This window comes from Streptomyces sp. S465 (assembly GCF_026898115.1).
Lineage (GTDB): Bacteria > Actinomycetota > Actinomycetes > Streptomycetales > Streptomycetaceae > Streptomyces > Streptomyces luomodiensis.
Map to the genome: position 1 here is coordinate 6,019,080 of NZ_CP114036.1, position 56,830 is coordinate 6,075,909.

The window sequence follows — 56,830 nt, forward strand, 5'->3', positions numbered from 1 at the left end:
AGCCCGATCCGGACCTGGTCATCCGCACCAGCGGCGAGCAGCGGCTCTCCGGCTTCATGCTGTGGCAGAGCGCCCATTCGGAGTACTACTTCTGTGAAGTTTTCTGGCCCGCCTTCCGCAAGGTGGACTTCCTCCGCGCACTGCGCGACTACGCCGCCCGGCACCGCCGGTACGGCAGCTAGTTCCCGTCTCCCACACCGCAGTTCACCGGCCCGGGGCCGGACGCCGCCCGGCGTCCGGCCCCGGGCCTTGTCGTGCGCCGGACTCACAGCGTTCATGTACGTGCCGTCATATGCCGTTGCATGTCTGCGCACGTTCGAGGGAATATCCCTTCCAGGTCGACGCCCTGTCCCACCTGTCCAGTGGGTGTCGAACTGCCAGCGGACGGCATCGGGCCGTTCGTCCGGGAGGCCCTTTGCACACGGACGACTGTGCGGATCGTGCGTATGACGCGGAGGGCCGGCGCTCGGCCCTCCCGGTAGGGCCTGGCCCGGTCCGTTCCCCGTCTACGGCGGGGATACCTCACTCCCGCGACGCCGTCGCACCCCGACCTCTCCCGAGGGGGTTCGTCCACCCGTGGTGACCAGCAAGAAACGCCGCGAGCACGACCGGCGCACCTATGTCCTCGACACCAGCGTCCTGCTGGCCGATCCCCATGCCATGGCCCGCTTCGACGAGCACGAAGTCGTGCTGCCGGTCGTGGTGGTCACGGAGCTGGAGGCCAAGCGGCACCATCCGGAGCTCGGGTACTTCGCACGGCAGGCGCTCCGCCTGCTGGACGAGTACCGCATCCGTTACGGCCGTCTGGACGCTCCGATACCGATCGGCGATCTGGGCGGCACCCTGCGTGTCGAGCTCAACCACTCCGACCCGGGCATCCTGCCCGCCGCCTTCCTGAACCACGGCGGCCGGGTGGGGGACAACGACTCGCGCATCCTCGCGGTCGCCAGAAACCTCCAGGCCGAGGGGTACGACGTCACCGTCGTCTCGAAGGACCTGCCGCTGCGCATCAAGGCGTCCTCGGTGGGGCTGCTCGCCGAGGAGTACCGCGCGGAGCTGGCGATCACCGACTCGGGCTGGACCGGGATGGCCGAGCTCACCGTCTCGGCCGAACAGGTGGACGATCTGTTCGCCGCCGAGACCGGGTACATCCCCGAGGCGGCCGAACTGCCCGTGCACACCGGTCTGGTGCTCCAGTCCGAGCGCGGCAAGGCGCTGGGCCGGGTCACCCCGGACGGGCAGGTGCGGCTGGTGCGCGGCGACCGGGAGGCGTTCGGGATCCACGGCCGCAGCGCCGAGCAGCGCATCGCGCTGGACCTGCTGCTCGACCCCGAGGTCGGCATCATCTCGATGGGCGGCCGGGCCGGTACCGGCAAGTCGGCGCTGGCGCTGTGCGCCGGGCTGGAGGCCGTGCTGGAGCGGCGTCAGCACCGCAAGGTGATGATCTTCCGTCCGCTGTACGCGGTGGGCGGCCAGGAGTTGGGCTATCTGCCCGGCACCGAGGCCGAGAAGATGAGCCCCTGGGCCCAGGCGGTCTTCGACACCCTGTCCGCGGTGACCAGCTCCGAGGTGATCGAGGAGGTCGTGGGGCGCGGCATGCTGGAGGTGCTGCCGCTGACGCACATCCGCGGCCGCTCGCTCCATGACGCCTTCGTCATCGTCGACGAGGCCCAGTCACTCGAACGGAATGTGCTGCTGACCGTTCTGTCCCGGATCGGTGCCAACTCCCGGGTGGTGCTGACCCACGATGTGGCCCAGCGGGACAATCTCCGCGTCGGGCGGTACGACGGTGTGGTGGCGGTCGTGGAGAAGCTGAAGGGGCATCCGCTGTTCGCGCATGTCACCCTGACCCGCTCCGAGCGTTCGCCGATCGCGGCGCTGGTGACCGAAATGCTGGAGGACAGCCACATCTGAGCCGGTTGAACCGGTTGTGACCCCCCAGGGCGCCGCGTGGAAAGGCCAAAGAGCTTAGCCGCGCGGCGTCTTGGTGCGCGTGGATTTCCAGAAATTCTGGGGCGTAAACGGGATGTGAGCTTTCACACCTGGCGGGGAATTGCCTCCGGGGCTCCGCTTCCGGCAGGGTGTGGGTCCTGTCAGGCCCCGCATATGGCACACCGGTACCCCCAGCGGTACCGAACCACAGCAGTACCAGAATTGAACAGAGTTCGCCGTATGCCGCCCGAGCACCTCGAGGATCTCCCGCGGGAGATCCCACCGGGCCCGTGCCTCCCGTGACCAGCCGACCCCGCCGAGCACCGTCGGGGGCGGAACAAGGGGAGGCCAGCGCCAGGGGCACGATTGCGCCCGCGAGGTCACCTAAGCGGGCGATGCTGGAAGGAAACCGAGTGAGCCGGATTTCGGTCCGGGGATTCGCAGTGGCCTCGGCCACCGCGGTCACCACTGTGGGCGCCGTTGTCGGCGTCGCCGCGGGCGGACAGCAGCAGGGCTCGTCCGACCCGATCGAGGCGACCGCCGCCGACTCGACGCTCCTCGCGGACATACCCGCCGGGCAGCAAGCCGTGGCACAGACCGCATCCCTGACGCAGCAGGCGGACGTCCAGTCCACCGCGGCCGACGCGGAGGCGCGGAAGTCCGCAGAGGAAGCAGCCCGCAAGCAGGCGGCCAAGGACGCGAAGGCCAAGAAGGCCGCCGCGGACAAGGCAGCCGCCGAGAAGCTGGCGAAGGAGCGGGAGAAGAAGGAGATCGCGAGCCGTTCGGCCACGCGTGACGCCGGCGACTTCCCCCTCCAGGCCTCGTACACCATCGCCGAGGTCCAGTCGATGGCGCGGCAGATCGTGCCGAGCGGCCAGTTCCAGTGCTTCAGCAACATCGTGCAGCACGAGAGCACCTGGAACTACCAGGCCACCAACCCCTCGTCGGGTGCCTACGGTCTGGTGCAGGCGCTGCCGGCCTCCAAGATGGCCTCGGCCGGCGCCGACTGGCAGACCAATCCGGCGACCCAGATCAAGTGGGGCGTCAACTACATGAACGAGCGCTACGGCAGCCCGTGTGACGCCTGGGCGTTCTGGCAGGCCAACGGCCACTACTGAGCGCATCGCGCCCGGCCCTTCCGGCGGCGGCACCCGATCGCGAACTTCGTGAAACCCCCGGCCCATCAGGTCGGGGGTTTCGCGCATCCTCAGCAGGTAACGTCTCCTTGACGGCCGAGGGGGAAACCGGGGGTAGGAACAGGAAATGTCCACATTGCCGCAGTGGATCGGCAGGCTGGGAACCGGACTGACCCGGCTCGCCCACCGGCTCGAATCACACCAGGCCGAGATGCGGGGGCCCGACGAGGGCGATGACGTCCCGCGGACCCCACAGGAGCCCGGACCGTCCGAGGAACGCCCGTCGGCGGCGCAGCCACCCGGAGCCGATGCGCACCAAGGCGCGGACGACGGCGCCGGTACCGCAAGGGGCGGTGCCGGGGGCGCCGGGGGCCAGGGGAGCGACAGGGACACCGGGGGCCCGGCCGAGGCGGCTCCGGCCGCCCGGCCGGAGCCGCCCAGCGTGCCCGCCCCGCCCGCCTACGCCCCCGCCGTCTCCGCCCGGCCCGATCCGGTGGCCGCCGTGCCCTGGGGCGTCCGGGTGGCCGCCGAGGCGGGCTGGCGGCTGCTGGTGCTCGCCGGCACGGTCTGGGTGCTGATGAAGGTCATCAGCTCCGTCCAGCTGGTGGTGCTGTCCTTCACCGTCGCCCTCCTCATCACCGCGCTGCTGGAGCCCACCGTGACCCGGCTGCGCCGGCGCGGGGTGCCGCGCGGCCTGGCCACCGCGATCACCTTCATCTCCGGCTTCGTCATCATGGGCCTGGTCGTGTGGTTCGTGGTCTGGCAGGTCATGGAGAACGTCGACGAGGTCTCGGGCGAGGTCCAGGCCGGTATCGACGATCTGCGGCGCTGGCTGCTGCACAGCCCGTTCCATGTGACCGAGAAGCAGATCAACCATGTCGCCAAGAGCCTGCGCGAGGCGATCGGCGCCAACACCGAGCAGATCACCTCGGCGGGGCTGGAGGGCGTCACGGTCGTCGTCGAAGTGATGACCGGCCTGCTGCTGACGATGTTCTGCACGCTCTTCCTGCTCTACGACGGCCCGAAGATCTGGAGCTGGGCCCTCAGGCTCGTCCCCGCCCCGGCCCGCGAGGGCGTGGCGGGCGCGGGTCCGCGGGCCTGGGCGACGCTGACCGCCTATGTGCGCGGCACGGTGCTCGTGGCCCTGATCGACGCGATCTTCATCGGCGTGGGGCTGTTCTTCCTCGACGTCCCGATGGCCGTGCCGCTGGCCGTGTTCATCTTCCTGTTCGCCTTCATCCCGCTGGTGGGCGCGGTGGTCTCCGGTGCGCTCGCGGTGGTCGTGGCGCTGGTCACTCAGGGCGTGTTCACCGGGGCGATGGTGCTGGTCGTGGTGCTGGCCGTACAGCAGATCGAGGGCCATGTGCTCCAGCCCTTCATCCTCGGCCGGGCGGTGCGGGTCCATCCGCTGGCCGTGGTGCTCTCGGTCGCGGCCGGTTCGCTGATCGGCGGCATCGGCGGTGCGGTGGTGGCCGTCCCCCTGGTGGCGGTCGCCAATACGGTCGTCGGCTATCTGCGCGCCTACAGCCAGGAGAACGCGCTGCGCGCCGTCCCCGGCCCGCACGGCGCCACCGCCTCCGCCACGGCGCCCGCCCTGCCGCCGAGCGCACCGCCGCCGGGTGGGCCGTCCGGGGAGGGTGACGGGCCCCGGTAGCCCGGCGCGGTCCGGTCCGGTCGGCCCTGCGCCCTGGGTCCCTGCGCCCCTGAGCCCCTGGACCGGAGTACGCCGAAGGGCGCCCCACCGACCGGTGGGGCGCCCTTTCAGGTCTTCGCGACCGAGCGTGTCAGGCGTTCGCGGCCAGGACGCCCTCGGCGTCCAGGGTGGCGCCGACCGCCTGGAGCACCGCGGCGATCTTGAAGGCTTCCTGGATCGTCTCGCGGTCCACGCCCGCCTTGCGGAGCACCTGCTCATGTGAGTCGAGGCACATTCCGCAGCCATTGATCGCGGACACGGCCAGCGACCACAGCTCGAAGTCGGTCTTGTCCACGCCCGGGTTGCCGATGACGTTCATCCGCAGCCCCGCGCGCAGGTTGCCGTACTCCGGGTCGGACAGCAGGTGCCGGGTCCGGTAGTAGACGTTGTTCATCGCCATGATGGCGGCCGCCGACTTGGCGGCGGTGTACGCCTCCGGCGAGAGGTTGGCCTTGGCCTCCGGCTCCAGCTCCGTCAGCACCCGGGCCGAGCGCGAGGCGATCGCGCAGGCCAGCACGGTGCCCCACAGCTGCTGCTGGGGAAGCTCGGAGTTGCCGATCACCGAACCGAGGTTCAGCTTGAGGTCCTTGGCGTAGTCCGGAAGCGCGGACTTCAGCTCATCGAGTGCCATGGTGAATCAGCTCACTCACCGGCGAGGAGGGCCACCGGGTCCAGGGTGTCCTCGCCCTTGTTCCAGTTGCAGGGGCACAGCTCGTCGGTCTGGAGGGCGTCCAGCACCCGCAGGACCTCCTTGGGGTTACGGCCCACGGAACCGGCCGTCACCATGGTGAACTGGATCTCGTTGTTCTGGTCCACGATGAACACGGCACGCTGCGCGAAGCCGTCCTCGCCCTCGATGCCGAGCGCGCGCATCAGCTCGTGCTTGGAGTCGGCCATCATCGGGAAGGGCAGGTCGCGCAGGTCGGGGTGGTCCTTGCGCCAGGCGTGGTGGACGAACTCGGAGTCGCCGGAGAAGCCCAGGATCTGGGCGTCACGGTCGGCGAACTCGTCGTTCAGCTTGCCGAAGGCCGCGATCTCGGTCGGGCACACGAAGGTGAAGTCCTTGGGCCACGCGAAGACGATCTTCCACTTGCCCTCGTAGGTCTTGTGGTTGATCTGCTCGAACTCCTTGCCGCTCTCCAGCGACACGCAGGCGGTCAGATCGTACTCGGGGAACTTGTCACCGACAGTGAGCACGCGCACTCCTTGCAGCTTTCGCGTAGGAAAAACCCCATCATCCGGGTTTTCCTGGGGTTGGACGGTTCCTACCTTGGCACAGAGTGCATTGATCAGTGAAATAGCTAGACTCGGTGAGGTTGATTGGAGGTGGCTATCAGTGGCCGCATCAGCCACACCGGCCGGCAAACCACGGCAGCCCAGCATTCCCCAGCTCAGGGCCTTCGTCGCGGTCGCGGAGCAGCTGCACTTCCGCGATGCCGCGGCCGCCATCGGGATGAGCCAGCCCGCGCTCTCGGGCGCCGTCGCCGCGCTCGAGGAGACACTCGGTGTCCAGCTGCTCGAGCGTACGACGCGCAAGGTGCTGCTCAGTCCGGCGGGGGAGCGGCTCGCGGCACGGGCACGCACCGTGCTGGAGGCGGTCGGGGAGCTGCTGGAGGAGGCCGAGGCGGCGCGGGCGCCCTTCACCGGCGTCCTGCGGCTGGGGGTGATCCCGACCGTGGCGCCGTATCTGCTGCCGACCGTGCTGCGGCTGGTGCACGAGCGCTATCCCCGGCTCGATCTCCAGGTCCACGAGGAGCAGACCGCCTCACTGCTGGACGGGCTGTCCCACGGCCGCCTGGACCTGCTGCTGCTCGCGGTGCCACTGGGCGCGCCCGGAGTGGTCGAACTGCCACTGTTCGACGAGGACTTCGTCCTGGTCACGCCGCAGGACCACTGGCTGGGCGGACGCGACGACATCCCCCGCGAGGCGCTCAAGGAACTGGATCTGCTGCTGCTCGACGAGGGCCACTGCCTGCGCGACCAGGCCCTGGACATCTGCCGTGAGGCGGGCCGCCCCGAAGGCGCCCCGGTGACCACCAGCGCCGCCGGGCTCTCCACCCTGGTGCAGCTCGTCGCGGGCGGCCTCGGAGTGACGCTGCTGCCGCGCACCGCGCTGCGAGTGGAGACCGGCCGTAACGACCGCTTGGCCACCGGCGACTTCGCCGACCCGGCGCCCGCCCGCCGGATAGCCCTGGCCATGCGCGCGGGCGCGGCCCGCGCGGAGGAGTTCGAGACGCTCGCGGAGGCGCTACGGGATGCGCTGCGGCCACTGCCGGTACGGGTCGCCCGGGGGTGAGCGTCAGGGGCTGAGCGTCAGAGGCGCCCGGTGGTGAGGATCGCCGCCACGTCCAGGGTGACTTCGGCGCCGATCGACTCCGGGAGCGCGATGTGCTCACCTGGGGCGTAGACGCGGTGGTGGTCGTATTCGTTGGCGATGGGATCCGTCAGGACGTGGATGCGCTGCTTCATGCGGTTGACGATCACATAGACGGGGACCTTGGCGATCGCGTAGGCGGCGACCTTGGTCTTGAGATCGTTGCCGATGTTGTTGGAGGTGACCTCCAGGACCAGCCGGAAGACCGCCGGGTCGTAGCAGTTTGCCCTGATGTGGTGATCCCGGTAATCGGCGTCGACGATGGTGAGATCCGGGATCGCGTAGTCGAACGGCCCGTCCGGCAGCCAGATTCCGAGCGCCTGGATCACCCGGGACGTCTGCCCGTGCAGCCCGGCGGCGTAAAACGGCAGCATGAGATCGGACAACGCATCACCATGGGGGCCGTCGGGCGGTGGTGTCACGGTGATTTCTCCCCCGATGATCTCGACGCGGTAGCCGGGGAGCATGCCGGAGAGCCGCTCGGCTTCGTCGAGCAGATTCCGCCCCGGAACGTCACGGGGGTACTCGACCGCTGCGGCAGACATGGCGCCTCCTGGTGGCTGGTGTCGAGGCCATCATCGTAGGCCGCAACCACCGGAAGGATCCCCTCTGCCGGGCTTCACCCGGACGGGTGGCATAACCGCCGAGAACAGCGGCAAGGGGGCCGTTCCCGCAGGTGGGAACGGCCCCCGGTGTGGGCGCGGCGGAACGGGGACTACTCCGTCCGCAGGCCCTCCGGCCGCATCATCCGCCACAGCGGCGGCAGGCTGACCAGGGTCACCAGCAGGATGACGCCGGCGCCGATGCCCGTCATGGCGCCGAGTCCGGCCCAGTCCACGGTCAGCGGCTGGCCGGCCATCTTCAGCAGCAGCATGCCCAGCGCCAGCCCGCCCGCGACCGACAGCGCCAGTCCCAGCACCACCGGGACCGCCGTCTGCCACAGCACGGACCAGCTGAGCGTGGTGCGCCGGGTGCCGAAGGCGACCAGGACGGACAGCAGCCGCTTGCGCTCGCGGAGCTGCTCCAGGGTGGTCACGATCATGCTGGCCCCGATGAGCAGCAGGGTCGCGGTCGCGCCGATGAACAGTCCGCGGCGGATGGCGGTGAACTCGTCCGACTGCTCGGTGCTGGAGAGCCGCATCACATACAGCGACGGGGAGAACTCCACGCTGGTGTTGCGCACGTATTCGGTCGCGTCCGGCACCTTCGGGTCCACCTGGATCATGGCGGTCGCCTTCGGATCCGCCAGATCGGCGATGTCGAGGGCACCGGGGGTGGCGAAGATGCCGGTGCGCTCCTGTCCCGTCGGGTCCTTCCGGGACTTCACCACCTGGGCGGAGCGGGGGATCGTCCACAGTTTCTGGTGGTCCAGGTCCGGTATGCCCTCGTCGTCGTAGGCGAGGTTGACCTGGGCGCCCGGGTGGGCGAAGGTGTCGCCGGACCCTTCGAAAACGGGCGATTCGACGAAGAAGACATCGCCGTTCTCGCAGCTGGTGAGGCGGATCACCTCGCGCAGCGAGGGGCAGTCGGCGACGGTGAGGGCCTCCTCCGAGACGGCCGACGGGTCCGCCTTGTCGCCGTGGGTGGCGGAGACGTAGTCCTCGGTGACGCCGAGCACACCGCTCACGCCCTTGGTCGCGCGGTACCGCTCGAAGGCGTCGCGGGCCTGGGTGCCGTCGGCCACCGGGACGTTCGTCATCAGCTGGGCGCGGTTCGGGTCCTGGCCGGTCGACCTGGTGTCCTCGGCCTCCACGCCGGCGAAGAGCATCTGGAGCGCGAGGGCCCCGGCGACGGCGATCGTGATGCCGCTGACCGCGCGCGCCGCGGTGCCGCTGCTGAGCTGGAGCCGGCGGGTGGCGAGCTGCCAGGGCACCGAGCCCTTGCCGCCGAACCGTTCCACCACGGCCTCGACGACCCAGGGCAGCAGTGCGGTGGTGCCGATGAGGAGCAGGACGGCGCCGGCCGCGGCCTGGTACGCCTGCCTGTCGCCGCCCCCGAAGCCGCTCGCGAGCGGCAGCAGCAGCCCCACGCCCAGCAGCGGCAGCAGCAGCCGCCACCACAGGCGCCGCCGCTTGGGGGTGGCGTTCCGCACGACGCCCAGCGGCTCGATGGCGATACCGCGCAGGGCGACCAGGGTGACGACGACGGCGAGGGCGGGCACGGCCACCGCGATCACCAGGGCGAGCGGGAGGGACGGCCGGACGTCGGAGGTGAAGAAGCTGATGTCCCACAGCGTGAGGCCGCCGATCACCTCCCGTGCCAGCAGGAACAGTCCGGTGCCGACGGTGAGCCCCAGCAGGGCACCGAAGAGCGACTCACCGGCGGCGATCCGGCGGGTCATATGGACGTCGGCGCCCACCAGCCGCAGCGCGGCCAGCCTCCGGTCGCGCCGCTCGCCGCCGAAGCGGGCGGCGGTGGCGATGAAGATGAGCACCGGCAGCAGCAGCACCACACAGCCCACGATGATCAGCAGCAGCAGCGCGGGGTTCAGGGGCTCGTCCCCGTGGTCCCCGTTGCCCCAGTGGTCGATGTGGTACGAGGCGCCGACCCGCTCGAGCGTCTTCTGGCTGACTCCCGCGTAATAGAGGAACTCGGCCGGGCCGGCCAGCCCGCTGTCGCCGATCACCCCGGCGGTGCGGTACGGGAAGCGCTCCCGGAGCAGTGTGCCCTCGTCGGAGTCGAGCAGCTGCTTCAGCGCGGGCGAGACCCACATCTCACCGGGGGCCGGGAACCGGTCGACACCCGGCGGCGCGGGCAGTGCGTCGCGGTCGCCGTCGCCGTCGGGGGCCAGGATGAAGCCGCCGATGTCCCGGTCGCGGTAGGTGGTGGCCGCGTCGCCGACGCCGATCGTGCCGGGGCCGGGCTTCGGCACGCTGAAGCTGTACACGGACCGGGCGTCGGTCCGCTCGCCGCGCAGTGCGTGCGCGGTGGGGATGGAGGCGGCGAGCAGCAGCAGCGCCACGCCGAGGCCGACGCCCACCGCCGTCATGACCGTCCTGGCCCAGCTCTCCCGCCCGCCGTTGACCGCGAAGCGCGCGCCCATGGTGAGGTCGGCGGCCCAGCGGGCGGTGGAGGCGCGGCCGCCGGGCTCCGCCGGCGGGGCGTCCTGGCCGGTCATCGGACCCCCGCCATGTTCCGGGCCTTGCCGTCGCGGACGACGATCTCGCGGTCGGAGTAGGCGGCGACCCGGGCCTCGTGGGTGACCAGGACCACGGCGGTACGGGTGTCCCGGGCGGCCTCGGTCAGCAGCTCCATCACCCGCTCCCCGTTGAGCGAGTCCAGGGCGCCGGTCGGCTCGTCGGCGAACAGCACCCGCGGCCCGGTGACCAGCGACCGGGCGACGGCGACCCGCTGCCCCTGGCCGCCGGAGACCTCGCCGGGCCGCTTGTGCGCCACGCCGGCGACCTCCAGCCGCTCCAGCCAGGCCGCCGCCCGGGTCTCGGCCTCCTTGCGCTTGGTGCCGTTCAGCCGCAGCGGCAGCGCGACGTTCTCCACGCAGGTCAGCTCGGGGACCAGCTGGCCGAACTGGAAGACGAAGCCGAACTCGCCGCGGCGCAGCCCGCTGCGCTCGCTGTCCGACATGGCGGTCAGCTCGCGCCCGTTGTAGTGGACGGTGCCGGAGTCCGGCTTCACGATTCCCGCCAGGCAGTGCAGCAGCGTCGACTTGCCGGAGCCGGAGGGGCCCATGACGGCGACGACCTCGCCGGGGTTGATGGCGAAGTCCGCGCCGTCCAGGGCGGGGGTGTGGCCGTACGTCTTGTGCAGGGACGTGGCGATCAGCAGGGAGCCTGCCGTGGTCATGAACGCACCGCCTTGGCGAGTTGGCCGAGGCGGGCAGCGGTGAGTTCCAGCCAGCGCAGATCGGCCTCGAGGTGGAAGAGAGCGTGGTCGCAGATGAGTTGGTCGCTGAGGTCGCCGCCGTGCTTGCGCTGCGTCAGCTCGCGCATCAGCCGCAGGTGTTCGGCGCGCTGGACGTCGAGCAGATCGGCGGCGTCGCGCCCGGTGAGCAGGGCGATGACGACCTTGGTGTAGAGGACCGACTGGAGGTACGGCTCGGGCTTCTCGGGCTCGGCGAGCCAGTGCTCCACGTCGGTGATGCCCGCGTCGGTGATGGCGTAGCGCTTGCGCTCCGGGCCGCCTCCGTGCTCGATGCCGTCGACCTCCACCAGGCCGTTCTTCAGCAGCCTGGACATGGTCGAGTAGACCTGCCCGTAGTGGAGCGGGCGGTCGTGTCCGAATCGTTCGTCGAAGGCCCGCTTCAGGTCATAGCCGTGGCGCGGGCCGCCTTCCAGGAGTCCGAGCAGGGTGTGGCCAATTGACATGCGTGGCACTCTACACCATGCGTATACCTCGGGTGTATAGCTGCGGTGTACGGTGCGTTTCCGCAGGTCAGGTTGGGTCGGACGAAGTGAGGGCTAATCCGGTGCGCGCTCGGTGCCCGCGGTGCCGTCGGTGTCCTCCACGCCGCCCGCGCCCTCCGCGCCGTCCGCCCCCTCCGCGCCCTCCGCGGGCCGCCGGGGCGGGCGGCCCCGGCGGGGGATCGGGCGCGCCGCGCGGGGCAGCCGGCCCGCCTCCGCGAGCGCCTTGCGCAGCAGGAACTCGATCTGCGCGTTGGCGCTGCGCAGTTCGTCGTCGGCCCACCGCGCGAGGGCGTCGTGGACGGCCGGGTCGAGCCGCAGCAGCATCTGCTTGCGCTGCCGCGGCTGCCGTGGCTTCCGCCCGCTCTCCTTCTCGTCCGTCACTGGTACAGCGTGCCGGTATTCAGAACGGGCTGCGGGGAGCGGTCCCCGCAGAGCACCACCATCAGATTGCTGACCATCGCCGCCTTGCGCTCCTCGTCCAGCACCACGATCTCCTCCTCGGTGATCCGGGCCAGCGCCGCCTCGACCATGCCGACCGCGCCTTCCACGATCTCCCGGCGCGCGGCCACCACCGCGCCCGCCTGCTGGCGCTGGAGCATCGCGGAGGCGATCTCCGGGGCGTAGGCGAGGTGGGTGAAGCGCGATTCGATGATGCGGACCCCGGCCGCCTCGACCCGGGCGTGCAGTTCGACGGCGAGCTTCTCGGTGATCTCCTCGGCGTTGCCGCTCAGCGAGAGGGCGCCCTCCTCATGGGCGTCGTACGGGTACTCGATGGCGATGTGCCGCACCGCGGCCTCGGTCTGGGTGGCGACGAACTCCAGGAAGTCGTCCACCTCGAACATCGCCTGGGCGGTGTCCTCGACCTTCCAGACGACGACCGCGGCCAGCTCGATCGGGTTGCCGTAGGCGTCGTTGACCTTGAGCACCGCGGTCTCGTGGTTGCGCACCCGGGTGGAGATCTTCTCGCGGCTGGTGAGCGGGTTCACCCAGCGCAGCCCGTCGGTGCGGATCGTGCCCCGGTAGCGGCCGAAGAGCTGGACCACCCGGGCCTCGCCGGGCGCGATCGTGTTGAGGCCGCCCATGGTGAGCAGCGCGGCGATGATCACCACGATGCCGGACACGATCAGCGACGTGGACCAGGCGCCCTTGTGGTCGGCGGCGACGGCGGCCCCGGCGAAGATCAGGCCCACGCCGCCCGCCAGCCCGGCCAGGCCGCCGAGCAGGGCCAGCCCGCCGCTGACGTTGCGCGCGGGCCGCTCCCGCACCCGCGGCTCCGGGAGGGGCGGTATGTCGGCCTTGTTGGTGATGTCGCCGTCGGTGGAGGTGGTGTCGGACATGGCGGGCTCCCCGTTTCCGTTCGGTGGCGCGTTCGGTGGCGCGCTCGGTGGTGTATCAAAGTGATAGCACATTAACCCTTCCCGGCAACCCTTTGCGCCCGTAAGCCGTCAGTTCCCGTGCAGTGGGTGCTTTTTGTCACCTCGGGAAAAAGCTTGATCGATGGGCATTTGCGGGTTGTTGCGGTGTTAGCTTCATGAGCTGGCCCGAGGGCTTACGGACTGGAGCGGCGGGAGCGATGGGTAGAGCGGAAGAGCGACGCGCGCGGAAGAAGGGCGCTCGCCGAGCCAAGCGGGCGGCGAAGGCGGGGGGCATACGCCGCTTCTTCACCTGGAAGTGGCTGCTCGGCTACGTCCTGGGGCTCTGCCTGTTGTTCATCGGGGGATTCTTCGTCCTCTACCTGATGGTGAGCGTTCCCCCGGCCAACGCCGCGGCCAAGGCGGAGGCCAACATCTACAAGTACAGCGACGGCACGATCATGGCGAAGACCGGCCAGGTCAACCGTGAGTCCGTACCGCTGTCCAAGATCCCCAAACCGGTGCAGCACACCTTCGTCGCCGCCGAGAACAAGGACTTCTACAGCGACTCCGGCGTCTCGTTCACCGGCACCGTCCGCGGTCTGATCAACACCGCGCTGGGCCGGGGCAAGCAGGGTGGTTCGACCATCACCCAGCAGTACGTCAAGAACTACTACCTCAGCCAGGAACAGACCGTCAGCCGCAAGCTGAAGGAGCTGGTCATCTCGCTCAAGGTCGACCAGCAGAAGTCCAAGGACTACATCCTGGCGGGCTACATCAACACCAGCTACTACGGCCGCGGCGCCTACGGCATCCAGGCCGCCGCCCGCGCGTACTACAACAAGGACGTCGAGGACCTCAGCGTCGCGCAGGGCGCCTATCTCGCGTCGGTGCTCCAGGCGCCCAGCCAGTACGACTGGTCGGCGGCGGGTCCCAACGGCAAGCGGCTGGTGAAGGCCCGCTGGAACTACGTCCTGGACAACATGGTCGAGAAGGGCTGGCTGAGCGCGTCCGAGCGCAAGGGCATGAAGTTCGACGTCCCGGTCGACCCGCGCCCCATCCCCGGGGCCGAGGGCCAGGCCGGGTACGCCATCGAGGCCGCCAAGAAGGAGCTGGTCAAGGCCGGGGTCTCGGAGGACGAACTGCTGGCCGGCGGCTGGACGATCACCCTCAACATCGACCGGAAGAAGCAGCAGGCGCTGGAGAAGGCGGTCAGCACCCAGCTGACCGGCAAGCTCGACCCGAAGGAACGCAAGGTCGACGGATACGCCCAGGTCGGCGCGGTCTCGGTGGACCCGGAGACCGGCGGTGTGGTGGCGATGTACGGCGGTGCCGGCTCCACCGAGCACTGGGTCGACAACGCCACCCGCGCGGACTACCAGCCCGCCTCCACCTTCAAGCCGCTGATCCTCGCCTCCGCGCTGGAGAACGGCTCCACCACGCAGGACGGCACCCCGATCACGGCGAGCACCGTCTACGACGGCACCAGCAGACGGCCGGTCAAGGGCTCCGAGGTCGGCTTCGCCCCGCCGAACGAGGACAACAAGTCCTACGGCCCCATCTCCGTCCAGAAGGCCATGAACAACTCCGTGAACTCCGTGTTCGCGCAGATGGCGGTGGACGTGGGCCTGGAGAAGGTGAAGAGCACCGCCATCGACCTCGGCATGGACGAGGACGCGGGCGGCTTCGACGTACGCCCCGCGATGTCGCTGGGTGTGATGGGGGCCAGCCCGTACCAGATGGCCGGGGTCTACGCGACCCTCGACAACCACGGCAAGAAGGTCACCCCGGCGTTCGTGAAGTCCGCCGAGAAGGGCGACGAGCGGGCCGAGTTGCCCGACCCCACCAACGGCCAGGCGATCAGCCGGGGCGCCGCCGACTCCGTCACCTCCGTCCTCACCGGTGTGGTCGACGACGGCACCGGTCAGGCGGTGCGGCAGCAGGGCCAGGCGGTCGCGGGCAAGACCGGCACCTCGGACGACAACAAGTCGGCCTGGTTCTCCGGCTACACCCCCGACCTGGTGACCTCCGTCGGCATGTTCGGCGAGGGCGAGAAGGGCAAGCAGGTCTCGCTCAAGGGCACCGCGGGCGGCGGCCGGGTCAACGGCGGTGACTTCCCGGCCAGGATCTGGGCCGCGTACACCGAGGCCGCGCTGAACGGCGCAGGGGCCTCGAAGTTCGACCTGGACACCGACATGGGGGCGGCGGTCAAGCCGTCCACACCGCCGAGCTCCGAGGACACCTCGGAATCGCCGTCGGCCAGCCCGTCGGCGAGCGAGTCCGCCAGCGAGTCGCCCTCCGCGTCGCCGTCGGCCAGTGCGTCCGACAGCGAGTCGCCGCCCGCCTCGTCGTCGGCGTCGCCGTCGGACGACACCTCCCCGAGCCCGCCCGACCCGTCGGGCTCGGCCTCGGACGATCCCCCCGGCCTGCTGCGCAGACAGCAGCAACAGCAGCCATAGCGGTGACGCGACGGGGCGGGCGTGCCCGGACGGCACGCCCGCCCCAGTGCGTTACGGCCACCGGGCCCGAGGGTCAGAAGTTCGCCTCCAGCTGGCTCCTCAGCATCGCGAGGGCGAAGAAACCGTAGAAGCCGATGGCCAGCAGCATCATGATCAGTCGCGGTCCGCGCAGCCGGATGGCGGCCGGCAGGTCACGGCGGTTGAGCCGGATCAGCAGCACCGTGTAGACGAGGGTGATGACGGAGGCGGCGCAGGTGGAGATGGTCAGCAGCACGATGGGCTGGCTGACACCGGACAGCAGGATCGCCGAGCCGATGCCGACCTCGGCCCAGACCACCGCGAAGTACAGCCGGCCCTCGGTCCAGAAGGCCGAGTCCGCCAGGTAGTTGCGCTTGGCGAAGTCGCTGACCACGCGTCCGATGACGTCGAGCAGACCGATCGAGGCGGCCCACAGCGAGACCGTGGCCACCGCGAGGAAGAGGATCTTCAGCCAGTCGCCCACCTGCTGCCCCAGCAGATCGCCCTGGAGGCGCAGGAACGTCGGGCTGTTCTCGACGTCGTCGCGTCCGAAGAGGGTCTCGTAGGCGAGCATGCTCATCAGCCCGATCGTGACCAGGCAGACGCCGAAGAAGGACACGATGTGCTCGGTGTTGGCCCGGCGCCACCACACCCGCCAGCGGGCCAGGTTCGCCTCGTCCTGCGGGAAGGTGTAGCGGTCGGCGCCCGACGCCTCGGACTGGCCGGTGATGGGGGAGATCAGCTTGGGGACATGGGCGCCCATGCCGTAGCCCTTGTCCCGGATCCAGTTGCTGAGCACCAGGTTGTGCACCCCGCCCGCGCCGGCGGCGCCCAGCGCGCTGAGGATCATGGTGAAGGTGATGCCGTGCGGGATCCGGCCGACGCCGGTGACGGTCTTCTCACCCGCCGTGCTCCAGGTGTGCCAGCCGATGACGGCGACCACCACGACGGCGAGGAAGAAGAGCGTCAGCCCGACCTTGACCAGCTCGACCTTCTCGATCGTGCGGTAGATCACCGGTGAGGCGGTCAGCACCACCCCGAAGGCCACGAGCGAGCCCACAGTGATCCAGACCACATCGCCGCCGCCGGTCAGATACGTCAGCGTCGTCGACCCGGAGGTGGCCCAGCCGGGCCAGACGTACTGGAACGCGCCGGCCAGGCAGATCAGGATGCCCCACGCCTTGTTCCAGCGGGAGAATCCGGCCACCACGGTCTGCCCGGTGGCCAGGGTGTAGCGCTCGATCTCCATGTTGATCGCTGTCTGGACGACCAGGGTCACCACCGCCAGCCACAGCAGCCCGAGCCCGCCGATCGAGGTCAGATAGGGCCAGAGGATGATCTCTCCGGCCGCCATGCCGATCCCGACGGCGACGATTCCGGGGCCGACCATCGTGCGCAGCGGTGGTGGTTCGGGCAGTTCGAGGACGTGGGGCGGGTCGGCCGGGTGGGGTGGGTGCTGGGTGGACGGTGTCGACGACGTTGACGACATGGCGGCTCCTCGGGGGACGGCGAGGCCGTATCCGGTACGGGGGGACGGGGGTGTGTTCAGCGGGCGCGGGTGTGCTGGGCGGCCAGGCGTACGGGCGCGTTGGCCGCGCCGTAGCCCTGGTAGCCGTCGATCCGCTGGACGATCTCGAAGAAGACCCGGCCGACGGTGGTCGTGTACAGGTGCAGGAACGCGCCGCTGTCGTCCCGGTCGTAGAGCAGGCCGAGTTCCCGCAGGGTGCGATGGAGCTGGGGGTCGAGTTCATGGCGCGCTTCGAGGTCGTCGTAGTAGTTGTCGGGGATGGGCAGCAGGGGCGCGCCGAGCTCCCGCAGCCGGCGCGCGGTGCTGACGATGTCCCGGCTGTGCAGCGCGATGTGCTGCCACAGCGAGCCGGACGGGCCCGACCCCGGACGGACCTGGGCCACGTTGAGCGCGAGGCGCACCGAGCCGTCGGCGTTGGACATGGCCCGGCTGCGCAGCAGTCCATAGGGGTCGGCGAGTTCCAGGGACTCGTGCGGCCGCAGGCCCAGCACGGCGCGGTAGAACAGCGACGCCTCGTCGAAGTGGTGTCCGGGCTGGGTGAGCGCCACATGGTCGATGTGGGTGATGCCGGCGGGGGAGGCCGCGGCGGCGCGCGGGGTGAAGTCGCCGGTCCAGCTGGGGTGGTCGGGGCGTTCGGTGCGGCAGAAGAAGAGCTCGGTGGAGTCGGGTGCGGCGACCGCGTCCAGCGGGGCGTCCGCCACGGCCCGGTGGCGCGGCAGGACGGGGGAGAGCAGGGCCCGCGCGCGGACCGTGGACGCGGCCGGGTCGGGGGTCTCCAGGCCGATGGCGGCGAGTGCGGGTTCGGGGTGCCCGGTGCCGGCGTCGAGGCCGTGGTTGAGGACGATCCGGGCCTCGCCCTGTTCCCACAGCTCCACGGGTTTGGAGTGGTGGCGGCCGGTGCGGGCGAAGCCGAGCCCGGTGAGCAGCGCGGGCAGCTCGGGGCCGGCCGCCGCCAGCTCGGCGAAGGCGAAGCCGGTGGGGACGACCGGGGCGGGCAGATCGGTGCGGCCGGCCGCCTCCTCCAGGGCGATCAGCGAGCGCAGCGCGTCCACGGCGGTGCGGGCCGTGTCGCCCTGCCGGAAGACGTCGTTGAAGACCTCCAGGGACAGCGGCCCGTCGTAGCCGGCCCGCAGCACGTGCTCCAGCAGCCCCGCCACGTCGAAGCCGCCCTGGCCGGGGAAGCAGCGGTAGTGGCGGCTCCACTGGAGGACGTCCATGGCCATCAGCGGGGCGTCGGCGAGCTGGAGGAAGAAGATCTTCTCGCCGGGGATCTCCTCGATGCCCTTGGGGTCCGAGCCGCGCGAGAGGATGTGGAAGCTGTCCAGACAGGTGCCGAGCGCCGGGTGGCCGGCCTGGCGCACGATCCGCCAGGCGTGGTCGTAGGTGTTCACCTGCCGGCCCCAGGCCAGTGCCTCGTAGGCGATCCGGATGCCGTGGTCGGCGGCCCGTTCGGCCAGCAGCCGCAGCTGCTCGGCGGCGAGGGCGTCGTCGTCGAGGGTGGCGGGGGAGACGTTGGAGCACACCAGCATCAGATCCGCCCCGAGCCGCTCCATGACCGCGAACTTCTTCTCGGCGCGGCGCAGATTGCGGGCCAGGAGGTCCTCGGGGACGGCCTCGAAGTCGCGGAAGGGCTGGAAGAGGTCGATGGTCAGGCCGAGCTCGGCGGCGCGGTCCCGGACCCGTTCCGGGGACAGCGGGCTGGCCAGCAGATCGTTCTCGAAGATCTCCACCCCGTCGAAACCGGCCGCGGCGACGGCGGTGAGCTTCTCGTCGAGGGTGCCGCTGAGACACACGGTGGCGATGGACTTGCGCATGATCAGCCTCCGGCGGGGAGCTTGAGCAGGTCGGAGAGGTCGGCCAGCATCCGTTCGGCGTCGGGTTCCCGGCCGGTGAAGAGCCGGAAGGCGTCGGCGGCCTGGAAGACGGCCATGCCGCCGCCGTCCAGGGTCCGGCAGCCGGCCGCGCGGGCGGCGGTGAGCAGCGCGGTCCGCAGCGGCCGGTAGACCACCTCGGCGACCCACAGGTCGCGGCGCAGCAGCTCGGCGGGGAGCGGCAGCCCGGGGTGGGCGGCCATCCCGGTGGGGGTGGCGTGCACCAGCCCGTCCGCGCCCCCGACGGCCGCCGGGAGCCCGTCGGGGGCCACGGTACGGACCCGGGTGGCGCCGAACCGTCCGGCCAGCGCCTCGGCCAGCGCCTCGGCCCGCTCCTGGTCGGTGTCGGCCAGGGTGAGCCGGTCGGCGCCGACGGTGAGCAGCGCGTGGGCGACGGCAGCGCCCGCCCCGCCCGCGCCGAGCAGCACCACCTCGCCGGTGGGCGCGTCGGGCAGGCCGCGGGCGAAGGAGCGGGCGAACCCGGACCAGTCGGTGTTGTGGCCGATCGCCCGGCCGTCCTCGCCGAAGACGACCGTGTTGACCGCGCCGAGCTGCGCGGCGTCCTCCGACAGCCCGTCGAGGTGCTCGATCACCGCCTGTTTGCAGGGGTGGGTGATGTTCAGCCCGTCGAAGCCCAGCGCCGCGGCGGCCCGCACCAGCCGGCCCACCCCGTCCGGGCCGAGGCCCAGCGGGTCGATGTCGATCGTGCGGTAGAGGTACCGCAGCCCGTGGCGGTCGGCCTCGCGCTGGTGCAGGGCGGGGGAGAGCGAGGGGCCCACTCCGGAGCCGATCAGCCCCACCAGATAGGACTCCCGTCCGTCCTGTGACTCCCGCGACCCCTGTGACTCCCGAGCACTGCCCCGCATACGGGCGACCTCCTGCGTTCCCGGCTAATGTACGAACTGGTTCGTTAGTAGCCCGGACAGTAAAAGGCACGGAACGCCGTCTTGTGAACCCCCTGCACGTAGAGTGGCCCCAGCATGAGCGATCAGCCGCCGAAGAACAGCCGCCTCCGCGACGCCGCCCGCACCCAGGCCGAGATCCTGGACGTCGCCACCCGGGAATTCGCCGAACGCGGCTACGCCGGGGCCCGCGTCGACGAGATAGCCGCCCTCACCCGCACCACCAAGCGGATGATCTACTACTACTTCGGCGGCAAGGAGCAGCTCTACATCAAGGTCCTGGAGCGCGCCTACACCGGCATCCGCGAGGCCGAACAGGCCGTGGACGTCACCGGGCTGGACCCCACCGAGGCCATCCGGCACCTGGCCGAGCTGACCTACGACCACCACACCCAGCACGCCGACTTCATCCGGCTGGTGTCCATCGAGAACATCCACCGGGCCGAGCACCTGGCCAAGTCCGAGACGCTGGGCAAGGCCGGCACCCCGGTGATCGACCTGATCTCCGGCATCCTCGCCCGCGGCCGTGAGCAGGGCGTCTTCCGGGACGGCGTCGACGCCGTCGACGTCCACATGATGATCAGCTCATTCGCCGTCTTCCCGGTGGCCAACCAGCACACCTTCGGCACCCTCTTCGGCCGCGACCCCCTCGCCCCGGAGCGCCGCGCCCACTACCGCCGGATGCTCGGCGACATGGTCGTGTCCTACCTGCGCGACGGGTCCTGAACCTCGCGGCGCAGGACCCGTGGTCATCTTCCTCGCGGCGCCGCTCAGGGCATCGCCAGTTCGAACCAGACGACCTTCCCCGTGGACAGCCGGGTCGCGCCCCAGCGCCGGGCCAGCCGGTTCACCAGGTACAGCCCGCGCCCGCCCTCGTCGGACGGCCGGGCCTGGCGCAGCCGCGGCAGCTGGGGGACGTCGTCCCCGACCTCGCAGCGCAGTACGTCCGTGCGCAGCAGCCGCAGCGTGATCGGCCGTTCCGCATAGCGCACCGCGTTGGTCACCACCTCGCTGACCAGCAGCTCCACCGCGTCCGTCAGATCGTCCAGATCCCAGCGGGCCAGCGCCCGGCGGGTCAGCCGGCGTGCCTGCCCGGCCGTCTGCGCCTTCGGGTCCAGGAACCAGTACGCGACATCGCTGGGCGCGATGCCCTCGAAGCGGGCCGCGAGCAGCGCCACGTCGTCGTCCCGGTCGCCGGGGCCGAGCATGTCCAGCACCTCGTCGCACAGCGGCTCCAGCGGCGGCGGGTTGGGGCCGGTGAGCCGGGCGGTGGCGGTCAGCCGTTCGCGCAGCTGCTCGATACCGGTCCACACATCGCGCATCCGCGATTCGACCAGCCCGTCGGTGTAGAGCATCAGGGTGGCCCCGGCCGGCGCGTCCAGCTCGACCGCCTCGAAGTCGACCCCGCCGACCCCGATCGGCGCCCCCGGCGGCACCCGCAGCACCTCGGCGCGGCCGCCCCGGTGCAGCAGAAGGGGTGGCGGATGGCCCGCGTTGGCGACCACGATGCGGTGCGCGACGGGGTCGTAGACCGCGTAGAGGCAGGTGGCCATGCGGTCGGTGCCCAGCCGCTGGGCCTGCTCGTCGAGGTGGTGCAGCACCTCCTGCGGCGGCAGGTCGAGCCCGGCGAGGGTCTGCGCGGTGGTGCGCAGCTGGCCCATGATCGCGGCGGAGGTCATCGAATGGCCCATCACATCGCCGACCACCAGCGCCACCCGGTTGCCCGGCAGCGGGATCGCGTCGTACCAGTCGCCGCCCACCCGGGCCGTCTCGGCGGCCGGCAGGTAGCGGCTGGCCAGCCGGACGCCGGTGGGCTGCGGCAGCGAGTCGGGCAGCATGGTGCGCTGCAACTCGTCCGCGATGTAGACCTCGCGTCCGTACAGCACCGCCTTGTCGACGCCGAGCGCGGTGTGGGTGGCCAGCTGGGCCGCCACCAGCAGATCGTCCGGTTCGAACGGCGGCCGGTCCGGGCGGCGTACGAACACCGCCGCGCCGATCACCCGGCGGCGGCCGCGCATCGGGGCCAGCACGGTGCGCTGGCCGGTCGCCACGCACGGGCCCTCGCCGAGGAGCTGGGGCAGCGCGGCGCGGGCGGCCTGGGAGTCGCCGAACACCGGCCGCACCCCGCGCAGCACCTCGGCCAGCGGACCGCCCGCCTCCACCTCGCACAGCTCGGCCGCCGGGCCCCCGCCCACGGCGGGCGAGAGATCGGACTGCGAGGACATCAGCGGCAGCCGGCCGCTGTCGGTGTCCGGGTCCAGCGGAATCCGGTCGGTGCGGCGCAGCCGCAGCATCATCGGGCCGACCGGGCGCTCGTCGCCGACCGGCAGCGGATCACGCAGATACACCAGGATCGCGTCGGCGAAGGTGGGCACGGTGGCCCGGCACAGGCCCAGCACGATCTCGTCCAGGTCGATACCCCGGGCGATCCGCCGGGTCGCGGCCCCCACGAACCGCAGCCGGTCGCCGCTCCGGTCCCGCGCGGCGGTGTCGGCGGCGGCCCCGCCCGCCGGCGGCACCGGGGGCGCGCCGCCCGCCGGGGTGCCGTACGCGACCTGGCCCGCCGCGGTGGCCGCCGTATGGGTGTCGCCGGGCTGCGCCGGGTGCTCACCCGCACCGGCGCCCCGCCGCGCCGCGCCCCGGCCGCCGCCCTGGGCGGCCGGGGGCTGTTCGCCGGGGCCGGTCCCGCCGTTCCGTCGCGCCGCGCCTCTGGCGGCATTGCGATCCGCGTCCCACACAGGCTCGCCCTCCGGTGTGCCGTGCTCCGGCTGCGCCGGGTGCTCGCTCTCCGCCGTGTCCCGGCGCTCCCTGCCTCCGCCGCCGCGTGCCGGGGCGGCGCCTCCCCGCCCGTCCGTGCCGTCCGCACCGTCCGCGCCCGTCCCGCCGTGGTGCCCGCATCCGCTCCGATGGGGGTCGCCGCCGCACTCCGGGGCCGCGCCGCGGTCTCTGGCGCGGGGCGCGGGCTCCTGGCCGGGCCCCGGGGGGCCGTCGTGGGCCGCCGGTGCCGAGGGGCCGTCCGCGGGGAAGGCGGGACGCGGCCGGCCGCCGTCCGGCTCCTGACCGGGGGCAGCCGTCTGCCGCACGGCGGTCCGCGGGTCCGGGACCGCGCCGTGCGCGTCGTCGGGCGCGGGCGCGCCCGGGGCGGCGGCAGGGGTGGCCGCCTGCCGCCTGCTGTGGGAGGTGGGGTGCTCCGTCACGCGTGGGTTTCCATCCGTCCGGGGCCGTGCGCCCGCAGGTCGTGGGCGCACCGAGGGTCAGGCACGTCGTCGGCAGTTCAGGAAGATCTGGATCTCGGGTGGTACGCCCGTGCTCGCCGGGGCGTACGAGTACGCGTCCTCCCCGGCGATCTCGAAGCCCGCATCGCGTACGACCTGGCGCAGCTCGTCCCGCAGATAACCGGATACCCGCACCGAGTGGCCGAGGAACGGGATGGGGAAGTCGTCGATGTCCGACTCCACCATGCCCAGCGCCAGCAGCCCTTCGGGTCTGAGCACCGCGTGCAGCGCCCGCAGGGCGTACGGGATCTCCGGGCGGGGCAGCAGCAGCAGCGAGAAGTTGGCGGCGATGCCGTCGAACGAGCCGAGCTCCCGGGGGCCGCCCGGACCGTACCGGCCGCCCACCCGCAGATCGACGATGTCCACATGGTGGAACGTGGCCTGAGGCACATTGTCCCGGGCGAGCTTGAGCATGCCCTCGGAGATGTCGATGCCGACCACCTCGTGGCCCGCGTCGACCAGCTGACGGGCCGTGGGCAGACCGGTGCCGCTGCCGACGTCGAGCACCCGGGAGCCGGGCGGAAGCGTTTCGGCCAGCCACCGGCCGGCCGCGATCTGGCCCTCCTTGTGCGGAAAGGCGTCGTCGAGGCGGTCCCCGATGGCGTCGAACGCCTCCGCCTGACCGCTGCGGTCCAGTGCGAGGCGGTCGAAGTCCGCATAGCCCGCGTAGCCGTCCCCGTACTCGTCCTCACCGCTCACGACCCCGCCCCCTCCAGTGGCATCACGTCATGTTGTGCGCTTCGCCCGAGACTTGCGTCGGTGCCAGGTGTCCCGCATGGGCAGTGTTCCGGACGACGATCCTACGTTTGAAACACGGGGACACGACAAGAGGTTCACCTCGAGTGCGCCGAGGTGCGCTTCTCGTCCTGCTTCCTGCCCTGCTTCCTGTCCTGTTCCTTGCCCTGTTCGCTGTCCGTACGGCCCCAGTCCGCGGGAAGGGCGGGCACGGACCACGCCGGGTCGGGCCGCCAGTCCTCCCACCTGTCCCGGAACGGCGCTCCCCAGGACTCGATGGTCGCGACGGCCGCCCGGCCCGCGGCCCGGACCCGCTCCGCCTGCTCGGCGCCCATCAGCCCGGCCCGCTGCGCCTGCGCGAACTCGTCCTCGTCCTTCCATTCCCAGCTGCGGTCGGGGTAGACCGCGATGTCCAGGAAGTGGTCCTCGGAGTCCACCCCGCGGTCCCCGCGGACCAGCGGCTCCTCCAGGTTCACGTACCAGTTCTTGAACTGCCAGCCGTGGTCCCAGAACAGCCACACCGACCACGGCTCGCCGGGCCGCGCGAGCTTCAGCACCCCGGTGCCGAACCACTGGGACAGCGCGGTGGTGCGCGGTTTGGTGTAACGGGTGGACAGCGGTTCGCGGTGCACCGAGGTGCCGTCGGTGAGCTGCGGTTTGACGCAGGCGGTGCCGGGGGCGAGCCAGACGGCGAGCAGCTCCGGGGTGTCCTCGACGACGGTCACGGGACGGCAGATGTGGATGTGCTCGGAGGCGTTGGCACGGTAGCGCCACAGGATATGGTCGCCCGGTGCCCACCGGGCGATGTCCGCCGTCCCCGTCGTCTCCACGATGTCCGCTGTCATGAGCAGATCTTAGGTGGGAGCGGGCCGCGGTGCCGTGACCTATGCCGCAACCGGGGGCCAACGCCCGGCTAAGGGTGTGTCATGCGCAGCACGTCGAGCGCCTCGTCCAGCTGCTCCAGGGTCAGCAGCCCGCGCTCCACGTAGCCGGACTCCAGGACCACCTCCCGGATCGTCTTGCGCTCCGCCAGCGACCGCTTGGCCACCTTCGCCGCCTCCTCGTAGCCGAGGTAGCGGTTGAGCGGGGTGACGACGGACGGTGAGGACTCCGCGTACTCCCGGGCCCGCTCGGCGTTGGCGGTGATCCCGTCGATCGTGCGGTCCGCGAGCAGCCGGGAGACATTGGCCAGCAGCCGGATCGACTCCAGCAGATTCTTGGCGATCACCGGGAGCATCACATTGAGCTCGAAGTTCCCGGCGGCCCCGGCCGCGGCGACGGTGGCGTCATTGCCGGTGACCTGCGCCGCGACCATCAGCGTGGCCTCGGGGATCACCGGGTTGACCTTCCCCGGCATGATCGAGGAGCCGGGCTGGAGATCGGGCAGGGCGATCTCGGCGAGCCCGGTGCGCGGGCCCGACGCCATCCAGCGCAGATCGTTGGCGATCTTGGTGAGGCCGACCGCGATGGTCCGCAGCTGCCCGGACGTCTCGACCAGCCCGTCCCGCGCGCCCTGCGCCTCGAAGTGGTCCCGGGCCTCGGTCAGCGGCAGCCCGGTGGTACGGGCCAGCTCGGCGATGACGGCGGCGGCGAACCCGGGCGGGGTGTTGATCCCGGTGCCCACCGCCGTACCGCCCAGCGGCAGCTCGGCCAGCCGGGGCAGCGCGGCGCGCAGCCGCTCGATCCCGTACCGCACCTGCGCCGCGTAGCCGCCGAACTCCTGGCCGAGGGTCACCGGAGTGGCGTCCATCAGATGGGTCCGCCCCGCCTTGACCACCTCCGCGAACTCCGCCGCCTTGCGCTCCAGCGCCTCCGCCAGATGGGCCAGGGCCGGGATCAGATCGCCGGTGACCGCCGCAGTGGCGGCGATGTGGATGGAGGAGGGGAAGACGTCGTTGGACGACTGGCTGGCGTTGACGTGGTCGTTGGGATGCACGGCACGGCCCAGGCGCTCACTCGCCAGGGTGGCCAGCACCTCGTTGGTGTTCATGTTGGACGAGGTGCCGGAGCCGGTCTGGAAGACGTCCACCGGGAAGTGCTCGTCCCAGCGGCCCGCGGCGACCTCGGCCGCCGCATCCGAGATCGCCCCCGCGATGTCCTTGTCCACCACGCCCAGCTCGGCGTTGACCAGCGCGGCCGCGCCCTTGATCCGGGCCAGCGCCTCGATGTGCGCCCGCTCCAGGCGCTGCCCGCTGACGGGGAAGTTCTCCACCGCCCGCTGGGTCTGGGCGCGCCACTTGGCGTGCGCGGGCACCCTGACCTCGCCCATGGAGTCGTGCTCGATGCGGTAGCCCTCCCGGGGGCTGTCGTCGCGGTGGCTCTCGTCGGTCATGGGGACACCTCCGTCCAGCACAGCGTCATCACGCCACACCGTGTTCCCACGCCCGCCCGACCGACCGGGTGAGCCCGGTCACCGTACGGCCTCCGGCGCCCGCGGCGTCTCCACCTCGCCCGTGCGCTTGAGCTTCTGCCACGGCAGCAGGGCGCCGGTCGCCGCGGTGACACAGGAGTGCAGCAGCACCAGATACATCAGCTGCCGGTAGGCGATCTGCTGCAACGGCAGCGCGGCCAGCGCCCGGTAGGACTCCCGGTCCAGCCGGAACGCGTACGCCGCCCCCAGCAGCTGCACCAGCAGCAGGGCGCCCCAGGCCAGCAGCGAGCGCACCGGATCCAGGAAGATCACCCCGTAGAGGGTGAAGAGGTCGATCAGCGGTGCGCACAGCGGGGTGAGGATCTGGAACAGCACCACCAGCGGCATCCCCACCCGGCCGAACCGCCCCGAGGGACCCCGGTCGATCAGCGAGCGGCGGTGCTTCCACAGCGCCTGCATGGTGCCGTAGGACCAGCGGTAGCGCTGCTTCCACAACTGGCCGAGGGAGCCGGGCGCCTCGGTCCAGGCGCGGGCGTGCTCCTGGTAGACCACCCGCCAGCCGGCCCGGTGCAGGGCGATGGTGATGTCGGTGTCCTCGGCCAGGGTGTCCGCGCTCATGCCCCCGGCGTCCAGCAGCGCCCGGCGGCGGAAGGCGCCGATCGCGCCGGGGATGGTGGGCATGCAGCGCAGCAGGTCGTACATCCGCCGGTCGAGGTTGAAGCCCATCACGTACTCGATGTGCTGCCAGGCGCCGATCAGCTTGCCCCGGTTGCCGACCTTGGCGTTGCCCGCGACCGCGCCCACCCGTGAGTCGGCGAACGGACGGACCAGCTCACGGACGGTGGTGGGCTCGAAGACGGTGTCGCCGTCCATCATCACGATCAGCTCGTGGGTGGCATGGGCGATGCCCCGGTTGAGCGCGGCCGGTTTGCCCGCGTTGGCCTGGCGCAGCACCCGCACGTTGGGCAGCCCCATCGCCTCCGCGATATCGGCGGTGCCGTCGGTCGAGCCGTCGTCCACGACCAGGATCTCGATCGGATGGGTGGACGCGGCCAGCGACGTGAGGGTGTTGGCGATGCACTCCTTCTCGTTGTACGCGGGCACGATCACGGTCACCGGATCGCCCACCTCCTGCACCCGCCGCCAGCGCCGCCGCTCCCGGGAGCGCCGGTGCCACCAGGCCAGGACCACCATCAGCAACAGCCGCCCGATCACCGAGAGGCCCACCAGGCCCAGCAGCCCCATCAGCACCGGCAGGGCGCCGTGGGTGAACGCGGCGGCCCAGATCAGCACCCGGCCCTCCCAGATCCGCACCGTGCGGGCCGGGTGGTTGGCGCTGTGGGCGCCGAGCGCGCCGGTGACGGTGGTGAAGGAGTAGCCCTTCTTCCGCATCCGTTCGATGTACTGCCCCAGGGCCTTCACGGTCCGCGCGCGGTTGCCGCCCGCGTCGTGGAAGAGCACGGACGCGCCCTTGGTGCCCGGGGGAGTGGCGTTCTGGACGATCTCCTTCACCGGGGGCCGCTGCCAGTCCTCGCTGTCGGCGTCCACGAAGGCGCTGATGTAGCCCTTGGAGCCGATGTGCTGCTGCACCGGCCAGGTACGGTCGTCCAGCGCGCGGACCTTGGAGGCGTACGGCGCCCGGAACAGCGAGCTGGTGATGCCCGCCGCACCGGCCAGGGCCAGCTGGGACTGGGCCAGTTCGCGGTCCATGCGCCCCTTGTCCTGGTACGACAGGTCGACATGGGAGAAGGTGTGCACCCCGACCTCATGACCCGCGGCCCGCATCCGGCGGACCAGCTCCGGATGGCGGACCACCATCTGGCCCAGCACGAAGAAGGTGCCCCGCACCTTGTGGCGGCGCAGCACGCCGAGGATCTCCGGGGTCCAGCGGGGGTCCGGGCCGTCGTCGAAGGTCAGCGCGATGGTCTTGGCCGGGATCGCGTGCTCGGTGGCCTTCCCGGTCCGGTCGAAGGTGATCACCGGACCGCCCTTGCGCAACCGGTCGGGGACAGTACGGGAGGCGTGTGAGCGGTGCACCCGGGCGTCGTTGCCGATCTCGGCGTCCAGATAGCCGTCCAGCAGCAGCGCGCACACCAGCGCGAGGAGGGTCGCGAGGGCGAGCACCATCCGGGTACGGGTGCGGAGCTTGCGCAGCCTGACGGTACGGAGGGCGGGCGGGCGGAGCTTGGGGGCGGGGAGCTTGGTGGGCAGCTTGGGGGTCGGGAACGTGATGGGCAGCTTGGGGGTGGGCAGCTTCCCGGCGCGGACGGTGACCTTGCGCAGCCCGAGGGCGCGGGGCTTGCCCAGGAGCTTGAGCTTGCCCGTGAGTTTGGGTCGGTCCGGGAGCCTGGCCTTGCCCAGGAGTTTGACCTTGCCCAGGAGTTTGACCTTGCCCAGGAGTTTGACCTTACCCGGGAACCTGACCTTGCCCCGGAGCTTGAGTCTGCCCGGGAGCGTGAGTCTGCTCCTGAGCCGCGCGGCGCGGCCGGCGGGGCCGGTCAGCCGGAACACCGTGCGGGGCGCGGCGGCCTGACGGGGCGCGGGGAGCCGGCGGCGTGGCCGCGGCAGCCTCGGCGGTCTGCCGCCGCTCACGACTCCTCGCCCTCGGAGGCGGGGGCGTCCGGCCGGTCGGCCTCGGCGCCGCCCGCGGCGGGCCCCTTGGAACGGCCCGGGATCTCGGGGGTTTGGGCCTGCGCGGGCTGGTGGGACTGCGGTCTGCGGGTCTGCGGCCGCTGGGTCCGCGGCCGCTGGGACTGCGGTCTGTGGGACTGCGGCCCCTGCGACTGCGGCTTCCGCGCCTGCGCCCCCTGGGACCGCGGCTGCTGAGGGGACTTGGCGTGGCCGGGCCCCGCGGTGCGCCCGGGACCCTGCGGGTGACCGGATTCCTCGGCCGACGGCCTGGCGGCGGCGGTGGGCTTCCTCGACGGGGTGTGCGAGACGTTCGCCGGTGACCCGGCGGGCTTGCGGGCGGCCGGACGCGGATGCGCGGGACTGAGCTCGCGGTGCTTGCCGGACCGGTGTCCCGCGGTGGACTTCCGGCCACCGGCGTGGGCGCGCGCGGGGGAATGCCGCGGCGCCGCACGGTGGAGCTCGGGCTCGGCGGGCTGCGCGGGCGCGGGCCGCGGCCGGGTGGTGACGGGGTGCAGGGCGTCGGGCTCCCGGGCGCCCGAGGACTCCGGACGCCCGGAGCCGTATCGGTGGCGCCGGTGCTGACGGTGGGTCGGGGCGTACTCGTGCGCGCTGGGCCGCTCATCCGACGCCGAGGGCCCCGAACGCCCCTCCGGGGCGTGCTTCGGCTCCCGGCCGAACGCCTCGGTGGCGACGGGCCGCCCCGGGATCAGCGTAGGCGGGGCGAGGGACGTACCACCCGCGTAGCCCAACCCCAGGACCGCCGAATAGCCGAGGCAGGCGGCCCCCGCGACTACGCCCACATGCCGTACCAGTCGGCCACGGCGCCCGGAGAGGTCCACGAACACGGGCCCCTTACGGGCCACGTCAGCGCGGAGGGGACGCGAAGGCGCGCGCTCGGCCACATCTGACTGAGGATCCATACGGAAGAGGCTAATGCAGAAAATACGACATGCGACATATAAGTCAAACATGCGGTGTGTCATCGTTCAGTAGGTTCATGGGATATGCGAGGTTTGGCGGGGAGAACGGCGCGGGAGGCGCAGGCCCCCGGCGCCTCGTACCGGACCACAAGGAGGAGCCAGAGCCATGAGGGCCAGCCCCCGCATGAGCGGAATCGCCGTGGCCGGCGCGGTGGTCTGCGCCACCATCGCCGTATGGGCGGGACACCACAAACCGTCGGCCGAGCCGCACGCCGCGCCCTCCCGGCCACCGGCGACACAGCCCCCCGCGCCGCGGCAGCCCGCCGACTTCGTGCCGTACGTCAACGCCTGGGCGGACGCGGGGGACGCGGGGGACGAGGGGGACGCGGGGGCGGGGAATGCGGGGTACGACATGGCCGCCGCGGCGGCGCGCGGGGTCAAGGAGTTCACGCTGGGCTTTGTCGTCGCCGGTGACGGCTGCGCCCCGGTGTGGGACGGCGGCACCCCGCTCGACGACCAGGCGCTGGAGCGACGGATCGAGGAGGTCCGCCGGACCGGCGGCGAGGTGCGGATCTCCTTCGGCGGCGCCGAGGGCACGGAGCTCGCCACCGTCTGCACCGACGTCCCGGAACTCGCCTCCGCCTACGCCGAGGTGATCGAGCGTTACCAGGCGACCAAGGTCGACTTCGACCTGGAGGGCGACGCGCTGGTCAACACCGAGGCCACCGCCCGCCGCGCCCAGGCGCTGGCGCTGATCCAGCGCACCCACGAGGGCCTGAACATCTCCTACACCCTGCCCGCCATGCCCGACGGGCTGACCCCGCAGAGCGTCGCCCAGCTGGAGGCCGTCAAACAGGAGGGGGTCATCCTCTCGTCCGTCAACATCATGGCGATGAACTACAGCGGTGACCACACCGGTGACATGGGCGACTACGCCATCCAGGCGGCCACCGCCACCCAGGCCCGGCTCCGCGAGGTGTTCGGCATGTCCGACGCCGCCGCCTGGAAGATGCTCGCCGTGACACCGATGATCGGGGTCAACGACGTCACCGGCGAGATCTTCACCCTGGAGGACGCGTCCGGCCTGGCGCGGTTCGCCGCGGACAACGGGATCGGACGGCTGTCGATGTGGTCCGCCGAACGCGACCAGCCGTGCACCCCGGAGACGTCCCCGTCCGCGGCCCCTACCGACCCCACGGCCGGCACCCCGGGCGCCGAGAACGCCGTCCCGAACACCCGCTGTAGCGGTGTCGCCCAGCGCCCCGGCGCCTTCGAGGCGGCGCTGAGGGGCTGACGGAACGCGCCGGGGCCGGGACGGCGACGCCGCCCCGGCCCCAAAGCACACCCGCTCAGGCCCCCGGCCGCACCGGGATGCTGGTCACGAACGGCTGGGCCGGACCCGGGGCACCTGCTTCGATGGCCGTCCTCGCATTGCTCGGCCCCGGGGGGCCTCTCAAGCTTCGGGCGGCTGCGCCGGACTCCGTCCGTCGAAGGGGGGCGCCGCACTTTTCGTGGGCTGAGTCCCGGTCTCAGGCCCCCGGCCGCACCGGGATGCTGGTCACGAACGGCTGGGCCGGACCCGGGTCCGTGAAGAAGTCGTTCCCCTTGTCGTCCACCACGATGAACGCCGGGAAGTCCTCGACCTCGATCTTCCAGACCGCCTCCATGCCCAGCTCCTCGTACTCGAGGACCTCGACCTTCTTGATGCAGTCCTGGGCCAGCCGTGCGGCCGGGCCGCCGATCGAGCCCAGGTAGAAGCCGCCGTGGGCGTTGCACGCCGCCGTCACCTGCTGGGAGCGGTTGCCCTTGGCCAGCATGACCATCGAGCCGCCCGCCGCCTGGAACTGCTCGACGTACGCGTCCATCCGGCCCGCCGTCGTCGGCCCGAAGGAGCCGGAGGCGTAACCCTCGGGGGTCTTGGCCGGGCCCGCGTAGTAGACCGCGTGGTCGCGCAGGTACTGCGGCATCTCCTCGCCCGCGTCCAGCCGCTCCTTGATCTTCGCGTGCGCGATGTCGCGCGCCACGACCAGCGGACCGGTGAGCGAGAGCCGGGTCTTGACGGGGTGCTTGGTCAGCTCGGCGCGGATCTCGTCCATGGGCCGGTTGAGGTCGATCCGTACCACGTCGGTCTCGTCCAGCTGCTCGTCCGTCGTCTCCGGCAGGAAGCGCGCCGGGTCGGTCTCCAGCTGCTCCAGGAAGACGCCCTCCGGCGTGATCTTGGCGAGCGCCTGGCGGTCGGCGGAGCAGGAGACCGCGATCGCGACCGGGCAGGAGGCGCCGTGACGCGGCAGCCGGACGACCCGGACGTCATGGCAGAAGTACTTGCCGCCGAACTGCGCGCCGATCCCGATCTTCTGCGTGAGCTCGAAGACCTTCTCCTCCAGCTCCTTGTCGCGGAAGCCGTGGCCGGTCGGGGAGCCTTCGGTGGGCAGCTCGTCCAGGTAGTGCGCGGAGGCGTACTTCGCGGTCTTCAGCGCGTACTCGGCGCTGGTGCCGCCGACCACGATCGCCAGGTGGTACGGCGGGCAGGCGGCCGTGCCCAGCGAGCGGATCTTCTCCTCCAGGAACTTCATCATCGATGCCTCGTTCAGCACCGCCTTCGTCTCCTGGTAGAGGAAGGACTTGTTGGCCGAGCCGCCGCCCTTGGCCATGAAGAGGAACTTGTACGCACCGCCGTCGGTCGCGTACAGCTCGATCTGCGCGGGCAGGTTGGAGCCGGTGTTCTTCTCCTCCCACATGGTCAGCGGGGCCATCTGGGAGTACCGCAGATTCAGCTTGGTGTACGCGTCGTAGACGCCGCGCGAGAGGGCCTCCTCGTCGCCGCCCTCGGTGAGCACGTTCTGCCCGCGCTTGCCCATGACGATCGCGGTGCCGGTGTCCTGGCACATCGGGAGCACCCCGGCCGCCGCGATGTTGGCGTTCTTCAGCAGGTCCAGCGCGACGAAGCGGTCGTTGGCGCTGGCCTCCGGGTCGTCGAGGATGCGGCGCAGCTGGGCCAGGTGGGCGGGGCGCAGGTAGTGCGAGATGTCGTGCATCGCCTCGGCCGCGAGCCTGCGCAGCGCCTCCGGCTCGACCTTCAGGAAGGTGCGCCCATCGGCCTCGAAGGTGCTCACGCCCTCGGAGGTCACCAGGCGGTAGGGCGTGGTGTCCTCTCCTAGCGGCAGCAGATCCGAATAGGCAAACTCAGGCATTGCGGCCATTCCTCACTCGACGGGGGCTTCGGCTGACTTCGTCGACAGCGCGTCCATAAGCCTAGAACGGGGCAGACGAACGGGACCTGTGAGGTAGGGCTCAGTAGAGCCGGAGGCAGGGGCAAGGGCAGGGGCGGGTAGGGGAAGGATCAGGGACACTCCAGGGTTCGTCCCCTAGTCGCGATCTATCGCGTCTCAGTACGCTGAGCCCGTGGATGAGCAGCAGCGCGTGCCCCTGGCCAAGTCCGCCCCCGTTCCCGCACCCGCGCCCGCGGTGACCCCGGAGGCGGAGCTCCGCGCGTCCGACGCGGACCGCGACCGGATCGCGGACATCCTGCGGGAGGCCCTCGCCGAAGGGCGGCTCCAGCCCGAGGAGCACGCCGAGCGGATCGACGCGGTTTACCGCGCCAAGACCCTGGGCGAGCTGGAGCCCTTGGTGCGCGATCTGCCCGCCGCACCCCCCGTCCGTGGCGCCGCCTCGGCGCCGGCCGAGCGGCCGCGCACCCTGCCCCAGTCGGAGAACCTGATGGCGATCTTCGGCGGGTCGGTGCGCAAGGGCCGCTGGCGGGTCCGGCCCCGCACGAACGCCCTGGCGGTCTTCGGCGGTGTGGAAATCGACCTGACCGAGGCGGTGTTCGAGCAGCAGGAGATCGTCATCCATGTGGTGGCCGTCTTCGGCGGGGTGGAGATCAAGGTCCCGGAGAACGTCTCGCTGCGCAGTTCGGGCTCGGGCGTCTTCGGCGGCTTCGACGTCAAGACGTACGAGGCGCAGGACCCCGACGCACCGGTGATCCATGTCACCGGTTTCGCGGTCTTCGGCGGCGTGGAGGCCAAGCCCAAGCGGGGGAAGCGGCTGAAGAACCTGCGCGCGTGAGTCGCGGACGAGTCACGCATGAGCCGTGCACACATCGCGCCATAAGCGCTGAAGAACGGCCGTGCGGGGCCAAGTTCCGAGCGGGACAACGGTGTGCATAAGCCCGCGCACAGCGGGTAAGGCTTGGTGCATCGTCTCTCGTACGGCTGATGGGGGTGCGAACGGGGCCGTACACCTCGAGGCGGGCAAGGGTGACCACCGGAGCCGTCGTCAGGAGTAGACCGTGCTGCAACCGCATCAGCCCCTGCTGGAAGCCGCCGTGCCCCCGCAGCGCGTCCCCGCGCGGGATCAGGCCGGACCCTGGCACTCGGAGGCGGTGTGCCGACGGGACGAGGCCGGACTGTTCTTCGCTCCCTCCAAGGAGCCCACGGCTGCCAGGCTGTCGCGGGAGGAGGCAGCCAAGCGCGTCTGTGCACGCTGCCCGGTCATGGTCGAGTGCCGGGAGCACGCGCTGCTCCAGCCCGAGCCGTACGGCGTATGGGGCGGGCTGACCGCGGCCGAGCGCCGGGTCGTGCTGGCCCGCCGCCGGCGCCGGGAGGCGGAGCTGCAGCGCGCGGTGCGGGTCGCCGCCGCGGGCTGAACTCTTCGGGACTGGGGCCGGGTGCCGCCGGGAGGCGGGACCCGGCCCTTGTCGTCATCGGTCGCGCTCGGCGTTCCGTGCGCTCGGCGTTCCGTGCGTTCAGTGTTCTGTGCGCTCGGCGTCCTGTGCGCTCAGCTCGGCCGTTCGAAGTCGACCGAGGCGTAGGCGCGCAGCTTGGCCAGCCGGTGGGTGGAGTCGATCTGCCGGATGGTGCCCGACTTGGACCGCATGACCAGTGACTGGGTGGTGGCGGTCTCCGCGCGGTACCGCACCCCGCGCAGCAGATCCCCGTCGGTGATGCCGGTGGCGACGAAGAACACATTGTCGCCGCTGACCAGATCGTCGGTCTCGAGCACCTTGTCGAGGTCATGGCCCGCGTCGAGGGCGCGCTGCCGCTCCTCGTCGTCCTTGGGCCACAGCTTGGCCTGGATGGTGCCGCCGAGGCACTTGATCGCGCAGGCCGCGATGATGCCCTCCGGCGTACCGCCGATGCCCAGCAGCAGGTCCACGCCGGTGCTCTCGCGCGCGGCCATGATCGCGCCGGCCACATCGCCGTCGGAGATGAACTTGATCCGGGCGCCCGCCTCCCGGATCTCCTTGACGATGCCCTCGTGGCGAGGGCGGTCGAGGACCACCACGGTGACGTCCTCGGGGCTGGACTTCTTGGCCTTGGCGATCCGGCGGATGTTCACACCGGGGGGCGCGGTGATGTCGACGAACTCGGCGGCTTCGGGGCCGGTGACGAGCTTGTCCATGTAGAAGACGGCCGACGGGTCGAACATGGTGCCCCGCTCGGCGACCGCGAGCACGGAGACGGCGTTGGCCATGCCCTTCGCGGTGAGCGTGGTGCCGTCCACCGGGTCCACGGCCACATCGCACTCCGGGCCGGTGCCGTCGCCCACGCGCTCACCGTTGAAGAGCATCGGGGCCTCGTCCTTCTCCCCCTCCCCGATGACGACGACGCCGTTCATCGAGACGGTGTGCACGAGGGAGCGCATGGCCTTGACCGCGGCGCCGTCCGCGCCGTTCTTGTCGCCACGGCCCACCCAGCGGCCGGAGGCCATGGCGCCCGCCTCGGTGACCCGGACGAGCTCCAGGGCGAGGTTGCGATCGGGAGCCTCGGGGCTGACCTCGAGCTGGGACGGCAGATGATGCTCGGTCATCGGAACGCACCTTTCTGTACGGCGACGGCCGGTGAAGAGATGAGGGTGCTCATGACTTTATCCGCTGATGAGGAGAGTGAGCAGATAGCCCCACGCATGAGCGCGGCCCTGTTGCGAGGTGCGGCGACCGGATGAGGGACGATAGGGGGCGTGGCAGGTATGCGTGGCAAAGAGACGGTCCGGGACATGGTGCTGTCGCTGGCGGCGATCGGCGTCGTCGCGGCGGCCATCTACCTCTTCGGAATTCCGCATGACGAGGGCGCCAAGGACGCCGGGGTGAAGACGGTGGACTACCGCGTGGAGCTGGACACGGCCCGCCGCGCCGCCCCCTATCCGGTGGCCGCCCCCGACCCCGGGAGCCTGCCCGAGGGCTGGCGCGCGACCTCGGTGACCTACCGCCCCGCCGCCGCGGAGGACGGCGCGGTGTGGCACCTCGGCTTCCTCGACCCGGAGAAGGAGTACGTCGCGGTCGAGCAGAGCGACGGCAAGCCCGTGCCGTTCGTGGAGGACGTCACCCAGCAGGCGCGGGAGACGACGCGGACGCAGCGGATCGACGGCAAGGAGTGGGTCCGCTACGAGGGCGACAAGTACGACGCGCTGGTGCGCAAGGAGCCGGGCGTGACCACGGTGGTCACCGGGACGGCGTCGTACGGACAGCTGACGAAGATGGCCGCCGCGCTCACCGAGAAGAAGGGCTGAGCGCGACGGCCACGGGGCCCCCTTCGGGGCCGGGGTCCGCTGGGGATCCGCTCGGGGGACCGCTGACCGTCAGACCGTGGTGATGACCTGGTCGTAGTCCAGGCGGGGGCCGCGCGGGAACCAGGCGTCCTCGCCCGGCTTGCCGATGTTGATGACCATCAGCGGGGTGTGGTCGTCGTCCAGGAACTCCTTCTGGACCCCGGCCGGGTCGAAACCGGTCATCGGGCCGGCGGCGAGACCGGCGGCACGGACACCCAGGATGAAGTAACCGGCCTGGAGCGCGGCGTTGAGCCCCGCGGCCTCCTCACGGGCGGGGCGCTCGGCGAAGAAGACGTCCTTGGCCTGCGGGAAGTGCGGGAAGAGGGCGGGCAGCTCCTCGTGGAACTCGTTGTCCGCGGCGAGGATCGCGACCAGCGGGGCGCTGGCGGTCTTGGGCCGGTTGCCCTCGGCCATGTGCGGGACCAGGCGCTCACGGGCCTCGGCGGAGCGGACCAGCACGATGCGCAGCGGCGACTGGTTGAACGCGGTCGGCCCGTACTTGATCAGGTCGTAGATCGCCTGCACCTGCTCATCGGTCACCGGCTCGTCGGTGAAGGTGTTGGCGGTGCGGGCCTCCCGGAAGAGCAGGTCCTGGGCGGCGGGGTCGAGAGCGAGAGTCATGGAAGAAACCTCTGCACAAGCGGGGATATCGCTGACGGGCACCACTCTACGGCGTTTAGATTAATGTTCAACTAAAATCCTGTCGCAGCACCACCAAGGTGCTCCGAATCACACCGCCCCCAAGCGTGCGCCCACCCCGCACACGGCGTCTGATCGCCCCCGTGCCCGGTCGCTCCGCACTCTGCCTGCCCGGCCGCCCGGTCTGCGATCGTCCTTGGAGCCGGCTCCCTGCCGGTCCCCGTGTGTCTGGCCGCCCCCCGGCCGCCCCCGAGCGCCCCGCACCCGGTGCCCGAGCCCGCCTGGCTGTCCTGCGCCTGGTCGCCCTGCGTTTGGTCGCCCCGGTTGTTGCGTGCCCGGTGTCCGGACGCCCCGCGCCTGACCGCCCGGTCTCCGGTGGCCCCGGAGCCGGTCGCTTTCGGTCGCCCCGCGTCAGGTGCCCGAGCCCTGCCCGGTCGCCCCGGTTCCCGAGCGTTCCGTGACAGGCTCCCGTACCTGGTCACCCTGCGTTCGGTCGTGTCCGGCGCCCTGTGTCCGAGCGCAGGCTTCCGCCCCCCCCGCTCGGTCGCCCCGCGCCCGCGGACCGGGCTCCGGCACCGGCGGTCAGCCCTCGGCGGTGGTTCCGGGGCCGTCCGGGGTCTCGGCCGCCCCTTCGGCCAATGCCGCGTCCAGCCGCGCCCGTGCGCCCTCCAGCCAGTGGCGGCAGACCTTTGCCAGCTCCTCGCCCCGCTCCCACAGGGCGAGCGAATCCTCCAGGCTGGTGCCGCCCGCCTCCAGCCGGCGCACCACCTCCACCAGCTCGTCGCGCGCCTGCTCATAGCCGAGCGTCGTCTCCGCCCGGTCGGCCCGGTCCGCCCGGTCGGCCCCCTCGACCTGCTCGGCCTGCTCGTCCGTCTGCCCCTGCGTCTTCGACATATCGCTCACCCTATTCAGCGGGTCCGACAGCTTCGGCCGGTCCGACAGCCGCCCGCACCCGGAACTCGCCCTCGGCGACGCGCGCCCGCAGCTCCTCGCCCTCCGTGACCTCGTCGGCCGCCCGCACCACCGAGCCGTCGGGGTGCTGGAGCACCGCATAGCCCCGCCGCAGCGTCGCGGCGGGGGAGAGGGCCACCACCCGGGCCTGGGTGTGGGCCAGCTCGGAGTCGGCCCGGTCCAGCAGGTGTCCCAGGCAGCGGCGGGCGCGCTCCAGCGCGGACGTGATCTGCTCCTCGCGCTCGTCCACCATGCGGTGCGGCTGCCGCATACACGGCCGGCCCAGCGCGGCGGCCAGCCCCCGCTCCTCCCGGTCCAGCAGCCCGTGCACCGTGCGCAGCGCGCGCTCCCGTAGCTGCTGGATGCGCAGCAGTTCCTCGCCCACATCCGGCACGATCTTCTTCGCCGCGTCGGTGGGCGTGGAGGCGCGCAGATCGGCGACCAGGTCGAGCAGCGGCGAGTCCGGTTCGTGGCCGATCGCGGAGACCACCGGCGTACGGCACGCCGCCACCGCCCGCACCAGCTGCTCATCGGAGAACGGCAGCAGGTCCTCCACACTGCCGCCGCCGCGCGCCACCACGATCACATCCACGTCCGGCAGCGCGTCGAGCTCCTTGACCGCCTCGATCACCTGCGGCACCGCGTGCACCCCCTGCACCGCCACATTGCGCACCTCGAAGCGGACGGCGGGCCAGCGCAGCCGCGCGTTCTCCAGCACATCGCGCTCGGCGGCCGAGGCGCGCCCGCAGACCAGCCCTATCAGCTGCGGCAGAAAGGGCAGCGGCTTCTTGCGGTCGGCCGCGAAGAGCCCCTCCGCCGCCAGCGCCTTCTTCAGCCGCTCGAGCCGCGCGAGCAGCTCGCCCACCCCCACCGGGCGGATCTCGGCGGCCCGCAGGGACAGCTGGCCGCGCGGTGCGTACCACTCCGGCTTGGCGTGCACCACGACCCGCGCGCCCTCGGCGACCGTGTCCGCGATTCGGTCGAAGACGGCGCGGAAGCAGGTGACGGTCAGCGAGATGTCGTAACTCGGGTCGCGCAGGGTCAGGAACACCACACCGGCGCCGGGGCGCCGGGACAGCTGGGTGATCTGCCCCTCGACCCACACCGCGCCGAGCCGGTCGATCCAGCCCCCGATCAGCCGGGAGACCTCGCCGACCGGGATCGGCGCTTCCGCGGACGTGTTGACAGCCATGACCGCGAGGGTATCGGCCGTTACCGACAGACCCCCGGGTCATCGCCCCTACCATGGGGGACATGACTGCAACCTCCGCCCGCCGGGTCCTGCTCGCGGCCCCCCGTGGCTACTGTGCCGGTGTCGACCGTGCCGTGATCGCTGTCGAGAAGGCCCTGGAGCAGTACGGCGCGCCGATCTACGTGCGCAAGGAGATCGTCCACAACAAGTACGTCGTCCAGACGCTGGAGAAGAAGGGCGCCATCTTCGTCGACGAGACGGAGGAGGTGCCCGAGGGCTCGATCGTGATCTTCTCGGCGCACGGTGTCGCGCCGGTCGTCCATGAGGAGGCCGCCCAGCGGAAGCTGGCCACGATCGACGCCACCTGCCCGCTGGTCACCAAGGTCCACAAGGAAGCAGTCCGGTTCGCCAAGGAGGACTACGACATCCTCCTGATCGGTCATGAGGGCCATGAGGAGGTCATCGGCACCAGCGGTGAGGCGCCGGACCACATCACCCTGGTCGACGGCCCCGACGATGTGAAGAACGTCGAGGTGCGCGACGAGTCCAAGGTCGTCTGGCTCTCCCAGACCACCCTCTCGGTCGACGAGACCATGGAGACCGTGGACGCGCTCAAGGAGCGCTTCCCGAAGCTCATCAGCCCGCCCAGCGACGACATCTGCTACGCGACCCAGAACCGCCAGACCGCGATCAAGCAGGTGGCGGCCGAGTCCGACCTGGTCATCGTCGTCGGCTCCAAGAACTCCTCCAACTCGGTGCGGCTGGTGGAGGTCGCCCTCGGCGCGGGCGCCAAGGCCGGCCATCTGGTCGACTACGCGAGCGAGATCGACGAGGCATGGCTGGAGGGCGTCAGCACGGTCGGCGTGACCTCCGGGGCCTCGGTGCCGGACGTGCTCGTCGAGGGCGTCCTGGAGTGGCTGGCCGAGCGCGGCTTCGGCGATGTCGAGGTCGTCCAGCCCATGCAGGAGTCCCTGACCTTCTCGCTGCCCAAGGAGCTGCGCCGGGACCTGCGGGCCGAGGCCGCCGCGGCGGTCGCGACGGGCGCGGCGGACGCGGCGGGCGCGGGCCGGCCGGAGGGGCCGCGGCGGTGACGGACGGACAGGGGGGCACCGGGGCGTTCGCGGCGAAGGTGTTCGGCATCGACATCGGCGGTTCGGGCATCAAGGGCGCCCCGGTGGACCTGGGCCGGGGCGAGCTCGCGGAGGAGCGCCATAAGGTGCTCACCCCGCATCCGGCCACGCCCGACGCGGTCCTGGACGGAGTGGTGGAGGTCGTCCGGCATTTCGACTGGTCCGGGCTGCCGGTCGGGGTGACCTTCCCGGGTGTGGTGCGAGGCGGTGTCACCCTTACCGCCGCCAATGTCGACAAGGGCTGGGTCGGCACCGACCTGGCGTCGCGGCTCGGCGAGCGACTGGGCTGTCCCGTCACGGTGCTGAACGACGCGGACGCGGCCGGGGTCGCGGAGGTGGCTTTCGGCGCGGCCCGCGGGGTCAAGGGCACCGTGATCGTGCTCACCCTGGGCACCGGCATCGGCAGCGCGGTCTTCACCGACGGGCAGCTGGTCCCCAACACCGAGCTGGGCCATCTGGAGCTGGACGGCCACGAGGCGGAGAAGCGGGCCTCGACCAAGGTCAAGGAGGACGAGGACCTCAGCTGGTCGCACTGGGCGCGCCGGGTGCGCAAGTATCTCCAGCACCTGGAGATGCTCTTCTCGCCGGAGCTCTTCGTGCTGGGCGGCGGGGTGAGCCGTAAGGCGCACAAGTTCCTGCCGCTGATCGAGGGAGTCAGGGCCGAGATCGTCCCGGCGCGGCTACAGAACAACGCGGGGATCGTGGGTGCCGCGATGGCCGCGGCCGCTGCTGCCGGCGACGCCGGGTGATCAGCACCACCCGCCGTACGAGCACGATCACGGCGGTCAGCAGCGTCCCCGTGTAGAGCCAGCCGGCCTGCAAGGACAGCGCGGTGAACACCCCCACCGCCTGTCCGCCGAATCCCGCCGAACCCTCGTTGATCGGCAGCAGTCCGACCGTGTAGGCCAGCGGCACCGTCACCGGCCCCGCCAGCAGATCGGCGGGGCGCACCCACAGCCCGCAGGCCACGCACACCGGCAGGAAGAGCACGCTGTAGACGGTGGGGGAGCCGGAGCACAGCAGCGCGTCGAGGCAGCCGAGGACGAACATCGCGAGCGTGGTCAGCAGCCCCGCGCCCAGCCCGGTCAGCCGGGGGCTCGGCAGGGACAGCCCTCGGGCCCGGCGCAGCGCGGCGGCCGGCACGGCGGCGCGGCGGCCGGGCGGCCCCGGCCGCCGTGCCGCCGCCTGCCGCGGGGCCCTCGGCGCGCCGCCGGGGCGCCCACGGCCCCGCTCCGTCCTCCTGCCCCGGCCCGTATACGTATCGTCCGCGGCCGGGCGGGGCGACGGGGCCGCTGCCCGGCGGGGCGTACGCGTCCTGTAATGCTCCACCTGACCAACGTAGGTGGCCGGAGCACAGGAATCCGGTCTTGGACACGCCCTTCGCAGGACCTTGGCAGTGTGTTCGACGGATTGTCGGCCCGGCCGGGTGATCGGGGACGGCCCCGTAGACTGGTGGACCGGCCCCACCGGGGCTCGTCATCCGTCCTCACATTCTCGCTACGGGAAGTCGCCAACGTGTCGCTCACGATCGGAATCGTCGGTCTGCCGAATGTCGGCAAGTCGACCCTGTTCAACGCCCTGACCAAGAACGACGTGCTGGCGGCCAACTACCCGTTCGCCACCATCGAGCCCAACGTCGGCGTGGTCGGCGTCCCGGACCCCCGCCTGGACAAGCTCGCCGAGCTCTTCGGCTCGGCCCGCAAGCTGCCCGCCACCGTCGACTTCGTCGACATCGCGGGCATCGTCAAGGGCGCCTCGGAGGGCGAGGGCCTGGGCAACAAGTTCCTGGCGAACATCCGCGAGTCCGATGCGATCTGCCAGGTCATCCGCGCCTTCAAGGACGAGAACGTCGTCCACGTCGACGGCAGGATCTCGCCGAAGAGCGACATCGAGACGATCAACACCGAGCTGATCCTCGCCGACCTCCAGACCATCGAGAAGGTGCTGCCGCGCCTGGTCAAGGAGTCCCGGATCAAGAAGGACAAGCAGCCCCAGGTCAAGGCCGTCGAGGAGGCCAAGGCCATCCTCGAGGAGGGCCGCACCCTCTTCTCCGCCGGCATCGTCCAGGGCAGCGAGCGCGCCGCACTCCTGCACGAGCTGCACCTGCTCACCACCAAGCCCTTCCTCTACGTCTTCAACGTCGACGAGGAGGAGCTGACCGACGAGTCCTTCAAGGCCGAGCAGCGCGCCCTCGTCGCCCCCGCCGAGGCGATCTTCCTCAACGCCAAGCTCGAGGCCGACCTCGCCGAGCTGGACGACGAGGAGGCCCTCGAACTCCTCCAGTCCGTCGGCCAGGACGAACCCGGCCTCGCCACCCTCGCCCACGTCGGCTTCGACACCCTGGGCCTCCAGACCTACCTCACGGCCGGCCCCAAGGAATCCCGCGCCTGGACCATCAAGAAGGGCGCCACGGCCCCGGAGGCGGCCGGTGTGATCCACACCGACTTCCAGAAGGGCTTCATCAAGGCCGAGGTCATCTCCTTCGAGGACCTGGTGGAGACCGGCTCGGTCGCCGAGGCCCGCGCGGCGGGCAAGGCCCGTATGGAGGGCAAGGACTACGTGATGCGGGACGGCGACGTGGTGGAGTTCCGCTTCAATGTCTGATTGAGCCCGTGAACCGCTCTCCATTCCAGGAGCCGAAAGCCTGAAAAAGGGCTCACCCGCGAGGGTGAGCCCTTGGGCGCTGGGGTTTTTCGAAACGGCGTGCCCACGACGCCGTACCAGCCTCGTCCTTCAGCAGCTGCGTCAAACGACGTAGCGCGGCATGATCTCGCGTGGTAGCGGTCGGCGTTCAGCGCCGGCATCCCGCCGCGGTCCCCTGGCCGCACGCCCAGACCGCGTAGCGCGCGGGCCGGCCGGGCGATGCGATCGAATGACTCGGACACGGGGCGTACCCGATCGCCGAAGACGGTGAGCGGCAGCCCTTCAATCAACTGGCCGGTTGCTCGCACCTGCTCGTCGGGTGCTGAGCTCAGAGGCGACAACGAGCCGTTTCGCCGAGACGGACCAGCGCTGTCGGACTCCGCTTCCGTGCTCCGGGCGGCCGGCTGTACCCGGACGGGCTCACTGGGAGTCGTCGTGCTGTTCGGCTGCGGCGCGGCGGAACTCCGCGTTGATGCGCTGAGCTTCTTCGAGCTGGTCCTCGAGGATGACGATGCGGCAGGCGGCCTCGATCGGCATGCCCTGGTCGACGAGTTCGCGGGCGCGGGCGGCGATCCGCAGCTGGTAGCGGGAGTACCGGCGGTGCCCGCCCTCCGAGCGGAGCGGGGTGATGAGACGGGCCTCACCGATGGCGCGGAGAAAGCCGGGCGTGGTGCCGAGCATCTCTGCTGCACGTCCCATGGTGTAGGCGGGGTAGTCGTCGTCGTCCAGACGACCACTGAGCGGATTGTCTGCCGTCATTCTCACCTCGTTGAGCAACGCGTCGAGGGGCCCTGGTGCCGTATGCACCAGGGCCCCGAAGGAAATTCAACACCATCTGTCGGCCCTACTGCTGTGCCGACCTTCTGTTTTCCGCTACGCCGCCCGGGAAGGGCGGGACCGCGGGGATCGTGGATGCGTGACCGGGGACCACCTTCCGTTCCAAGGTCTTGCGGTACCCGGACCGGTTCTCCGTGCCCGGGGATCCTGATGGCGTCCGCTTCCTCCGTTCTTCGCTGAGTCATCCACTGCTGGGTGCGTGCCCGGTGCGACTGCCGTCCCGTCGCCTTCCTTGGAACGACCTGGCTTCGCGACTGCGCAGCCGCACCGACCTGCGAACTTCATGTTGTTCTACCCGCCAGTTCGTGTCTGCCGGGTCTCGCCTGACTCTGTCTACGGAAGAAATCATAGCCAGGTAACTGACGAAAGTCTACTCTGGCGAGCATAGATTTTGACCTGTGGGGACCCTGGGCAACCCCTGCGGCACCTCGGCCAGAGACGGTGGCACGTTCACCGCTGCGTTCAGTGGGGTCCAGTCGGCCGGGCAGGCGAATAAAATCGGCTCTTATGTCGAACGCTGACGAACTGCTCGTTGACGTGGCCGCCATGGTGGAATCCGAGCAGAGCAATCAGATGTCCCTGACCGTGGTCACCGGCGGAGCTGTCATCACCGGACGGTTGGCTCCCGAAGCCGTGTGGAGGCAGCGTGTGTCCGAGATCCTGAGGGACTCGGACCGCCTCGGCCCCTTCTCCGGCGTCTTCACCCACGATGAGCCGCAGGATCAGGACCGGCCTGCCCGCGGCGAGCCGCCCACGCATCTGCACTTCCACGTCGCCCGGATCCTGCAAGGCAGCATGGGCATCCCCGAGACGGGCGGGATGTACCGTGTTGCGATCAAGGACGTCAGCGGCTGGACCGTTGGCGACTTCAGCTACTCCGACGCATGAGTCACGAACCCCCGGTCGGCCCGGGAGGCGCTGCGGTGCCGACCGGACGCTGAACCCGTTGAGGGCTCGACCGGAGCGTGCCGGTCGAGCCCTCAATGCCGTCCTGGTCCCGGCTTCCGCCGTCCCGCCGGTTACCTGGGTGCGGGGGTGCCGAGCTGAGCCGACGCTTCCTCCAGCGGAGTGAGGCCGCGCGTGGGGGAGGTGTCGGGGAGGGGGCGGCACACGAAGCCGAGGCGGGTCATGGCCCTGGTGACTTCGCCGGCGGTGAAGTCACGACGGTCCTGCCCGGTGATGACCTCGCCCACCTGCTTCACGGGGTACTGGCGGCGGCCGATGATCACGGACTCACCCGTGACGAGTTCGGGTGTGACGCCCTTCATCGACGCCAGCACTCCACTTTTGGTCAGGTCGAACGGGAAACGGGCGATGATGCAGCGCATGGGTGCCTCATAGGTAGGAGGGAGAGGGTCTGACCGGGGATGCGGGTCAGCGTGAGAGGGCTCGAACCCCACGGCCCGGCCCTGCTCGTCGAGGCCGGGCAGGGCTTCGAGCCGCCGGTACCGGGAATGGGCAGGAGCCCGATCGCGAACGTTCTAGGCTGCCGCGTCGGGGGCGGACTGCCGCTGAGCCGTGCGGCGCGCCGCACGGCCGGTCGGACGGTCCTCAGCGGTACGGCTGCGCCGACCGCGAGACGCGGGGGCGCCGCGCTCGGAGCGCTTGACCACCGGTGCCGTGAGGACGACCGGGATGCCCGACGGAGTCCGCGCACCGGTGATGCGGTTCAGTTCCGCTTCGCCCGAGCGGACCTGGGTGGTCCGAGGGCGGATTCCGGCGTCCGACATGAGACGGGTCGTGCCGCGGCGCTGGCCGGGCGTCACCAGGGTGACGACGAGACCGGACTCGCCGGCGCGGGCCGTGCGGCCTCCCCGGTGAAGGTAGTCCTTGTGGTCACTGGGCGGGTCCACGTTGACCACCAGGTCGAGGTTGTCGACATGGATACCGCGTGCCGCGACATTGGTCGCCACCAGGACCGTCACATGCCCCGTCTTGAACTGGGCCAGGGTCCGGGTACGCTGCGGCTGCGACTTTCCACCGTGCAGTGCGGCGGCCCGTACCCCGCTCTCCAGCAGGTGCCTGGTGAGCTGGTCGACGGCACGCTTGGTGTCCAGGAACATGATCACTCGGCCCTCGCGCGCCGCGATCTCCGTGGTCACCTGATGCTTGTCCGCGCCGTGCACATGCAGTACGTGGTGCTCCATCGTGGTGACCGCGGCCGCGGACGGGTCAATGGAGTGGACCACCGGGTCGATCAGGTACCGGCGGACCAGAAGGTCGACGTTGCGGTCCAAGGTGGCTGAGAACAGCATCCGCTGCCCCTCCGGGCGTACCTGCTCCAGCAGTGCTGTGACCTGCGGCATGAAGCCCATGTCGGTCATCTGGTCAGCTTCGTCCAGGACGGTGATGCCGACCTGGTCCAGGCGGCAGTCGCCCCGCTTGACGAGGTCCTTCAGCCGGCCCGGCGTCGCGACGACGACCTCCGCCCCGCCACGCAGCGCACCGGCCTGCTTGCCGATCGACATCCCACCGACCACCGTGGCCAGCCGCAGCCGCACGGAGCGGGCGTACGGAGTGAGCGCATCGGCGACCTGCTGTGCCAGCTCCCGGGTGGGCACCAGCACCAGCGCCAGCGGCTGCCGGGGCTCGGCTCGCCGGCCGGCCGTACGGGCCAGCAGCGCCAGGCCGAAGGCGAGGGTCTTGCCGGAACCGGTGCGCCCGCGGCCGAGTACGTCACGACCCGCGAGGGAGTTCGGCAGGGTCGCCGCCTGGATCGGAAACGGTGCGGTCACGCCTTCGGCGATGAGCGCGGTCAGCAACTGCGGGGGCATCTCGAGATCGGCGAACGCCTCGACGGCCGGGAGTGCGGGGCTGATCGTCACTGGCGCGGCGAACTCCCCCTGCGGTGCGGCGGGGCGGTTCCCGTGACCGCGTGAACGGCTCGGAGTGCCGGAGCGTTGGGAAACTGTGGTCTCCAAGCGGCTGCCGCCCTTTCGGGAACCCGAACTGCCGGTACGGGCATGGCCACGGGTGAATCGGTCGTTCGTACGTGTGCGGTTCATGCGGAACCTTCCTCGACGCGGCACGCATCAAGGAATTCCAGCGGCGCTGAGCAGCGCAGAGAATCGCAAGAACGGGCCACAAAATGCGACAGCGGATTCGGCCGGAGCGGAATACTCACGGGTTGAGGCGCTGAAAAGGTGACGCGATCCGGGTAGGGGAGGCCGACGCGTCGAGTGTGGCGTGATGGGGGGACCGCGCCATGCGCTGCAACGGGTCGGGGCCCGCACCCAAAGTGCGGGCCCCAGCCTACGCGCGTCAGGATCAGGCGGGAACGATGTTCTCGGCCGTCGGACCCTTCTTGCCCTGGGCGATGTCGAAGCTCACCTTCTGGCCTTCCAGGAGCTCGCGGAAACCTTGGGTGGCGATGTTCGAGTAGTGGGCGAACACGTCAGCGCCGCCACCATCCTGCTCGATGAAGCCGAAACCCTTTTCCGCGTTGAACCACTTCACGGTGCCAGTAGCCATACGTCATATCTCCTTCGGGGCAGTGTCCGGAGTCCCGCACTGTGCGGACTCCGCGTCGCCGCGATGATTGCCCCGTCCGGGAAATGACCGGAAATGCAAAAGAACTCCCATTGGCATAAAAGCCAGTGAGGGCGCTTGAAGATTTGGGAACCACAACTGCAACTGGGATCAACAGTAGCACGGCACATTCGGCTACGCGCGGTAAGCCATTACGCGCCGTTGTTGTCTCAGAAATACTCATCGCGCGCTGCGGTGATTTCTCACTTCGCGACCACAGGTATGGGTCCGCTCGGAACACCTGCTCGACCGGTTGACGGCCGGCCGTGGCGTATCGGCGGTGCCCCGCCTCGGAGCAGTCCCAGGCCCGCCGCCGCTGAACGTATGCATGACCCGCGGGACGCGGGTAACCCGGCTGATGGCCCACCCGCGGACGAGGAGGGGAACAACGCCGTGCGCATAGGAATCATCGGAGCGGGCCGTATCGGCTCGACCCTGGCCCGCCACTTCGCCTCGATCGGTTACGAGGTGGCGATCGCCAACTCCCGCGGCCCCGACACCCTGGCCGGCCTGGTGGCCGACATCGGCGGCCCGATCCGCGCGATGACCGCCGAGGAGGCGGCCCGGTTCGGCGAGGCGGTGGTCGTGTCCATTCCCTACGGCCGCTACCGGGAGCTGCCGACCGAGCCGCTGCGCGGCAAGGTCGTCATCGACACCTGCAACTACTACCCCGAGCGGGACGGGCACGACCCGGATCTCGACGGCGACGCCACCACCTCGAGCGAGAAGATCCAGGCCCACACCGGCGCCAACCTGGTCAAGGCGTTCAACGCGATCTACTGGGAGAACCTGCGCGACCACGCCCGCCCCAAGGGCGCTGCCGACCGGGTGGCCATCCCGCTGTCCGGCAACGACGAGGAGGCCAAGGCCGCGGTGGCCGGGCTGATCCGCGACATCGGCTTCGACCCCGTGGACGCCGGACATCTGGGCGAGGGCGGCCGCAAGCACCAGCCGGGCAGCCGCGTCTACGCCACCGAGATGTCATCCGCCGAGACCAGCGCCCTGCTGCACGTCGCCTGAGACGCCCACAGGGCCCGGCCTCTTGTCGCCGTCGTCCTCAGCTGTTCCGCTTCGGGACGAGCTTGCTCAGTTCGACCTTGACCTTGAAGGGGACGGGGCGCTCCAGGGTCTCCCGGAAGATCCCAGCGGGGGCGTACGCGCCGGTCGGCTCGTCGAGTTCATAGACGTGGACAACGGGCATTCCACCCTCGTCCTCGATGCACCAGTAATGGGGAATCCCGGCTTCGGCGTACTTGCGGAGTTTGACCGTCCGGTCCCGGTGGGCGGACTCGGGGGAGACGACCTCGACAACGAGCTGTACCTCGTTCGGCGCGAACCAAGTGCGGTCACTGTCGAAGTCCGCCGTCGTCACCAGCAGATCCGGTTCGGGCCGGTTGCGCTGATCGAGCCTGATCGTCATCTCGCGGCCGACCCGCGCCTCGGCAGGCGCCTGCTCCATGAGCGTGACGGTGAGCATCGTGACGAGGTGGCCGCGCCACCACCTCTGCGGCGACATCATGAAGACGAGCGCTCCGTCGATCAGCTCGGTGTGGCGCGGCGCCTCGGGGAGGCGGTCCAGGTCATCCGCGAACCAGCCTTCCGCGCGGGGTGGGCGCATCCAGTCGGGCAGTGCGGTCATGGCTCAACCGTAGCGGCTCCGGGCGGCCGGGGGCGGTCGCTTCTTCCGGCGTCGGGTCAGGGCTTCTCCGGCTTGCCCGCGCCGTACAGCCAGACGTCGAAGAGGCGGGTCAGATCCTTGCCGGAGGCCCGTTCGCACAGGTCGGTGAACTGTTCGGTGTCCGCGTTGCCGTGCCGGTGGTCCGTGAGCCAGGTACGGAGGATGGTGAAGAAGGTCGTGTCGCCCACGGTCCGGCGGAGCTTGTGCAACGCCATCGCGCCGCGGCCGTAGACAGGCGGGCCGGAGACGCCGGCGACGCTCGGGGGATCGGCGGGCGGGAAGGCCCAGATGCCGTCGCTCTCGGCGTCGCTGCCGGTGTAGAAGTCGTCGAAGATCTGCTGGGCGGTGCGGCCGCCGTGGTCCTCCTCCCACAGCCACTCGGCGTAGGTGGCGAAGCCCTCGTTGAGCCACATGTCCTTCCAGGTCCGGGGGGTGACCGAGTTGCCGAACCACTGGTGGGCCAGCTCGTGCACGACGAGCGTCTCGTCCGGGGCGGCGTCGAAGTACGGCTTGGTCTGGGTCTCCAGGGCGTAGCCGAGGCCGGGGAGGTGGTCGACGACCGCGCCGGTGGAGGAGAAGGGGTACGGGCTGCGGAAGGTGCGGCTCTCCCAGGCGACGACGTCGCCGACCTGGTCGCCGATGTGCGCCGCGCCGACGCCCTCGACGGGGTCCACGGCGACGTACCGGGGCAGCGCCGTGCCGTGGGCGGCCGTGGCGCGGACGTCGAAGCGGCCGATGGCGACGGTGGCCAGATAGCCGGCCATGGGCTCGCCGGTGTGCCACCGGAAGGTGGTGCGGTCTCCTCGCGTCTCCTGGCGCTTCAGCTCGCCGTTGGACACGGCGGTGTAGCCCTTGGGCACGGTGACGGCGATGTCGTAGGTGGCCTTGTCGGAGGGGTGGTGGTTGCCGGGGAACCAGGTCATGGAGCCGGTCGGCTCGCCGAGGGCCACGGCGCCGTCGTGGGTGCGGAGCCAGCCCTCCTACGCGCCGTCCTCGCCCGTGAGGGTCTTCGGCTCGCCGTCGTAGACGACGGTGGCGGTGAAGGCGCGGCCCTTGGGGAGGGCCGTGGCGGGGGTGAGGATCAATTCGGCGCCGCTTCGGGCGGCCTGGGCGGGGCGGCCGTTCACCGTGGCCTTCCGCACCCGCAGCCCGTCGAGGTCGAGGTGGAAGGAGCTTAGGGCGCGGGTGGCGCGGGCGGTGATCCGGGCGGTGCCCTCGAGCCGGTGGGAGGCGGGCGTGTAGTCGAGGGCGAGCCGGTAGCCCCGCACGTCGTAGCCGCCGTTGCCGAGCCGGGGGAAGAGCGCGTCGCCGACCCCCGCCGAGCCCGGCCGGGCGGCGGTCGCCCCATGGACGTCGTCCTGCGCCCCGGCACCTCCCGTGCAGCCCGCGCAGAGCGCGAGCAGCAGCCCGCCGAGCAGCGCCGGCAGCCTGCCCGGCAGGGCGCCTGAGCGGCGGCGAACGGACGCGCCCGCCCCGGTTGGCCTGGTCATCCCCGCTCCGGCTCGGGCGCTGGTGGTGTGCGGTGCCGCCCGGCGGCCGGACGCCGCTCCGCCCACTCCGACAGCGGTTCGTCGTCCATCTCGGTTCCTTGCGTCGGTGGTGGCCACTTCGGAGGTTAGCCGCCGCTGGAGGCGTTCGGCGGGCATCTGCGCGGCGTCACGGCCGGGAAGGTGGGTGGGTTGCCGGGCGCCGGGCAGCCCACCCCCTTTTGGTCGAGTTAAACGTCTCTGAGCTGAGTTCACTACTTCCAGTGAAGCCCTGGCCTTCAGTTGCAATTGACAACAACGAGTTGTCAAGCTGTTGCTGACTGTCAACCCAGGGAGTGCACGTGGCCTTTGGTGACCAGCCCGCATACCTCCGCGTCGCCGACGATCTGCGGAAGAAGATCGCCGCGGGTGAGCTGCCGCCGCATGCGCGTCTCCCCTCACAGGCCAGGATCCGGGAGGAGTACGGGGTCTCCGACACCGTCGCCCTGGAGGCCCGCAAGGTGCTGATGGCCGAGGGGCTGGTCGAGGGGCGCTCCGGGTCCGGTACGTATGTGCGGGCGCAGCCCGTGCCGCGCCGGGTCGTCCGCAGTGGGTTCCACGCCGCCGGTGAGACCACGCCGTTCCGCCAGGAGCAGGCCGATGAACGGATCACCGGCACCTGGGACGCCGACAGCGCGCAGGAGGAGGCCGGGCCGGAGATCGCCGGGCGGCTGGGGATCGAGGCGGGGGAGCGGGTGATGCGCACCCGCTATGTGTTCCGCTCGCACGGCGAGGCGGTGATGCTCTCCACCTCCTGGGAGCCGCTCGCGGTCACCGGGCGCACGCCGGTGATGCTGCCCGAGGAGGGCCCGCTGGCCGGGCGCGGGGTGGTCGACCGGATGGCCGCCCTCGACCTGGTGGTGGACAACGTGGCGGAGGAGGTCGGCGCGCGGCCCGGCCGGGCCGAGGAGGTGCTGGCGCTCGGCGGGGTGCCGGGCCACTGGGTGCTGGTCACCTCGCGTACGTACTACGCGGGCGGGCGTCCGGTGGAGACGGCCGATCTCGTGGTGCTCGCCGAGCGCTATCGGATCTCTTACCGGTTGCCCGTGAGGTGATCACCGCACGGACGGCCGCATGCGGCCGCTGCGGCGCCGCACCCGCCCATGCCACTTCCCGCCGTGCGTGCGGACGGCACCGTGCGTACGGTGCCGGTTACCCACACGTAAGCACGGTTCCCGGGTTTCGTGTTGCGAACGTCACATCGGCGCCGGTGAAAGGGGTTACCGGAAATCGATCGTCCATTTCGCTCTTACGATGGATCGGTTTGTGTCCGGTCGTCAGGGGGGCGAAGGGAGTGCCAGGAACTTGAGCACGGAGCAGGGTTCCCACTCGCATTATCGAAGGTCGCTCGGACCGGTGGCCCTCACCGCTGTGGGTCTCGGGTCGATCATCGGCTCCGGCTGGCTCTTCGGCGCCGCGCGCGCCGCCGCGCTGGCCGGGCCCGCCGCCATCCTGGCCTGGGTGATCGGCGCCGCCGTCGCCCTGACCATCGCCCTCACCTACTCCGAGCTGGGTTCGATGTTCCCCAAGGCCGGGGGCATGGTCCGGTACGGCCAGTACTCCCACGGCTCGCTCGCCGGGTATCTGGCCGCCTGGGCCAACTGGATCGCCATCGTCTCGGTGATCCCCGGTGAGGCCACCGCCTCCGTGCAGTACATGAGCTCCTGGGACTTCGGCTGGGCCGAGGGGCTGTACGACGGGAAGGAGCTGACCGGCAGCGGTGTCGCGCTCGCGTCCGTGCTGCTGCTCGTCTACTTCTTCCTCAACTGGTTCGCGATCACCCTCTTTGCGAAGACGAACACCGCGATCACCGTCTTCAAGGTGGTCGTGCCGACCCTGACCGCCGGCGCGCTGCTGCTGTCGCACTTCGACACCGGCAATATCACCGACAACGGCGGCTTCACCCCCAACGGCTGGAACGCCGTGTTCACCGCGGTCGCCGTCTCCGGCATCGTCTGGGCCTACAACGGCTTCCAGTCGCCGCTGAACATGGCGGGCGAGGCCCGTGAGCCGGGGAAGTCGCTGCCCAAGGCCGTCATCAGCTCGATCCTCATCGCGCTGGTCATCTACGTCGCGCTCCAGATCGCCTTCCTGACCGCCGTCCCCGCCGCCGATCTGAAGCACGGCGGCTGGGACGGGCTCTCCTTCAACTCCCCGCTCGCCGACCTGTCCCTGGCCTGGGGCCTGAACTGGCTGGCGATGCTGCTGTACGCCGACGCCTTCATCTCCCCCTCCGGCACCGGCATGATCTACGCGGCCACCACCTCCCGCATGATCCAGGGCGTCCAGGAGAACGGCCATCTGCCGGGGATCTTCGGCAAGGTCGACCCCAAGACCGGTATCCCGCGCCCGGCGCTGGTGCTCAACCTGGTGATCGCCTTCGCCTTCCTCGCGGTCTTCCGCGGCTGGGGCTCGCTGGCCGAGATCGTCTCCGTCGCCACCGTGATCTCGTACATCACCGGTCCGGTCGCCGTGATGTCGCTGCGCCGCCTCTCCCCGGATCTGCCGCGGCCGGTCAAGCTGCGCGCGATGCCGGTGATCGCGCCGATCGCGATGGTCTTCGGCTCGCTCGTCCTGTACTGGGCCCGCTGGCCGCTCACCGGCAAGGTCATCCTGATCATGGCGATCGGGCTGCCGGTCTGGGCCTGGTACGAACTGCGCAAGCCGTGGGCGCAGCTGCGGCCACATCTGGCCGCCGGTGTCTGGATGGTCGCGTATCTGCTGGTCATGGCGGCGGTGTCGTGGGCCGGCGGCAAGGAGTTCGGTGGCCGCGGCTATCTGCCGGAGGGCTGGGACATCCTGATCGTCGCCCTGATCGGGCTGGCCTTCTACGCCTGGGGCATCCGCAGCGCCTGGCGCAACCCGACGCTGCTGGAGACCGAGCGCGAACTGGGCGCCGCCCCGGCCGGTGAGCCGGGCGAGGACGGCGCGGACGGCGATGGCGACGACCGGCCGAAGACCGAAGCGCGCGCCGGAGACATGGCCGGATGAGTGCCTCCTGGTAAGAACACGTATCCGCTGCGTGAAGGTAGGGCGTAGGCTCGGGCATATGCGGATCGGGAATTCCTTAATGGTGTCGCGGGGGCGTACGCCCGAGCGCGCCACAGCGGAGGGGGCGGGGAGATGAGTGACGGGAACGCTGTGCTGCCCTGGCTCGTCATCCGCCAGGACACCAACGGCAACCGCTACCGCGTCGGGCGCTACGCCACGAGGACGGAGGCCCAGGAGGTGGCCGACCGACTCGAGGGACAGGGCCAGGAGCAGCTGTACGTGGTCGAGCGGACCGCCGCGTCCCGTCAGTCCGGTTAGCCGGCCGGTCCGGTCAGCCCGACGGTCCGGACCGCCCGTACGACGACGCACGTCACCATGAGCCCCGGGGCGCCCGCCCCGGGGCTCCGGTGTCCTTCGGGGCGGACCGGATGTCTGCGCAGGGGCTAGGGTTCGGCGCATGAGCGTGCGTGTGGTGGTGGGTGGAGCGGTGTTCGACCGGGGGCGGCTGCTGGCCGCGCGGCGCAGCGCCCCGCCCGATCTCGCGGGCCGCTGGGAGCTGCCCGGCGGCAAGGCCGAGCCCGGGGAGACCCCGCAGCAGACGCTCGTCCGCGAACTGCGCGAGGAGCTCGGGGTCGAGGTCGAGCCGCTCGAACCGCTGCCGGGGGAGTGGGCCCTGAAGCCCGGCTATGTGCTGCGGGTGTGGACCGCGGCCCTGCGCGCCGGCGAACCGCACCCGCTGGAGGACCACGACGAGCTGCGCTGGCTCCCCCCGGACCGGGTGGACGAGGTGGACTGGCTGGACGAGGACCGCCCCGCGGTGGCGGAGGCGGTCCGCCGGCTGCGCGCGGGCGGCGCGGAGGCCGTCGGGGGCACCGCAGCCGCACAGGCCACCGGCGGTACCGGGGCCGGCGAAGCCGCTGGTGGCGGCGGGGATGCTGGTCCGCGTACGCCGTGAGGCCGGTCCCGCGCGGGGCGCCCCCCAGGTCGCGAACTGGGAAATCCATGGGGTTCGAGCCGCCTCCGCCCGGTTAGGAGTGAGGTGGAGCGCTGATCATGAGCGCTTCGCCAAAAGCCGGGACGGAAACCGATGGCGGGCTGAGATAGTGCTGTGATCGTGAAGACCGTACTCCGGATGGCCGAAGTGCTGGATACTCGGCTATCTGTAGCCGGTCGGAGCACCTGAGCCGGAGGGGACGGGCGCATGAGCGAGAAGCCAGCGGGGGCTGAAATGCCCGAGGAGACGGTTGGTTCGCAGGTGTCGCCAGTGTCACAGGGGCCGTCGGTGCCGGATATGCCGCTCATGTCGCCGATGTCGTCGATGTGGCAGAGCAGCCCGCCCGGCTCGATCTATGACTACATCCGGGTCGCCTCGTTCGCGCTGGGACCCGACGGCCGGATCGCCCAGTGGAGCGAACGGGCCTCGGAGCTGCTCGGGCTGACGGCGCGGCAGGCCATCGGCAAGGACCCGGTGGAGGCGTTCGTACCGCCCCAGTTGCAGGAGCCCGGCCATCGCGCGGTGGCCGACATCCTGGATGGCCGGGAGTGGACCGGGTTGGTCCCCTACCACAACCCCAAGGCGCCGAACGGACAGGGCATCGCCGAGGTCTATGTGATGCCCGCCAAGGACGCGCTCGGGGAGCGGGGCGCGCTCTGTATCGCGGTCGACGTCAGCGCGTTGCGCGGACTGGAAACCGATCTTGCTTCTTCACAGGCCGTTTTCGGTCAATCTCCGCTTGGCTTCTTCCTCTTCGGCACCGATCTGCGGATGCTCCGCGTCAACGAGCGCTTTGCGAAGGTTTTCGGCCGCCCCACCGACCAGTACCGCGGTACGACCCCGTATGATCTGCTGCCGCGCGGTGAGGCCGACCGGCTGACCGCCGCCCTGCGCCAGGTCCTGGACAGCGGGCAGTCGCTGACCGATATGCCGATCGTGGGCCAGGTGCCGGGCAGCCCCGACCGGCGCCGCTGGTCGGTGTCGCTCTACCGGCTGCACAGCGGCTCCGGCCGCCCCATCGGCGTCGCCGGACTCGCCACCGATGTCACCGGCCGCCGCCGCGCCGAACAGGAGGCCGCGGGCGTACGGCGCAATCTGGCGCTGCTGAACGAGGCCGGGGCTCGAATAGGCACCTCGCTCGACCTGGAGACCACCGCCCGCGAGCTGCTGGACGTGGCCGTGCCGCAGTTCTGCGACCTGGCCTCCGTCGACCTCTACCAGGGGCTGCTCTCCGGTGACGAGACCCCGCCCGGACTCGCCGACGGCAGCGCCGAGCTGCGCCGCGTCGCCTTCGCCAGCGCGGTCTCCGACGGCCCGGTGGCCTTCGGCGACATCTGTCGCGCCGACACCGTGGACGACCGCAAGCCGATCCAGGTCGGCGAGGTGCACCGCTACCCCTTCAACTCGCTGTGCGCCCACGCCCTGCGCACCGCCCAGGTCCGGGTCGTCCCCGGCCGGGACGGCAGCGAGGGCCTGGAGCTCGGCGCCTTGCTCCAGTCCACCCTCCTGGTGCCGATGGTCGCCCGCGACACCGTGGTCGGCCTGGCCCAGTTCTCCCGTGCCAAGGGCAGCGAGCCGTTCGGCGAACGGGACCGCGCGCTCGCCGTCGAGCTGGCCGCCCGCGCCGCCGTCAGCATCGACAACGCCCGGCTCTACCGCAGAGAACACGAGCGCGCGCTGATACTCCAGCGCAGCCTGCTCCCGCCCGGCGACCCGGAGGCCGCCGGGCTCGACATCGCCTGCCGCTATCTGCCGGGGAACGCGGCGACCGAGGTGGGCGGCGACTGGTTCGACGTGATCGAGCTGCCCGGTCACCGCACCGCGCTGGTGGTCGGCGACGTCATGGGGCGGGGGCTGCGCGCCGCCGTCGCCATGGGCGAGCTGCGCACCGCCGTACGCACCCTCGCCCTGCTCGACCTGGAGCCCGCCGAGGTGCTCTCCGCGCTCGACGAGATCGCCCGCGGCCTGGGCACACCGGGCGGCTCGCACGCCGGCGCGCGGTCGGGCTCGCGCGCCCTCGCCCGTGGCGGCACGGCCGCCGACGACTCCTCCGACCTGTCCGAGGTCTACCTCGCCACCTGCGTCTACGCCGTCTACGACCCGGTCACCCGCCGCTGTACCTTCGCCAACGCCGGACATCCGCCCCCCGTCCTCGTCGAACCGGGGGAGGGCGCCCTGCTGATGGAGGTCCCGCCGGGCATGCCGCTCGGCGTCGGCGGCGAGCCGTTCGAGGAGATCGAGGTCGAGCTGCCCGACGGCGCGCTGCTGGCCCTCTACACCGACGGTCTGGTGGAATCCCGCGACCACACCCTCGACGAGGGGCTCCTCGCCCTGCGCGCGGCCCTCGACACCTCGGACCGCGCCGGCGGCGGGAAGGCCGTGGCCAGGTCCCTCGAGGACGTCTGCGACCACGTCCTGAGCACCCTGGACACCCACCACGGCGAGGACGACATCGCCCTGCTGATGGCCCGGGTGCAGGGCCTGTCGGCCGAGTCGGTCGGCGACTGGCACCTCCCCAGCGCCCCGCGGTCGGTGGGCCGGGCCCGCGAACTGGCCCGTGAGCAGCTGGAGTCCTGGGGGCTGGACGAACTGGTGGACACCACCGAACTCCTGGTCA

Annotated in this window: 49 protein-coding genes and 1 pseudogene (2 of these 50 only partly in view); 21 read left to right on the forward strand and 29 right to left on the reverse strand. The window is 71.1% G+C overall.

Annotated elements, in window-relative coordinates:
* From N6H00_RS25490 to N6H00_RS25505, 4 genes are all read left to right on the forward strand, one after another.
* Window positions 1-182: the end of an isoprenyl transferase gene (locus N6H00_RS25490; protein ID WP_268974158.1), read on the forward strand. 580 nt of this gene lie to the left of the window's left edge; the window shows 182 of its 762 coding nt (coding positions 581-762); its start codon lies off the left edge, out of view; its stop codon occupies window positions 180-182.
* 394 nt (window positions 183-576) lie between these two features.
* Window positions 577-1,914, forward strand: coding sequence for a PhoH family protein (locus tag N6H00_RS25495; RefSeq protein WP_268974159.1), 1,338 nt, complete (start codon window positions 577-579; stop codon window positions 1,912-1,914).
* A gap of 413 nt (window positions 1,915-2,327) precedes the next feature.
* A complete protein-coding gene (locus tag N6H00_RS25500; RefSeq protein WP_268974160.1) occupies window positions 2,328-3,050 on the forward strand; it encodes a transglycosylase SLT domain-containing protein in 723 nt (240 codons plus the stop codon).
* Between the two features lie 145 nt (window positions 3,051-3,195).
* Complete coding sequence (locus N6H00_RS25505) at window positions 3,196-4,722, forward strand: AI-2E family transporter (RefSeq protein ID WP_268974161.1); 1,527 nt, start codon at window positions 3,196-3,198, stop codon at window positions 4,720-4,722.
* A gap of 130 nt (window positions 4,723-4,852) precedes the next feature.
* On the opposite strand, the gene N6H00_RS25510 is transcribed toward N6H00_RS25505, so the two are convergent.
* Window positions 4,853-5,392, reverse strand: coding sequence for an alkyl hydroperoxide reductase (locus N6H00_RS25510; protein ID WP_268974162.1), 540 nt, complete (start codon window positions 5,390-5,392; stop codon window positions 4,853-4,855).
* A gap of 11 nt (window positions 5,393-5,403) precedes the next feature.
* Window positions 5,404-5,958, reverse strand: a complete 555-nt coding sequence (locus tag N6H00_RS25515; protein ID WP_268974163.1) for a peroxiredoxin — start codon at window positions 5,956-5,958, stop codon at window positions 5,404-5,406.
* 139 nt (window positions 5,959-6,097) lie between these two features.
* On the opposite strand from N6H00_RS25515, the gene N6H00_RS25520 reads away from it, so the two are divergent.
* The gene (locus N6H00_RS25520; RefSeq protein WP_268974164.1) at window positions 6,098-7,057 is read left to right on the forward strand and encodes a LysR substrate-binding domain-containing protein; all 960 of its coding nucleotides are present in this window, start codon (window positions 6,098-6,100) and stop codon (window positions 7,055-7,057) included.
* Window positions 7,058-7,074: 17 nt separating this feature from the next.
* Here N6H00_RS25520 and N6H00_RS25525 read toward each other — a convergent pair whose 3' ends face one another.
* From N6H00_RS25525 to N6H00_RS25550, 6 genes are all read right to left on the reverse strand, one after another.
* On the reverse strand, window positions 7,075-7,680 hold the full coding sequence (locus N6H00_RS25525) for a Uma2 family endonuclease (RefSeq protein WP_268974165.1): 606 nt from the start codon (window positions 7,678-7,680) through the stop codon (window positions 7,075-7,077).
* Window positions 7,681-7,850: 170 nt separating this feature from the next.
* The gene (locus N6H00_RS25530) at window positions 7,851-10,253 is read right to left on the reverse strand and encodes an ABC transporter permease (protein ID WP_268974166.1); all 2,403 of its coding nucleotides are present in this window, start codon (window positions 10,251-10,253) and stop codon (window positions 7,851-7,853) included.
* Window positions 10,250-10,936: an ABC transporter ATP-binding protein gene (locus tag N6H00_RS25535; protein ID WP_268974167.1), complete on the reverse strand. Its 687-nt coding sequence runs from the start codon at window positions 10,934-10,936 to the stop codon at window positions 10,250-10,252. The genes N6H00_RS25530 and N6H00_RS25535 overlap by 4 nt, the downstream gene beginning before the upstream one ends.
* Window positions 10,933-11,457 carry a PadR family transcriptional regulator gene (locus N6H00_RS25540; protein WP_268974168.1) on the reverse strand — a complete coding sequence of 175 codons (525 nt, stop codon included), beginning with the start codon at window positions 11,455-11,457 and terminating at the stop codon, window positions 10,933-10,935. The genes N6H00_RS25535 and N6H00_RS25540 overlap by 4 nt, the downstream gene beginning before the upstream one ends.
* A 93-nt stretch (window positions 11,458-11,550) precedes the next feature.
* The gene (locus N6H00_RS25545) at window positions 11,551-11,877 is read right to left on the reverse strand and encodes a toxin-antitoxin system HicB family antitoxin (RefSeq protein WP_443073030.1); all 327 of its coding nucleotides are present in this window, start codon (window positions 11,875-11,877) and stop codon (window positions 11,551-11,553) included.
* Window positions 11,874-12,833, reverse strand: a complete 960-nt coding sequence (locus tag N6H00_RS25550) for an SPFH domain-containing protein (protein ID WP_268974169.1) — start codon at window positions 12,831-12,833, stop codon at window positions 11,874-11,876. The genes N6H00_RS25545 and N6H00_RS25550 overlap by 4 nt, the downstream gene beginning before the upstream one ends.
* A gap of 236 nt (window positions 12,834-13,069) precedes the next feature.
* Here N6H00_RS25550 and N6H00_RS25555 point away from each other — a divergent pair, with 236 nt between their 5' ends.
* Window positions 13,070-15,307, forward strand: coding sequence for a transglycosylase domain-containing protein (locus tag N6H00_RS25555; RefSeq protein ID WP_268974170.1), 2,238 nt, complete (start codon window positions 13,070-13,072; stop codon window positions 15,305-15,307).
* Window positions 15,308-15,380: 73 nt separating this feature from the next.
* On the opposite strand, the gene N6H00_RS25560 is transcribed toward N6H00_RS25555, so the two are convergent.
* The 3 genes from N6H00_RS25560 to N6H00_RS25570 are packed head-to-tail and all read right to left on the reverse strand — an operon-like array spanning window position 15,381 to window position 19,590.
* Window positions 15,381-16,814: an Nramp family divalent metal transporter gene (locus tag N6H00_RS25560; protein WP_268974171.1), complete on the reverse strand. Its 1,434-nt coding sequence runs from the start codon at window positions 16,812-16,814 to the stop codon at window positions 15,381-15,383.
* Between the two features lie 56 nt (window positions 16,815-16,870).
* Window positions 16,871-18,667 carry a bifunctional sugar phosphate isomerase/epimerase/4-hydroxyphenylpyruvate dioxygenase family protein gene (locus N6H00_RS25565; RefSeq protein WP_268974172.1) on the reverse strand — a complete coding sequence of 599 codons (1,797 nt, stop codon included), beginning with the start codon at window positions 18,665-18,667 and terminating at the stop codon, window positions 16,871-16,873.
* A 2-nt stretch (window positions 18,668-18,669) separates the two neighbouring features.
* Complete coding sequence (locus N6H00_RS25570) at window positions 18,670-19,590, reverse strand: shikimate dehydrogenase (protein WP_268974173.1); 921 nt, start codon at window positions 19,588-19,590, stop codon at window positions 18,670-18,672.
* 114 nt (window positions 19,591-19,704) lie between these two features.
* On the opposite strand from N6H00_RS25570, the gene N6H00_RS25575 reads away from it, so the two are divergent.
* A complete protein-coding gene (locus N6H00_RS25575) occupies window positions 19,705-20,352 on the forward strand; it encodes a TetR/AcrR family transcriptional regulator (protein ID WP_268974174.1) in 648 nt (215 codons plus the stop codon).
* Window positions 20,353-20,396: 44 nt separating this feature from the next.
* Here the strand turns inward: N6H00_RS25575 and N6H00_RS25580 are convergent, their stop codons facing one another.
* The 6 genes from N6H00_RS25580 to N6H00_RS25605 all read right to left on the reverse strand — a co-directional run bounded on the left by N6H00_RS25580 (window position 20,397) and on the right by N6H00_RS25605 (window position 29,558).
* A complete protein-coding gene (locus tag N6H00_RS25580; protein ID WP_268974175.1) occupies window positions 20,397-22,823 on the reverse strand; it encodes a SpoIIE family protein phosphatase in 2,427 nt (808 codons plus the stop codon).
* A gap of 57 nt (window positions 22,824-22,880) precedes the next feature.
* Window positions 22,881-23,600 (reverse strand): class I SAM-dependent methyltransferase, encoded by a 720-nt coding sequence (locus tag N6H00_RS25585; protein WP_268974176.1) that lies wholly within the window; start codon window positions 23,598-23,600, stop codon window positions 22,881-22,883.
* A 134-nt stretch (window positions 23,601-23,734) separates the two neighbouring features.
* Window positions 23,735-24,481: a cytidylyl-2-hydroxypropylphosphonate hydrolase gene (gene fomD / locus N6H00_RS25590; RefSeq protein WP_268974177.1), complete on the reverse strand. Its 747-nt coding sequence runs from the start codon at window positions 24,479-24,481 to the stop codon at window positions 23,735-23,737.
* Between the two features lie 68 nt (window positions 24,482-24,549).
* On the reverse strand, window positions 24,550-25,968 hold the full coding sequence (locus N6H00_RS25595; protein WP_268974178.1) for a class II fumarate hydratase: 1,419 nt from the start codon (window positions 25,966-25,968) through the stop codon (window positions 24,550-24,552).
* Between the two features lie 78 nt (window positions 25,969-26,046).
* Entirely contained in the window at window positions 26,047-28,239 is a 2,193-nt protein-coding gene (locus tag N6H00_RS25600) for a bifunctional polysaccharide deacetylase/glycosyltransferase family 2 protein (RefSeq protein WP_443073241.1), read from the reverse strand.
* A 356-nt stretch (window positions 28,240-28,595) separates the two neighbouring features.
* Window positions 28,596-29,558 (reverse strand): hypothetical protein, encoded by a 963-nt coding sequence (locus tag N6H00_RS25605; RefSeq protein WP_268974179.1) that lies wholly within the window; start codon window positions 29,556-29,558, stop codon window positions 28,596-28,598.
* A 166-nt stretch (window positions 29,559-29,724) separates the two neighbouring features.
* On the opposite strand from N6H00_RS25605, the gene N6H00_RS25610 reads away from it, so the two are divergent.
* Window positions 29,725-30,852 (forward strand): chitinase, encoded by a 1,128-nt coding sequence (locus N6H00_RS25610; RefSeq protein WP_268974180.1) that lies wholly within the window; start codon window positions 29,725-29,727, stop codon window positions 30,850-30,852.
* Window positions 30,853-31,087: 235 nt separating this feature from the next.
* Here N6H00_RS25610 and N6H00_RS25615 read toward each other — a convergent pair whose 3' ends face one another.
* A complete protein-coding gene (locus N6H00_RS25615) occupies window positions 31,088-32,749 on the reverse strand; it encodes a fumarate hydratase (protein ID WP_268974181.1) in 1,662 nt (553 codons plus the stop codon).
* 211 nt (window positions 32,750-32,960) lie between these two features.
* On the opposite strand from N6H00_RS25615, the gene N6H00_RS25620 reads away from it, so the two are divergent.
* Window positions 32,961-33,623: a DUF1707 SHOCT-like domain-containing protein gene (locus tag N6H00_RS25620; RefSeq protein ID WP_443073031.1), complete on the forward strand. Its 663-nt coding sequence runs from the start codon at window positions 32,961-32,963 to the stop codon at window positions 33,621-33,623.
* A gap of 223 nt (window positions 33,624-33,846) precedes the next feature.
* Window positions 33,847-34,203, forward strand: a complete 357-nt coding sequence (locus N6H00_RS25625) for a WhiB family transcriptional regulator (RefSeq protein ID WP_020868722.1) — start codon at window positions 33,847-33,849, stop codon at window positions 34,201-34,203.
* Between the two features lie 131 nt (window positions 34,204-34,334).
* On the opposite strand, the gene glpX is transcribed toward N6H00_RS25625, so the two are convergent.
* On the reverse strand, window positions 34,335-35,366 hold the full coding sequence (gene glpX / locus N6H00_RS25630; protein WP_268974182.1) for a class II fructose-bisphosphatase: 1,032 nt from the start codon (window positions 35,364-35,366) through the stop codon (window positions 34,335-34,337).
* A gap of 159 nt (window positions 35,367-35,525) precedes the next feature.
* On the opposite strand from glpX, the gene N6H00_RS25635 reads away from it, so the two are divergent.
* Window positions 35,526-36,065 carry a DUF4245 domain-containing protein gene (locus N6H00_RS25635; RefSeq protein WP_268977109.1) on the forward strand — a complete coding sequence of 180 codons (540 nt, stop codon included), beginning with the start codon at window positions 35,526-35,528 and terminating at the stop codon, window positions 36,063-36,065.
* Window positions 36,066-36,134: 69 nt separating this feature from the next.
* Here N6H00_RS25635 and N6H00_RS25640 read toward each other — a convergent pair whose 3' ends face one another.
* From N6H00_RS25640 to xseA, 3 genes are all read right to left on the reverse strand, one after another.
* A complete protein-coding gene (locus N6H00_RS25640; RefSeq protein ID WP_268974183.1) occupies window positions 36,135-36,725 on the reverse strand; it encodes a malonic semialdehyde reductase in 591 nt (196 codons plus the stop codon).
* 600 nt (window positions 36,726-37,325) lie between these two features.
* A complete protein-coding gene (locus N6H00_RS25645; protein WP_268974184.1) occupies window positions 37,326-37,637 on the reverse strand; it encodes an exodeoxyribonuclease VII small subunit in 312 nt (103 codons plus the stop codon).
* A gap of 10 nt (window positions 37,638-37,647) precedes the next feature.
* Window positions 37,648-38,886, reverse strand: coding sequence for an exodeoxyribonuclease VII large subunit (gene xseA, locus N6H00_RS25650; protein ID WP_268974185.1), 1,239 nt, complete (start codon window positions 38,884-38,886; stop codon window positions 37,648-37,650).
* A gap of 53 nt (window positions 38,887-38,939) precedes the next feature.
* Between xseA and N6H00_RS25655 the strand changes: the two genes are divergently transcribed.
* Together N6H00_RS25655 and ppgK are read left to right on the forward strand one after the other, a co-directional pair.
* Entirely contained in the window at window positions 38,940-39,977 is a 1,038-nt protein-coding gene (locus N6H00_RS25655) for a 4-hydroxy-3-methylbut-2-enyl diphosphate reductase (RefSeq protein ID WP_268974186.1), read from the forward strand.
* Window positions 39,974-40,765 (forward strand): polyphosphate--glucose phosphotransferase, encoded by a 792-nt coding sequence (gene ppgK, locus N6H00_RS25660; RefSeq protein ID WP_268974187.1) that lies wholly within the window; start codon window positions 39,974-39,976, stop codon window positions 40,763-40,765. Before N6H00_RS25655 ends, ppgK begins: the two co-directional genes overlap by 4 nt.
* On the opposite strand, the gene N6H00_RS25665 is transcribed toward ppgK, so the two are convergent.
* Window positions 40,671-41,345: a DUF6542 domain-containing protein gene (locus tag N6H00_RS25665; protein ID WP_268974188.1), complete on the reverse strand. Its 675-nt coding sequence runs from the start codon at window positions 41,343-41,345 to the stop codon at window positions 40,671-40,673. The two genes, ppgK and N6H00_RS25665, sit on opposite strands and share 95 nt — an antisense overlap.
* Before the next feature lie 186 nt (window positions 41,346-41,531).
* Here N6H00_RS25665 and ychF point away from each other — a divergent pair, with 186 nt between their 5' ends.
* Complete coding sequence (ychF, locus tag N6H00_RS25670) at window positions 41,532-42,620, forward strand: redox-regulated ATPase YchF (protein ID WP_268974189.1); 1,089 nt, start codon at window positions 41,532-41,534, stop codon at window positions 42,618-42,620.
* A 459-nt stretch (window positions 42,621-43,079) separates the two neighbouring features.
* On the opposite strand, the gene N6H00_RS25675 is transcribed toward ychF, so the two are convergent.
* Window positions 43,080-43,418, reverse strand: coding sequence for a helix-turn-helix domain-containing protein (locus N6H00_RS25675; protein WP_268974190.1), 339 nt, complete (start codon window positions 43,416-43,418; stop codon window positions 43,080-43,082).
* 585 nt (window positions 43,419-44,003) lie between these two features.
* Between N6H00_RS25675 and N6H00_RS25680 the strand changes: the two genes are divergently transcribed.
* Window positions 44,004-44,384, forward strand: coding sequence for a hypothetical protein (locus N6H00_RS25680; protein WP_268974191.1), 381 nt, complete (start codon window positions 44,004-44,006; stop codon window positions 44,382-44,384).
* Between the two features lie 131 nt (window positions 44,385-44,515).
* Here the strand turns inward: N6H00_RS25680 and N6H00_RS25685 are convergent, their stop codons facing one another.
* The 3 genes from N6H00_RS25685 to N6H00_RS25695 form a co-directional block, all read right to left on the reverse strand.
* Complete coding sequence (locus tag N6H00_RS25685) at window positions 44,516-44,824, reverse strand: SCO5918 family protein (protein ID WP_268974192.1); 309 nt, start codon at window positions 44,822-44,824, stop codon at window positions 44,516-44,518.
* Window positions 44,825-44,977: 153 nt separating this feature from the next.
* Window positions 44,978-46,501 carry a DEAD/DEAH box helicase gene (locus N6H00_RS25690; RefSeq protein WP_268974193.1) on the reverse strand — a complete coding sequence of 508 codons (1,524 nt, stop codon included), beginning with the start codon at window positions 46,499-46,501 and terminating at the stop codon, window positions 44,978-44,980.
* 262 nt (window positions 46,502-46,763) lie between these two features.
* Entirely contained in the window at window positions 46,764-46,967 is a 204-nt protein-coding gene (locus N6H00_RS25695) for a cold-shock protein (RefSeq protein WP_268974194.1), read from the reverse strand.
* 450 nt (window positions 46,968-47,417) lie between these two features.
* Between N6H00_RS25695 and N6H00_RS25700 the strand changes: the two genes are divergently transcribed.
* Window positions 47,418-48,044, forward strand: coding sequence for an NADPH-dependent F420 reductase (locus N6H00_RS25700; protein ID WP_268974195.1), 627 nt, complete (start codon window positions 47,418-47,420; stop codon window positions 48,042-48,044).
* Window positions 48,045-48,081: 37 nt separating this feature from the next.
* Here the strand turns inward: N6H00_RS25700 and N6H00_RS25705 are convergent, their stop codons facing one another.
* Together N6H00_RS25705 and N6H00_RS25710 are read right to left on the reverse strand one after the other, a co-directional pair.
* Complete coding sequence (locus tag N6H00_RS25705) at window positions 48,082-48,663, reverse strand: Uma2 family endonuclease (RefSeq protein ID WP_268974196.1); 582 nt, start codon at window positions 48,661-48,663, stop codon at window positions 48,082-48,084.
* A gap of 56 nt (window positions 48,664-48,719) precedes the next feature.
* Window positions 48,720-50,192 (reverse strand): annotated as a pseudogene (locus N6H00_RS25710) (M1 family metallopeptidase).
* A 338-nt stretch (window positions 50,193-50,530) separates the two neighbouring features.
* Between N6H00_RS25710 and N6H00_RS25715 the strand changes: the two are divergent.
* From N6H00_RS25715 to N6H00_RS25735, 5 genes are all read left to right on the forward strand, one after another.
* On the forward strand, window positions 50,531-51,283 hold the full coding sequence (locus tag N6H00_RS25715; protein ID WP_268974197.1) for a GntR family transcriptional regulator: 753 nt from the start codon (window positions 50,531-50,533) through the stop codon (window positions 51,281-51,283).
* 199 nt (window positions 51,284-51,482) lie between these two features.
* A complete protein-coding gene (locus N6H00_RS25720) occupies window positions 51,483-53,219 on the forward strand; it encodes an APC family permease (RefSeq protein WP_268974198.1) in 1,737 nt (578 codons plus the stop codon).
* A 132-nt stretch (window positions 53,220-53,351) separates the two neighbouring features.
* Window positions 53,352-53,537, forward strand: a complete 186-nt coding sequence (locus N6H00_RS25725; protein ID WP_014054660.1) for an SPOR domain-containing protein — start codon at window positions 53,352-53,354, stop codon at window positions 53,535-53,537.
* A gap of 139 nt (window positions 53,538-53,676) precedes the next feature.
* Complete coding sequence (locus tag N6H00_RS25730; RefSeq protein WP_268974199.1) at window positions 53,677-54,174, forward strand: (deoxy)nucleoside triphosphate pyrophosphohydrolase; 498 nt, start codon at window positions 53,677-53,679, stop codon at window positions 54,172-54,174.
* 246 nt (window positions 54,175-54,420) lie between these two features.
* Window positions 54,421-56,830, forward strand: partial view of a SpoIIE family protein phosphatase gene (locus N6H00_RS25735; protein WP_443073033.1) — the 5' portion only. It continues 293 nt past the right edge of the window; only the first 2,410 of its 2,703 coding nucleotides appear in the window; it begins with the start codon at window positions 54,421-54,423; the stop codon falls past the right edge of the window.

Excerpts from the sequence above, each read along its gene's own strand:
- N6H00_RS25500 (WP_268974160.1), top strand. The coding sequence starts at position 2,328 with ATGCTGGAAGGAAACCGAGTGAGCCGGATTTCGGTCCGGGGATTCGCA.
- N6H00_RS25505 (WP_268974161.1), top strand. The coding sequence starts at position 3,196 with ATGTCCACATTGCCGCAGTGGATCGGCAGGCTGGGAACCGGACTGACC.
- N6H00_RS25510 (WP_268974162.1), bottom strand. The coding sequence starts at position 5,392 with ATGGCACTCGATGAGCTGAAGTCCGCGCTTCCGGACTACGCCAAGGAC.
- N6H00_RS25525 (WP_268974165.1), bottom strand. The coding sequence starts at position 7,680 with ATGTCTGCCGCAGCGGTCGAGTACCCCCGTGACGTTCCGGGGCGGAAT.
- N6H00_RS25530 (WP_268974166.1), bottom strand. The coding sequence starts at position 10,253 with ATGACCGGCCAGGACGCCCCGCCGGCGGAGCCCGGCGGCCGCGCCTCC.
- N6H00_RS25535 (WP_268974167.1), bottom strand. The coding sequence starts at position 10,936 with ATGACCACGGCAGGCTCCCTGCTGATCGCCACGTCCCTGCACAAGACG.
- N6H00_RS25540 (WP_268974168.1), bottom strand. The coding sequence starts at position 11,457 with ATGTCAATTGGCCACACCCTGCTCGGACTCCTGGAAGGCGGCCCGCGC.
- N6H00_RS25550 (WP_268974169.1), bottom strand. The coding sequence starts at position 12,833 with ATGTCCGACACCACCTCCACCGACGGCGACATCACCAACAAGGCCGAC.
- N6H00_RS25555 (WP_268974170.1), top strand. The coding sequence starts at position 13,070 with ATGGGTAGAGCGGAAGAGCGACGCGCGCGGAAGAAGGGCGCTCGCCGA.
- N6H00_RS25560 (WP_268974171.1), bottom strand. The coding sequence starts at position 16,814 with ATGTCGTCAACGTCGTCGACACCGTCCACCCAGCACCCACCCCACCCG.
- N6H00_RS25565 (WP_268974172.1), bottom strand. The coding sequence starts at position 18,667 with ATGCGCAAGTCCATCGCCACCGTGTGTCTCAGCGGCACCCTCGACGAG.
- N6H00_RS25570 (WP_268974173.1), bottom strand. The coding sequence starts at position 19,590 with ATGCGGGGCAGTGCTCGGGAGTCACAGGGGTCGCGGGAGTCACAGGAC.
- N6H00_RS25575 (WP_268974174.1), top strand. The coding sequence starts at position 19,705 with ATGAGCGATCAGCCGCCGAAGAACAGCCGCCTCCGCGACGCCGCCCGC.
- fomD (WP_268974177.1), bottom strand. The coding sequence starts at position 24,481 with ATGACAGCGGACATCGTGGAGACGACGGGGACGGCGGACATCGCCCGG.
- N6H00_RS25595 (WP_268974178.1), bottom strand. The coding sequence starts at position 25,968 with ATGACCGACGAGAGCCACCGCGACGACAGCCCCCGGGAGGGCTACCGC.
- N6H00_RS25605 (WP_268974179.1), bottom strand. The coding sequence starts at position 29,558 with ATGGATCCTCAGTCAGATGTGGCCGAGCGCGCGCCTTCGCGTCCCCTC.
- N6H00_RS25610 (WP_268974180.1), top strand. The coding sequence starts at position 29,725 with ATGAGGGCCAGCCCCCGCATGAGCGGAATCGCCGTGGCCGGCGCGGTG.
- N6H00_RS25615 (WP_268974181.1), bottom strand. The coding sequence starts at position 32,749 with ATGCCTGAGTTTGCCTATTCGGATCTGCTGCCGCTAGGAGAGGACACC.
- glpX (WP_268974182.1), bottom strand. The coding sequence starts at position 35,366 with ATGACCGAGCATCATCTGCCGTCCCAGCTCGAGGTCAGCCCCGAGGCT.
- N6H00_RS25635 (WP_268977109.1), top strand. The coding sequence starts at position 35,526 with ATGCGTGGCAAAGAGACGGTCCGGGACATGGTGCTGTCGCTGGCGGCG.
- N6H00_RS25640 (WP_268974183.1), bottom strand. The coding sequence starts at position 36,725 with ATGACTCTCGCTCTCGACCCCGCCGCCCAGGACCTGCTCTTCCGGGAG.
- N6H00_RS25645 (WP_268974184.1), bottom strand. The coding sequence starts at position 37,637 with ATGTCGAAGACGCAGGGGCAGACGGACGAGCAGGCCGAGCAGGTCGAG.
- xseA (WP_268974185.1), bottom strand. The coding sequence starts at position 38,886 with ATGGCTGTCAACACGTCCGCGGAAGCGCCGATCCCGGTCGGCGAGGTC.
- N6H00_RS25655 (WP_268974186.1), top strand. The coding sequence starts at position 38,940 with ATGGGGGACATGACTGCAACCTCCGCCCGCCGGGTCCTGCTCGCGGCC.
- N6H00_RS25675 (WP_268974190.1), bottom strand. The coding sequence starts at position 43,418 with ATGACGGCAGACAATCCGCTCAGTGGTCGTCTGGACGACGACGACTAC.
- N6H00_RS25680 (WP_268974191.1), top strand. The coding sequence starts at position 44,004 with ATGTCGAACGCTGACGAACTGCTCGTTGACGTGGCCGCCATGGTGGAA.
- N6H00_RS25685 (WP_268974192.1), bottom strand. The coding sequence starts at position 44,824 with ATGCGCTGCATCATCGCCCGTTTCCCGTTCGACCTGACCAAAAGTGGA.
- N6H00_RS25690 (WP_268974193.1), bottom strand. The coding sequence starts at position 46,501 with ATGAACCGCACACGTACGAACGACCGATTCACCCGTGGCCATGCCCGT.
- N6H00_RS25695 (WP_268974194.1), bottom strand. The coding sequence starts at position 46,967 with ATGGCTACTGGCACCGTGAAGTGGTTCAACGCGGAAAAGGGTTTCGGC.
- N6H00_RS25705 (WP_268974196.1), bottom strand. The coding sequence starts at position 48,663 with ATGACCGCACTGCCCGACTGGATGCGCCCACCCCGCGCGGAAGGCTGG.
- N6H00_RS25720 (WP_268974198.1), top strand. The coding sequence starts at position 51,483 with ATGGATCGGTTTGTGTCCGGTCGTCAGGGGGGCGAAGGGAGTGCCAGG.
- N6H00_RS25725 (WP_014054660.1), top strand. The coding sequence starts at position 53,352 with ATGAGTGACGGGAACGCTGTGCTGCCCTGGCTCGTCATCCGCCAGGAC.
- N6H00_RS25730 (WP_268974199.1), top strand. The coding sequence starts at position 53,677 with ATGAGCGTGCGTGTGGTGGTGGGTGGAGCGGTGTTCGACCGGGGGCGG.